The organism is Anaerorudis cellulosivorans, from assembly GCF_025943985.1.
Lineage (GTDB): Bacteria > Bacteroidota > Bacteroidia > Bacteroidales > Dysgonomonadaceae > Anaerorudis > Anaerorudis cellulosivorans.
In genome coordinates this window covers 1-53104 of the sequence record NZ_JAPCWE010000020.1, presented here as the reverse complement: position 1 = coordinate 53104, position 53104 = coordinate 1, and the positions used below count along the sequence as shown (strand labels likewise).

Below are 53104 nucleotides of genomic sequence, written 5' to 3'. Positions count from 1 at the left end.
AAATATAGATTAATATGCAAGCAATTAGGATACTGATTTTAGTGCATTTTTGAAAAATTTAAACCGTCTCTTCCGGGTGTCACTGAATTGAAAATAAAAAGTCAGAGACTTTTCGGAGTGGACTCATCTTTTTAAATCTTCAGAAACATATACTTCAATGCCATCACTTGCATGTGTGCCATAAGCATAATATCTCCCTTCATAAAGTAAGATGAACGGATCTGCCAACGGAACATTATCTTTTGCAGAAACGGACGAAACTGCATTTCCTCTCTTCATATCATTGCTTTCAGAAAACAAAGTTATAGAAAGGAATAAAATAAAGAAAAATATAGCTTTAAATTCAGACATACTTTATTTATTATAAACCGGGAAAGCCGAAATTCTCAAACGAGCTGCCCCCATAGGTATCAACGTAATATCCTCTGTTGTTGTTTCGAACTTGCGATTCTCTTTGATCGGCAGCTCGCTGCACAACCCATATTGGTCTATTTTCCAAGTGACCAGTTTCTTCCCTTTTGCTTTTATTTCGATTGGAACCTGTTGAGACGTAAAAGGAAAATTATCGGCCGGCCATTCTTTTTTAACAACAACAAAATTATCTTCCAATGGCAGGTTATCGTCAATCACCAAGGCGTAATTCCACAGACTTGCCGGATAAATCTCGAAGGTAGGCCATTTAGCAGGATCAGCATTTTTCTGCCATTTGGAATCGCCGATTGCAGTTTCTGTACTGCTTACCATCTTATAATCCTCCACAATTTTTAAAGAGAAAGTCAATGGACCATAATCGATACTCCGGCTTTGCTGATTAACCTGCCAAACAGATTGCGACAATTTCATTGGAACATTCAACACAATTTCGTCATCTTTCTCCCATTCTCTCTCGATGCGGATATATTTTCCGTTTACTAAAGTGGCACTCAACAATTTTCCGTTCAGAAGGATTGTTGGTTTATTTGCCCACGAAGGAATTCTCAAATACAGGGGGAACCTCACTTTTTGAGACGCTCGAATGGTAAATTTTATTTGTTCCTCGAAAGGATAATTCGTTGTTTCCACAATTTCTATCGTTTTACCGTCGGCAACTTTCACCTTCGCCCGACATGCTCCATAAATAGCCGCAACAATGCCGTTATCGGGCGATGCCATAATCAGATGCTCAATAAAATAAGGCCAGCCTTGCCCGTGGTTGTGCTGGCAACACCGGCTGCTGAACGGATTCATAGCCAAAAAGGGACCGCTGTTCTGAATTCCGGGACTGTGATTCTTTGAGTCGCTGATCACATGGTTGGGAGCAGTAAGATAACGCAACGCTTTCAGGTCGGGCATCATTGCTGCAGGAAAAGAATTGAATGCCACCTTTTCGCAATGTTCAGCCCACAAAGGATCACCTGTCATTCGCAGCAACAATTCGTCGGAAGCCATTTGTTCCACAAAACCGCACGTTTCGGTAGCTTGACGCGGATCGATATATCCCATCCGAGCATTTTCGTCGGCTCCGAACATTCCTCCGGGAACCTGGCCAAAAGTGTTACGAATCAAACGAAAAACATTATAAGTGGCAATCAGGTCTGCCGAATCTTTCGACAGCATGTAATAACTCGCCGGTTCGCGAAAACATTGTGCAATATTCACATTGTGCCAGTTGGGTAAGGTTGAACGCTGACGCCAGTTTGCCGTATTGCGGTGAATCTTTTCGGCAAGTTCCAATAAAAACTTATCGCCTGTGATGTTATACAACCAATAAACACTTAATAAATTATCCCCTCCTCGACTGTTTTCCCAATAATCTTTCAAAAAAATGTCATCGGACAAAGCTAACTCCCACTTAAAATAATCGGTCATCAAATCAATTACGCGCTGATCGTTCGAATATTCGTAATACGATTGCAAACACCAAAGCATGATCATGTTTCCCCACAGATCCGGTTTTCCGTTTTTCTCAATATACGGACCGAAATAGCCATCTTCGCGTTGACTTTTGAAAACGGCTTCGATCCACGTTTTTGTTTCCTCAATCATTTTTTCGTCACCCAAAATATACGCCATATTACCATAACCTTTCAGCCAATAAGGCACTTCCTCCCAACCGTAATCAATTCCTGTCCCCAACCATGCATTATTTTCTTTATCAAGCCAAGCGCTTATTTCACCCAAATGACCATTCAGTCCATTTTTTTGGCGATAAAGCATTTCCAAAAGCCAACCCTGCGGTTTCACGTCGCCTACCGGTAATTTTATGCAATTCAGTGGAAGCAACGGCGCCTTGTTCTGCACATAATTTGTATTGACAGCTTGAACATCTGGTCTGTCCACTACACCTATTTTCATATCCTTTTGAGCATGCACATCGATGCAGAAAAATGTTCCGCACATCATGACAAATCGTAGGAAAATCCTGGTTATTTTTTTCATGTTATCTATTTTTTAAAAAGAAATCGTTAAAATTCTCAGTCCGATCACTTACAAGAGTATTATTTTTGTAATTTGCGTATATGTCACAAACAAATGATAGGTATCATTCACTTGAAGAATTTCAGGTGCCCAAAAAGTATTCTTTCCCCTTTCAAAATTCAAATTCAATTCTCCACGATATACCCACGTTTTACCATTATCATCAGATGAAGCAATGCCAATATTTGTCCCGTAACAATACGCCACTCCGGGTGTGATCTGATTCGCGCGTCGGGCTGTGTACACTAACCACCAATTATTTTCTACACTATTCCATCGCACAATAGGATCAGCTGGACCTTCATAAACAGGATCTCTAAATAAAGGTGCGTTAGGCTTTTGTGAGTACAAAGAACACAGAAAAGTAGTCCAAAACAAATATATGAAGAAAAATTTCAAATCTCTCATAAATTTCGTATAATCATTTTATGCAAATTCTGATTGCATTTCGAATATCATTGCTTCGGATTCGATTTAAATTTCTCTTCCAGCATCTTCATAAAGTAACCCCCCACGACAGAGCGAGCCTTGAATCCTACCCGTGTACCATCGATAGTATCGTGCCAATCGCTGAGAGGAACACGTGACGGTGTTTCATTGGCATACTTGTATACCGGATCAACCAAAGCATTAAAATCGCCCACATTCTCGGTAAGGGTTGCCGTCCACATAATCCAGTCGGATTTTGTATAGGTGGCACGATTATCCAACGGCAAACCATACGGATTCTGTTTGGTAAGATAATACGCAATCTCCTTACGTGCTATGTCGGGATCAAAGATATTGAACCCCAACAGCCTGTCCCAAACCAGATTATATTTCTGACTCCATGTTCCCGGACGATCAAACGTAAGCCGATAATGATCGCCATCATCTGCCATTTCTTCCCATTTAACGGCCATATCTCCGGCAATTTTCGAATATTTCTCCGCTACATCATCTTTTCCGAGCATCCGTGCCAATTTTCCGTATCCTGCAATCCCCATGATCGCTTTTATGGAAAGATTTGCATTGTGCGCCAAATGACCTGCAAAATCATCGGTACAAAGCTGATTGGCCGGATCCAAGCCTTCTTCTACCAGATAATCAACCCAAGTAGTCAACACTTCCCAATGTTGTGAAGCATACGCAGCATTTCCTTCCAATGTGGCAATGGCAGCAGCAAGAATAAGCATGTTACCCGATTCTTCGACCGGCATGTCACCTCCGTAGGTTTGCCCGTTGGCAAGAGGATACGTTCCCACATCATGAGCTGCGAAGGGTTTTGTCCATTTTCCACTCTCACTGTAATAAAAAATCGGATTCATCATTCCCTTGAGTAATTCGGGATTGTAAATCAAAAAAAGCGGCGAAGAAGGATAAGTAATATCTACGGTGCCGATAGAACCGTTGCTGTTGTTTTCCTTCGAAAAGAACAAAAGGGTGCCATCATCGTCTTTCACCAATTTATGAGCGGCAATAGCCTGCCGATAAGCCAAGGCGCAAAGTTCGGCATATTTCTTACCTCCGGCCTTGTTTGCGTCCTCCATCATTTCTTTGTTAAAACGACCACAACGTCTCATTATGGAACGATAATCCTCATCGGCTTCCTTGAAGACACGATAAATATCAACCTCTCCGTCCTTTTTCCAATATGCCAACAAATTATCGTGGAAATACTGAACGGAATAAAGATCATCGTAACCAAGCATGATATAGTCTTCCACAAAACGGGAAGAAACGTTTCCCAAATCGTTGCTGTATGCCAAAACAGTCATTTGCTTGGTCATATCGGAAGATAAAAAATCCGGTGCTGTTGCGGAAATCCTTCCTTGAGTCAAAAAATCTTTTTTCGTCTCCCAATAATCGCCAAAATTCATAACCGATGAAGATCCCGATCTTCCCGTCATATAAAAATATCCCCAGTCGATACGCAAATCGTCTCCTTTTTTCTGCAAAACGGGTTGTTCGATGGTGCCGGATTTCAAATGAATCAGTCCGTTTTTCTCGATTTTCTCGAAATCTACTTCCTGATCGTCTGTATTTACGGCCCACTGAGGCGTCGTTTCGAAATAGATCTGCACGTCGTGAGCATCGTTATCCAGCGAGCGTACACGATAAGTCACATAATTGATGGGGCGCGATATCAAATCCAAGTCGTCCAATAACAAAGGGGCGGTGAAAATCAATTCCAATTCCACAGGACCGCATTCAAAAGTATAAAACGTTTGGGTCGGCAATACACTTGCCGACTTTTGAACAGCTGCTGTAACGAACGACTCTTTTTGTGTCTCTTTTTCAAATAAACCAAAATCCACATAACCACCCCCTGTTCGATTATGACAATGGGCAGCAATTACATTTTTACCTTTTTTGAGTGTAGTTTTCACTTCATCGGGAAGTTCCAAAAGCACATTGTATTTCCATGAATATCCTGTATCGACAACTTTTTTACCATTAATATACAATGTGATATTATTCTCATCCTCGCATACATTTCCTGTATCGACAACTTTTTTACCATTAATATACAATTCAAAGATATCGTCATGCGAATAGTTGAGATAAACCGATTTGTCCTTCAAATCTTCCTCAAGATTAAAAATCCTCCTCACCCAGATATCCGAAGTTTCCCAAAGGGTCGACAAATTTGGCTCGTTTTTTGTCCCGAAGGCGGCTTGCCCCTTCTTCCAGGTTGTATCGTCAAATTCAAGTGCTGTCCAATTTTCCGATACGGGTTCATTAAAAGTATAAACAGCTTCCCATTTTTCTTGAGCAGAAGTAGGAATAAGAGGTATCAGCGGCAGATTTTCGGTACCCAAAAACCGATATGTTTTTCCGTCCACCCTGATGGCTCCTATAAATCCAAATTCTTTTCCTGTCCAATGTCTTACCGGATCATCATACAAATTATCGGTAAAAGACCATGCACTAAAATACGGATCTACTGTAACCAACGGATAAGCCGGTGCTCGAAGATCCGAAGTTAACCGGCTTTTTTCCTTACAAGACAAGAAAAATGGTAAACAAAGTAATACCACTAAAAATAAAATATTGTTTTTAAAATTCATACTGATAAAAATTAATTATACAGACAAAAAATATATTCAAATACAAAAACACATCCCAATACAATCTCTTTTTTATCTACACACCCATTATAAAAATTACCCAACATTCCCATTTCCTTAATTTTTGAGAATAACAAATTTAGTTATTTAAAACGCTTCAAACATCTATTGCTATCATACAAAGAAAATCGTAGCTTATATCATGTAAAGGAATATTTGCAGAGAAATTTTACACGTTTTGCAATTTTTATTTGTACGAACTTCGCCAACGATTTAAGGTGAATATGAAATGTTGGGTATTCTTTTCTCGGATTTTCCGATAAAATAGGAACAAATTTTTATCCTTTTTCGGAAAACGCGCGTTAACAATAACTAACCAATTTCCTCCGTCAGAAAACCCGATAGAGGTGAAAAACATTTTTATCCCATTTCTGAAAATCCGACGGACACATATATTGGTTTTTTAACCCAAAATCGCTTCGTTTTGGCGGAAAATCATCTTCGTTTGTTAAAGAATACTATTGGGACGAAGATAAATCGAAATATTTCTTTACGTCGGAATTTCCGACGGAGGATAAAAAATTTTTTCACTGTTCCCGGGAAACGATTTTTTGGATACGCAACGCTTTTTTTATCGAATAGTGTTCTGAAAATCAGGGAATAGTTATATCCTTTGTGCCGATCGAAACGACAGTAGCCAATATCCCTTTTTCGAGATTATTAACATAAGTTACATTACGTTGTAATATGATGCCGAGAAGGTGAATCTAAAACAAGATTATCCTTTTAATTTTTAATTGAAAAACGGAATTATATTTATTGAGTATGATGGGGTACCGTTATTTATTACAGGCCACCCTTCTTCATCCCATTCTACTCTATCCAATATTAAATTACGTTGGTCAATCCCGTTATCGATATAAGAGTGATAAAATATCCAATCTATCCCATTATCATCAGTGATGATTCTTGAATTATGACCCGGGCCAACAAAAAACTCATCTCCTTTTATTACAATAGGATGATAATTTAAGGGGTCCCAAGCATCATAATTATTCATATCCACTCCGCTTTTATTCAGATATGGACCATCTATATTTTCAGATCTTCCAACCACAACTTTATAGGTACTATTCATACCTTCACAACAAAAACCTATTGATGCAAAAAGATAATAATAATTGCCTCTTTTATAAATATAGGGAGCTTCAAACGAATTGCCTGCGATCTTTGTTTTTTTCGTCAAATTTTTCACTGCCATACCATCGTCGGTCAATTCTGTCATATGAATACCACCCCAACTTCCCCAAAACAGATAACGTTTACCATTTTCCTCAAAGAAACATGGATCAATTGAATTATGCACACCTATTTCGGAGCTAACGAACAATTTTCCATTGGGATTGCCTGCCGGAGGCAGAAAAGGCCCCTTGGGTTTCTCAGATACTCCGATACCGATGCCGCATGTGGCACCTCCACCCCATTTGGATATAGAATAATACATCACATACTTCCCATCAAAATAATTGATATCGGGTGCCCACATTCCGGTCTCGTTCACATTATCATTCGTAAAATCCGGTCTATTATCAAAGACCTCACTCGAACTTCCTCCAATTGGTTCCCAATTAATCAGGTCAGTCGATTTATAACCTCTTACAAGACCTCCTGTTATATACAAATAAAATTCATTTCCAACACGAATAACTGTTGGATCCGGATAATCGCCTTCTATGATCGGATTTACAAAGTAAACTTTATTACTCTTTTTCAACTTTACCGTAAATTCCTTCGAAGTACCATCCTGTCCTTCTATGGTATACACAACAGGTTTAGAAAAATCATTTACAGACTGCCCGCTATGTTGTATCTTATCGTCAACTTTGAGAATTGCATCTGGAGTATTCGTCCTAAATTCGGCAATCAGTCGAGAAAGATTGACATAAATAGGTATCTCTTTTTTATTGCCACTATTTTCAACTCTTTGATGAATAATCGGTTAATTTGTCCTTAACACTCCATATAGTCAGATAATTGAAATATTTGATTCTGATAAATTAAACCTCAATAATCAAATGATTATGAGTAGTTCTATAATAAAAATGCCTAGCTATTGTTTGAAATAAGACTACAAAATATCACCCTTGGGGGCTTATCTAAAAGGGTGATATTTTGTAGTTACTCTTTAGAGTATTACTTAACATGCCAATGATTACCAAAATATGGCTTGATCTTCGTCTGGAATCAATGTGCTTATGTTTCGTTGCATAAGCATGGTCCCTACGCATCTGTATGGAAATACCATATTTTCGCTGGAAGCGCTGTCTTTATACTGATACTCCATTGTCAGCGTAATAAAGCGCTTAATTATATGTGGACGATCAATATCGAATTCTTCCTTGATTTCGTAAGTAGGTTCTCCTATAACTTCGAATTCCAAAGCCGGATTCTCAGCACTTAATACCAATTTGCCCCTTTTGACATAAAGACCTGTTAGTTTACCTGTTTTTGAATCTTCTATTTCCGTAATTTCATCTGGCTCCAGAAATTCACATTTAATTTTAAAATCGCCTCTGTTTTCTGCCAATTCTTCCGTAATACCGGCATAAAAGAAAATCGTATTTTCATCGACAACTCGGGCTTCACGGGTGCTGGCTGTCATATATTTGGTAGTATTGTCTCCAAAATACACATACATACTCCCTGCGTTATAAAAACCTGAATAGTCGTTAAATGGCATTATCCAGAGTAACGCTTTCTGTCTACCTTTATAAGTGTTAAGAGTATAGGAAGGATCAGGTAAGATAGTCAATGGTAAAACCCATTTTTCCACAAGATCCAATCCTGAAAGTTTAAAGTTAATATCAAAGTAACCTACATCACTGCCTGCCGGAATATGACAGGTTTGTGATGGCAATTCATAAAAATTCTCAGGCAATTGCCTGTAATATAAATCACTTCGATGTGCATATTTATCGAAGTTCAAAAAATTTAAAGTGTCATTATCGACATCAATGCGCGCAATATAATCCCGATCATTCGTTTGTGATCCGCTTACAATAACCGGAAGTTTATAAGTGACTACTTCATCACCCGGTTTATATTTTAAATAAATAACGGATACATCATCCCTATTAATCGGCGCTTTCAATGATAACATTCTGGTATATAACTCGTCATTCCACTCGTCATTGCAGCCAGGAAGAGTAAAAAGTGCAGCAAGCAGTATAGTCAAATATAAATATTTCATTACAATTATTTTAATTATTTATTATTGGAAATTTACTTCATATATTGAGATTAATCATAGGAAGGCCATCCGGGGGCCTGTGTCAAGCGTGGATTCCTTTTTAATTCATCGTAAGAAACCGGCCAAAAATATTTTCTCATAGACCATGATGTTTGCACACTTGGAACTACTACTTGTTCATAGAAAAATTCACGATATTCTTTCGGTACAGTTGTGTTGCATCCGTAGATCATCTGACTTTCTTCATCCGGTGCATCTTTCCAACGACGAAGGTCGAAATAACGTTGGTTTTCACCTAAAAATTCAATTTGACGTTCACGTTTGATTGCTTTCCTTAATTCATCAGGATCAGTATAGGGATCACCCATACCGATTTCATCGTAATTCGGCAATCCTGCGCGAAGGCGTACCGGCAATACAGCAGCTTTCATGGCCGGTATATCTCGTGAAACAGTATAGGTTTCGCTCCCATCCCATGATGCTATTTGATATGTGGTTGTCAATTCATTCAATGCTTCGGCATACATCAACAGGATATCGGCATAACGGATTGCCGGATCAACTTTAGGATATACTGTTCCGTCTTTGTAGCTTTCCTTAGGATTCACAAATTTCATCATCCCAATTCCCGTGGGTATCCACCGGTCATCTGTACTGACAATTTTCCGTCCGTCATCTTCTCCATAGTAGTAAAATGTTTGAAAATCACGGTTATTCGGATCTTTAGCACTCGTACAAGCCCAATTCGCACCACTAAAAGCAACCGATGCATAAAAACGCGGTTCCCTGTTTGCATATTCCAACCATACATCCTTTCTCAAATATGGATACTCTCCATCCTCCTGCGTAAATCCTTTCATACTTGTGGCTCGGTCAAACGGTTTCCCGTCATTCATTCCATAAGCATCGCATTGTTTGCCTGTGATACCATGGCAATTCCATCCGCCTCCTTTACTTACCGGCATTTGGTGACGGGTCATAGATTGTATCCCATATTCATCATGCAATTGATTATCGCCACGTGAAAAGATCAATTCCGGATTCTCGGTAACGTAAAGATCCCCGTTAAACAAGGCGCGGTATGAATCCAGCGGATCGATATCACTCCATCCACCTTCCGCCCAGGTTTTCTCCGAATATACCGGATGATAGGGAGGCTCTATTGTTTTTGGATAAGCTCCCCAAAGCCCTCCGTGGCTACGTTTGGGAGCAACGTAAATTTCATATTTCCCTAATTTTATCACATCTAAAGCAGCAGCGGCAGCTTTGGCCCATTTCTCCTCGTCGTATTCCTGGGAAATAAGTTGCCTCCCCTTATCATCTACAAAGGAAGACATTTCAGGGTTTCCATTCATCAATGGACTTGCTGCATAAAGGTATGCTTTGGCGCGAACTGCCAATGCTGCACCTTTTGTGGGACGTGAGGCGTTACGGGAGCTACGGTTACTTTCTAAATGTTCGGCTGCCAATAACATCTGATTTGAGATATACTCCACACATTCGTCATATGTATTTCTTGGATAAGCCAGATCTGAATAAGGAGCCTCATAATCAAGTCCCTCATCAGGAAGGATTGGTACTGGGCCATATTTCCTCAACAATAACCAATAAAGGTAACCACGAATGAAATAAGCTTGTCCCTTAAGGTCTCTATACATCTCTTCGGTAATTTCATCACCCGGATGAACATGTTGAAGAAAAATGGAAGCCTGACGAATGCCTTCGTAGGACTGATCCCAGGGACGTGCAATAAGATCATAAACATTACCACCATACTGAGGTCCATATTTACCGAACTTATAGTCCGAGAAAGATACACCTGCGCCCCCTTCTGTAAAAATCATATCATCAGAATAGTTTGTAAGTGTAAAGCGCACATGTCCTATTTCAAGATTAAAAGAAAGGAGTTGGTAATAGGCATTGGCTAGCCATTGTTCGGTATAATCCCTACTGTTGAAAATCCGATCCAAATCCTGCCTGTCTGAAAAATAGCGCTCTACACTCAGGTAATCGGAACAGGATTGGAGAAGTGCCCCAAAACTAATTATAGCACTCAATAGAATATATTTTCTTTTCATCTGATTAAAATTATTTGTTTTCAAAGTTTGTAATATGAAACTGTTTCATTAAGCTAAGCAGCCATAGTCAAAACATGGTTGATTTCGGCCATAATGAAAACATTCAAGTATAATTTAACATTTACATATTAATGGTTAATCCAAATGTTACAGTCTTTCCTAATGGATATTTCATCCCATTGGAACTACCCATTTCGGGATCCCATAATTTAAAATTTGAGAATGTCAATAAATTCTGACCGATAAAATGTATGCGCACATTATTCATGTGCAATCTGGCAGTCATTACCTTTGGCAATGTATACCCCATTTCCAGAGTCTTCAATCGCAAATAAGAACCATCGCGCAACCAATAAGTAGATGGACGGTAATTGTTCGAGTTCCATCCATAACTTAATCGCGGATATTCGGCATTCGGATCTTCATTGACACCTAAGATCCAACGGTTGGAATTTGCCATATCTTCCAGTATATTGCCCCATTCTCCCTGACTGAACGGATATACAGTAAATCCATCGATGAAGAAATGAGATTTTCCTGCACCTTGAAAATGCATGTTAAAATCGAAACCTTTCCACGTAGCAGATAAACCCAAACCGTAAATTAGATTCGGTCGCGTTGTAGAACCAATCGGAACAATGTCATCATTATTAATGATTCCGTCCCCGTTTATATCTTTGTATTTGATATCACCAGGCATCACGTCTCTGGGATCGGCAAAGTCCTGACGAGGGCTATTTCGAATATCTTCGTAATCTTCAAAAAGACCCAGAGCAATCAAACCTTTTGCCTGATCGATACGAAAACCGGTGCGACGAAGATAGGGATAACGGCTTACCATTTCATCGGCTTCGGTAATTTTGTTTTTGCTGTACGTAAAGTTGCCTCGTATCTGCAAACCGACATCTCCCGCCCTTTGATCAAGCTTGAAGTTGCCATCGAACCCTTTCGTTTTAACACTTCCGACATTTGCCGCAGGATTCTCTCCCTGAATACCTACCATATCCGGTAAATAAGATCTGGTCATGTAGATTCCTTCACGCTTTTCATCGAAATAATCTACTGTCAGACCAAATTTATCTCCCCAAAGATACAAATCAAATCCCAAGTCGTGTTTTCTGGCGATCTCCCAGGTTACATTATTGGAAGAAACACGCGTATAGGTCAAACCCGGATAACCGAATCCGCTGTTGAGATCACCCCAGTTGTAATATACTTCTTGTTCTCCTGCGCCTGTCCACCGAGTATAATTTCCAAAGGTGGCAAGATAGGGAAAACGGGTTGGAGTATTATCAGTACCAACCTTTCCGTCAGAATAGCGGATTTTAAACATACTCAACCAATCGATATTGTCTTTCACGAAACTTTCCTCCGCCACGTTCCATGCAATGGAATAGGCAGGAAAGAATCCAAATTGATGCCCTTTGGCGAAGTTCTCCGAACCGTTGTAACCGAAATTGAAATTGAACAAGTAACGATTCATATACCCGTAAGATACGCTTCCAGCCAATCCTTGGTGCCGACGGGCTATCCCTTGCATAATATCACCGCCAATATTGGAGGTGTTCACATAATTGTCTTGTGTATATTTAAGGACACTGGCTACATTGTGATCTCCGAAATTTCTCCCATATATCAATTCAGCTTCTAAAAATTCCTTCCTATCTCCCGACGCAGAAGAACCTTGGGACAGTAAACGCTCCGGAACGATTCGGTTAAAAACGAGCTCACCGTCCGAATTCCGTTGACGTTCAGCTCTCCACATCTCGGGATTTTTCCGGCGTTGTATATGATTGTAATTATATGTATCGTATCCAAAACGTCCTATAAATTTTAACCCTTCGGTAATAAAATCCAGTTTTTGATCCAATGTGACATTAGAATTGATGGTATTCTGCCAAACCTCAGTATATCCTGTTTGTGTAGCGGCTACCCAAGGATTATATTTTCTTTCCCACGATTCTGCATCTTCTCCCTGCATAATAGGTACATATCCGTTCGAATACATCACTGGCATCGTAATCGGATTATATCCGAATATCGAATACCAGATATCATCGGTGTTAACTGCGCCGGAACGATTCGTTTTTTCAAGAGCACCGCCAATACCTACCTGAATCAGAGTGGATGCGGTGACGTTCATATCCAGGTTCAGACGATAGTTATAACGCTGATAATTGGCATTCGTGTCGTATTCTTTCATTGCCTTATCCACATGATACATCCCTCCTTCATCGAGGAAGCTGCCCGATAAATAATACCGGGCCTTTGATCCTCCGCCTCTCATATTCACCGAAGCGCGATAGGTAGGAGCGCCATCTTTCAATAAAAGATCCATCCAATTGACATTCGGGTAAATGTCCGGATCCAACTGTTCATCGATCATCATTAACTCCTGGTCGGTATAAACAGCTTTTTGATTGCGGGTTGTACGCGCTTCGTTCGCCATGGAAGCATACGTTAAGCCATCAACGAATTTAGGGGTCCGAGTACGGGTGGTCCAAGTATATTCTCCTTTAGCATTTATTTCTAATTTTCCTTCACTTCCTCGTTTCGTATTGACCAATATAACACCATTCGCACCGCGTGAACCGTAAATCGCCGTAGTAGAAGCATCTTTCAGTACTGTAAAAGATTCGATATCCTCGATATTGAGTTCATCCATACTCCTTTCAAATCCATCAACCAATACCAAAGCGCTGGAGCTACCCCCGAACGTGGAGATACCTCGGATCCAAAACTCTGAGACGTTGTCTCCCGGCTGTCCTGAACGTTGCATTGCCATCACTCCGGCCACATTCCCGGCCAAAGCGTTGGTAATGCTGGAAACCGGTGTCTTCAAAGTCCCCACTTCAACTGTGGTGATTGATCCAGTCGTCGTTATCTTCTTCTGCGGACCCATACCGGTAATCGTAACTTCATCAAGTATAGTAGTTTTTGCTTCATGCATAGTGATATCTAGAACCATATCTTCGTCTTTTATCAAATGTTCCTGTGTTTCGTAACCTACGTAAGAGAATACTAAATATTGAAAGGGTTCGACTTCTATTTTGTATTTCCCATCCATATCTGATACTACTCCCAATCCCGGCTTTTCCTTTATGACAACAGTCGCACCAATCAGAGGAACCCCTTCTGAATCAACAATGGTTCCGGAAACTTCAACTGTCTTCTTTTGAGCAGATATGCTTATTACATACACGACTATGCATAAAACAGATAGAATATATTTTTTCATTTTTTCGTGTTTTTATTCTTATGATTTATTCAATTACATTAGACTTATTCTACAGAAATGGTGCGTATACGCTTGTTCTCGCGGTCTGCCACATAAAAGATTCCTTCTTCCTCGTCATAACAAATACCGGTAGGTTCCCTAAAACGGGCTGTTTCCCTCGCTTCTCCATCAATCCAACCCCAGACTTTGCCATCGGTTCCTACGCTCCCACGTCCGGCAAATGTGCTAACTTCACCGTCAGGTGTAACCTTTCGAATAGCGTTGTTATTATGATCACACAGATAGAAGTCATATACATCAGTTTTCCCTTGTGCTACATACTCAGGATTTTTCACAAAAACCCCTTGACGTGGACGGTTAAACCGAGCAGAACTTCCAGGAGCATCGACATATCCCGATCTTCCATTTAAATCCCCTACATGAAGTGCAGACGAGACCAGTTCTTTCGTTGTTTTATCGTAAGCACATTTATACACTCCGTTGAATCCGGTCACATACACATAAAGATCATCCGGATGCCTGAACATAAAGATATGATCGCTAGCATTGGCTCTTACACTAAACAACGCTTTCCCATCCCACATTTGGCTGGCTTCGTCAAAAATTACACGGGCTTTATATACTTGTGAAGATTGCCATGTATTGTAGAAAAGTGTACCGTCGCTCATGGATACAGCAGAATAAGAGCATTGTCCGTACAAATAAGGATACACTTTTCGGAATCCTTCTTTACGAAGGGCATAATGCATATTTGGCATTTGATGCCTGTCGTTCCAGTTTCCACGCCCATTATCATCGACAAAGAAAAGGGTGTCTCTCGTTGGCGTGTCGAACAACATCGATTTTACCTGATGAACACCGGCTTGCCCCTTCATAAATACGGTAGAAACCTCTTTTGTAGTCAGATTAATCTTCCGTAGTGCCGCCAAGTTTTCTTCATCAATACAATAGATAATCTTGTTCCCTTCTTCGTCTATGTCGAATTCCAACCACCAAGGGTGTTGAAATTCAGCTTCTTCAAAAGGACCGTCGATGATACTGGAAGTATTGGTTTGCGGATCCACTTTGCCTATTAATGTATTAACCACCAAAGACTCCTGAAGCGTGAATAAATTTTCAAACTGGTGCTCTTTTGCAACTTTACCATTCTCATCCATAATCGTAACAACTACATCTCCCCTACTACAGCGTCGGGGTGCCATTACACAGATTTTCGTACCCGAGGAACCAATAACAGGAGCCGGTATTCCTCCAATGGATACTTTAATTTTCGAAACATCTGTACCAAAATTACTCCCTTCAATGAATACTAAAGTACGTACAGCTCCTTCTTTTGGAAAGAAATCAGTGAAGGTAACCGGCTTTGAAGGATCGGTGGGTACAACAGGCATTGGTCCCTCATACCCTCCCTCTTGGCTACAACTTGTAACTACACAAGCTATTACAATTAAAATTGCAATAAAGCTTGCCGAAAACTTTTTTTGAAATTTTTTAAGCATTTCTGATTTTTTATTAGTTTATTGAAATTGGTCATAAAAGTGAAATAAAAATATTCAATTTATATTCCTATTTCCTACATACATATATCCTTTATCTTTTAATATAATTAGTGTCAAAATTAGAGGTTTTAAAAAAAAATGTATGCAACTTTTGTATCAAAAAATGAAAAGATATTGTCATTAACATATCCGAGATCATTAGTAATACACTATTAAACAAGATATTAGCTTTTTTTTGAATCTAAACCACTTCTTATTATGCTTAAAAAATCACTTACTTCATTTAAGATTAATTAGATTAAGGTGATAAGTTGATGATATCAATAAAAAGTGTCATTCAAGAACACAAATTCTAAAATCTTCCTCCTCAAAAACATTCACAGCCTATAAAACGTTGTATTATGTAAAAACCAAAGGAGAAATTTCATTTCTCTATCAATAAATAAAAACGTTAAAAAAATTATGATACAATTAGAATAACAAGCCAAACGAATTGCAAGAATCAGCTCTCGAGAAACATAAAACTTAAAAACGAAATAAAATAAACTCCAAAGAGTAAACATAAATGATGCGAAAAATTGTATTTGCCACCAACAACCGGCATAAACTAGATGAAATTCGAAAAATTACAGAAGGGAAAATAGAAATCCTTAGCCTGGACGATATTGGCTGCCATGACGAGATTGAGGAAACGGGCAACACATTAGAAGAAAATGCACTCATCAAAGCCCGATTCATAAAAAATAAATATGGTTACGATTGTTTTGCAGAAGATACCGGTTTAGAAGTGGATGCCTTAGGAAATGCTCCCGGCGTTTACTCAGCTCGTTATGCCGGCAAGGCTTGCAGCGACGAAGACAACATCAACAAACTGCTCGATAATTTAACAGATATCGAAAACCGAAAAGCACGTTTCCGTACAGTGATTGCTTTATTGATGAACGGCAAAGAATACTTTTTCGAAGGCGAAATAAAAGGACATATTATCAATGAAAAAAGAGGATCTGCCGGTTTCGGATACGATCCGATATTTGTTCCGGAGGGTTACGACCAAACTTTTGCCGAATTGGGCGAGGAAATTAAAAATCGCATCAGTCACCGTTCTATTGCAACACAAAAACTTGTGAATTTCCTTTTAACCTGAGATAAAAACAAGTCAAATCAAGGTCAATCCGGAAAAATCATTTTAAATAAGGAGTAAAATTTCGGTTCGCCATAAAAACCGAAATTTAAGAACAATAAAAGGGTATAAGGCGTTAGCTAAATAATATACGAGTAAACAAGGTACCGTTTAAACAATAACAATTCAAACGCATAAGACGTTATATAAAATATACGAGTTCAAAAACAATAATTTCAATAAACACAAAATTCTATGTCAACAATTATCCACACCGGTATTATTGGTTTCGGACTATCCGGAAGAGTATTTCACGCACCGTTCATAGACGTGCTGGAAGGTTTCGAACTTTCCAAAATCAGTACGACAAATCCCAAAAGTATCCGTATCATCGAAGAACGTTACCCTGTTACAGCTGTTGTTCCCGACGGAAAAGGCATCATCGACGATCCGGAAATCGATTTGGTAATCGTTACTTCTCCCAACGAGGTACACTTTCATTGGGCACGTGAAGCATTGCTCGCAGGAAAACATGTCGTGGTTGAAAAACCGTTTACGGTCACTGTGGCCGAAGCCGACGAACTCATCGAAATTGCCAAACGACAAAACAAAATTCTGACGGTTTATCACAACCGTCGTTTCACAAGCGACACCAAAACAGTGAAAAAATTACTTGCAAGCGGTTTGCTCGGTGAGGTGAAGGACTATGAGACGCATTTCGACCGTTACCGCCCCGATCCTCGCCCCAATGGCTACTGGCGTGAGGATCCCCGTCCCGGATCGGGCATTTTCTATGATCTCGGTTCGCACCTCATCGATCAGGCGCTCTACTTTTTCGGCATGCCACAGGCAGTAACGGCCGAAATTTGTTCGCAACGCCCCTGGGCAAAAGCCGACGACCGATTCGATGTGCGCCTCCATTACCCCACATTTACGGCAACGCTCAAAGCCGGTATGTTGTGTCGCATCCCGGGGCCCACCTACCTGATTCACGGCACCAAAGGTTCGTATGTCAAATATGGCCTAGACGTGCAAGAAGAAAACCTCGACAAGGGAGCGATTCCCAATACCAACGACTGGGGACGGGAACCCGAAAGCATATGGGGTACCATCCATACGGAATTTGAAGGAGTGAAAATTCAGGGAAAAGTCGAAAGCGAAAACGGCGATTATCGCGAATATTTCATCAATCTGCGCGATGCCATCCTGGGGAAAGCCGAACTTGCAGTGAAACCCGAAGAAGCGCGCAACGTTATCCGCATCATCGAATTGGCTTTTCAAAGCAGTAAAGAAAAAAGAACGCTGGAAGTGAGCTAACGAATTGCTTCCATCAGTTTTCTTACTGCCTCGCCAATGGAATTTTCTGTTCCCAACAGCGACACAAACTTGCTGCCGATGATGGCACCCGAAGCCTCCTCGCATGCAGCATCAAAGGTAACTTTGTTGGATATGCCGAAACCGATCAAACGGGGATGGTGCAACTGCATGGCATTTATTCGTCGAAAATACGCCAGATTGGCATCGCTGAAAGCATTTTTCGCACCGGTTACCGATGCCGACGACACCATATAGATAAACCCACCCGTATTTTCATCGATCAGTCGTATGCGTTCTTCCGATGTTTCGGGAGTGATGAGCATAACCACATGCAATCCGTACCGCTCGGCTATTTCTTTATACGATTCCATGTATTCGTCAAAAGGCAAATCGGGAATAATCAGGCCGTCGATGCCACATTCGGCTGCGGTCTTAAAGTACCTTTCCGCTCCAAATTGTATGATGGGATTCAGATAGCCCATTAAAATGAGGGGAACGCTTACTCTCTGACGAATATCGGCAAGTTGACCAAAAAGCAATTTCACGCTCATGCCGTTCTTCAACGACTGTGTGCTTGCCGACTGAATCACCGGGCCGTCGGCCAAGGGGTCGCTAAAAGGAACGCCAATCTCGATGAGATCCACACCGTTTTCGGCCAACGATTCAATAATGGAAACAGTATCATCCTTCCGGGGATATCCGGCCGTAAAGAATATTGAAAGAATGTTATTTTTCTTTTTGTCAAACAATTGATCTATTCGGTTCATTTTCTGATTTCTTCTATAAACGATTGCAATAATGCCGTATCTTTGTATCCGGGAGATATTTCAAAGCAACTGTTCAGATCGATACCCATAAACATGGGATGCGAAAAAGCTTTGATGGCTTCCACATCGTCGGGCGATATGCCTCCGCTCAGCAAAAAAGGCACATCTCCTCGATAATCCGAAAGCATATCCCAATCGAATTTCCTTCCCGATCCGCCATAACCTGAAGTGCGGGTATCGAAAAGAAAATAATCGCAGCACTTCTCGTAAAGCCGTACTTTTTTTACAGGAAACCGTCTCTCAGAATCGATACTGAACGCCTTCATCACCTCAAATCCATCCAACTGCAAAACCCTACAATAGGAAGGTAGTTCGCTTCCATGCAACTGAATCACTTGAATGAGGTTTTTCAAAGAAGTTTTCCTGACAATATCCTTTTGTTCGTTGACAAAAACACCCACCCGTTTCACGTCGAAAGGAAAATTCTTGAATCCCAACGGTTGAGCCATATAGCGTGGCGATTCGGGATAAAACACAAATCCCATCCAGTCTACATCCAGCTGCTCCACCGCACGAATATTTTCCTCATCACGCATTCCGCATACTTTGATAACCAAGTTTTTATTGAAAGCCATAAAAATTAAAAATCCTCTTTTAATTCGCTGAGAAATACGCCCAAACTTGCGCCGGGATCGGCAGTCTTCATGAAATTTTCTCCGATAAGAAAACCCCGGTAACCTGCTTCTCGCAATGTACTCACCATCGTTGGCGACGAAATTCCGCTCTCCGAAATCCATAAAGCCTCCTTGGGAAGAACACGCGCCATTTGAAACGATTTCTCCACATGAGTTGCAAAGGTACCTAAATTTCTATTATTGATTCCGATGAGAGAGTGCGAAGTGATGTACTCCGTTTCTTTTTCGTCGTGAAGTTCCAGCAGCACTTCGAGCTGAAGCTCTTCCGCAATTTTTGTAAATCGTCTGCATTCTTCTTTGCTGATGGCTGCAGCAATAAGCAAAATGGCATTTGCCCCGAGCAACTTGGTTTCGTAAACCTGATATTCGTCTACAATAAATTCCTTTCGCAATACAGGAATATGTGTCGCCGACAACGCCGTTTCCACATCATGAGCCGTTCCGCCGAAAAAATGCTCATCGCTAAGCACCGACAAAGCCGCAGCGCCATTCACTTCGTAGCTTTGAGCTATCGGTTTTACATCGGCGCATGCATTGATCCAACCTTTACTTGGCGAACGGCGTTTAAACTCGGCAATGATACCGCTGTCGGAATTTTCCAATGCCGATTTCAACGAACGCGCTTCAACCGTTTTCTTCTCCAATAACCGGCAGATCTCGTTTATGGGGCGACGTTTTTTCTGCTCCTCAACTTCTATTCGTTTATGAGCAACGATTTCCTCGAGTACATCTTTCATGCTGTCATCCTTTATTCAGTTCCACAAACTTTTCCAGGGTTTTAAGAGCCTTCTTGCCATAGAGCGATTCTCGGGCAATTTCGATACATTCCTCAATCGATTTGTCCTGTTCAACGGTTTGAATGGCAAAAGCAGCATTGATCACAACTACATCGCGTTGTGCCCCGGTACCTTCTCCATGAAGCACATCTCTGAAAATCCCGGCTGCAACCTCCACCGTATTCCCTCCATCCAATTCATGTTGTTGCACCCGCTTAAAACCGAGATCCTCAGGCATGAAAAGCTGCTCGCCTTTGGTGGATACCACTTTGAATTGGTCGGTAAGCGAAATTTCGTCGTATCCGTCCAGCGTATGCACAATGCAAAAGTGCTTTTTCCCTTCCTGATAAATATAACTGTAAAGTCTCATCATGGACAAATCGTACACACCCAGCATCTGGTAGTCGGGTTGCACCGGATTTACCAACGGACCCAATACGTTGAAAAAGTTACGGACGCCCAAGCTTTTTCTTACGCCGGCCACCGCTTTCAGTGCAGGGCTGAATAACGGTGCATGCAAATAGGCAATATGGCATTGTTCCATGCTCCTGCGCAACGTATCGATGTTGGTAGTAAATTTTACTCCTTGCTGCTCAATAACATTGCTTGCCCCACTGATGGAGGTGGCACCATAATTGCCGTGTTTTACCACGTTGTAACCTGCACCGGCAACCACAAAACACGCTGCAGTAGAAATATTGAACGTATTTTTGCCATCGCCGCCCGTCCCCACGATGTCCAACGGTTGATAATCCGACAAATCGGCCGGCACACGCATCTCCAGCAAGGCATCGCGAAATCCGAGAATTTCGTCTACCGAAATGCTGCGCATCAGAAATGAAGTAATGAGGGCGGCAACTTGCGATTCGGGCACATTCCCGCCAACAATGTCAAAAAGAACCTTTTTGGCTTCCTGACGCGAAAGGTATTGATAATCGAATATTTTATATAGCGTTTCTTTCATTGTCGTTTATGTTTAAAAAATTTTGAATAATAGTGATTCCCTGTGGCGTAAGAACGGATTCGGGATGAAACTGAACACCGTGAACGTCGAGTTTTTTATGTTTGATGGCCATAATGTTGTTTTCATCATCAACAGCCGTAATTTCAAGTTCACCGGGAAAATCGTCACGGGAAATGATCCACGAATGGTATCTCCCTACCTGGAATTCCGAGGGTAATCCTTCGAATAGAGGATCTTCCTTCACAATATGGGCAATTGTCTGCACGCCGTGAAAGACAAAAGGAATATTTTCCAGTTTTGCACCAAAGACCACACCTATGGCCTGATGCCCCAAGCACACGCCAAGCATGCTTTTAGTAGGTGCATAACGTTTAATCAGCGGAAGCATATCCCCTGCTTCTTCGGGTATTCCGGGACCGGGCGAAAGAATGATTTTATCGTACTGCTCTACCAAATCCAAATCAACCTTGTCGTTGCGAACCACATCTACACCGGTGTATCCAAGCGATCTCACCGCATGAACCAAATTATAGGTAAAGGAGTCGTAATTGTCGAGAATAAGAATTTTCTTCATTTTCTTTTACTATTAAACATTAACCAAAGAGGATGCCCTATCAATGGCTTTTTTCAAAGCACCCAATTTGCTGTTGACTTCCTGCAATTCATACTCGTCGCTGCTTTGTGCCACAATACCTGCTCCGGCCTGATACCAGAGTTCGTTGTTGCGGCTTACAAAAGTGCGGATGGTAATAGCTTGGTTGAGATCGCCATTTAATCCGATAAACCCGATGCAACCTCCGTAGGCACCCCGATTGTGCTTCTCGATCTCGGAAATAAGTTGCATGGCGCGCACTTTGGGTGCTCCCGAAAGCGTGCCGGCAGGAAAAGTATCGAAAAAGGCCTTGATGGGATCGGTGCCCTCGTCGAGTGTGCCGCTCACACGCGAAACCAGATGAATAACATGTGAGTAAAACTGCGGTTCTTTATAGAAATCGACCTTTACATCGTGTGCATTTCTACTCAGATCGTTTCTGGCAAGGTCGACCAGCATGACATGCTCTGCATTCTCTTTGGGGTCGTTCATCAGAAACTCCATCGCCTTCATATCTTCCTTATAATTTCCGGTACGGCGGGTTGTACCGGCAATGGGATCGATGCTGATTCGGGAACCTTTAATTTTGCAGTGCGTTTCGGGAGAAGAACCGAAAATGCGGTATCCGCCAAAATCGAAATAAAACAGATAGGGCGAAGGATTGATGGAACGCAATGTCCGGTACACCTTGAAATCGTCGCCCGAGAATCGTTGAACGAAACGGCGCGAAAGCACAATCTGAAAGACATCTCCCCGAAGACAATGTTGCACGCCACGACGCACATCGGCCTTGAATTCCTCATCGGTAATGGTGCTGTATTCCTCTCCTTCGGGAAAAAAGTTGTACAACGCAACATTACGGACATTCATCAGCAACTCCACACGCGAGAGCCGACTTTCTTCTCCATCGCGAAGAAGCTCAACAATAGTGATTTCGTCCTTAAAGTGATCGAAAATCAGCATGTAGCGATAAAGAATGTACAGCATATCGGGGGCATCGCTGCGTTCTTCCTTGCTTTCGCGAACGGGAATATTTTCGGTATATTTCACGCAATTAAAAGTGGTATATCCAAACAATCCACAAGCATCACTATGTTCGCCTTCCACTTTTATCTGTTGAAGGAAACCGCTCAATGCGTCGGAAATCGTAAAAGACGCAGACAGCGGGCGCATTTCTTTTTCCCCATCGGGAAATTTCATCGTACACATACCCCGATTTACATCGACGGAAGCTATGGGTTCTAGTCCGATGTAAGAGGTGCTATTTTCGTTGGCATGGAAATCGGAACTTTCCAGCAATGCCGATTGCGGAAAAGCATCGCGCACTTTCAGATAAATGCTCACCGGCGTATGAAGGTCGCCAAGAATTTTTTTAGTATGGGTATGAAAATTGTAAGACATATCGTAATGATTTAGTTGCTAAATTAATCCATATATTTAAGATAGGTGTCCATATCCTTATCGCCTCGCCCCGATAGTGTAAGCACTACAATATCGGAAGACGAAAATTCCACTTTATCCAATGCTGCCAAAGCGTGAGCCGACTCCAATGCAGGAATAATCCCCTCATTTCGTGTCAAATTGAAAGCAGCTTTCAATGCCTCATCATCGGTAATGGCCAATACCCTGGCACGCTGTTGTTTTGCCAAATGGGCATGAATAGGACCGATACCCGGATAATCCAGCCCGGCAGAAACGGAATACGGTTCAACAATCTGTCCATCCTCGGTTTGCATGATGAGGGTTTTGCAACCGTGCAATACACCAATTTTTCCTAACTGAATGGTGGCAGCAGAGTAGCCGCTGTCAATGCCTTTTCCTCCCGCTTCAGCAAGCACAATCTTGACATTCTCGTTATCCAAATACTCATAAATTGTTCCGGCAGCATTGCTTCCCCCACCAACACACGCGAAAAGATAATCGGGAAAATCGCGTTCTTCTTTTTCTGTGAGTTGTTTTTTAATCTCTTTGCTGATAACCGACTGAAGTCGGGCTACCATATCGGGATAAGGATGAGGACCAATAGTCGATCCGATCACATAATGCGTGTCTTCGGGATGACTGCACCAGTCGCGAATAGCTTCGTTTGTAGCATCTTTCAATGTCATGTTTCCTGAAGTAACGGGAACCACTGTCGCTCCTAACATTTCCATTTTTTTTACGTTTGGAAACTGCCGTTCCACATCGGTTTTCCCCATATAAACCGTACAAGGCATCTGCATGAGTGCGCACACCGTTGCCGTAGCTACTCCATGTTGACCGGCTCCGGTTTCTGCAATAATGCGGGTTTTGCCCATCCTTCGGGCAATAAGCACCTGCCCTATGGCATTATTGATTTTGTGAGCACCGGTATGATTGAGGTCTTCCCGTTTAAGATAAATCTTACAACCATGCCGTTCAGAGAGTTGTTTGGATAAATACAACGGTGAAGGACGCCCGACATAATCGCGTAACAACGCTTGAAATTCCTGTTGAAAGCTATCGCTTTCCATAATATCAAGGTAAGCTTGCTGTAAATCTTCCACGCATTTGTGAAGAATTTCGGGTACATAAGCTCCGCCAAATTCGCCATAATACCCTTTTTCGTTTACTGTAAATTGATTCATAATGAAAAAACGTTTATTTGTAAATATCCCTAAAAACGAAAAAACCTGTCGCAAGGTGCGACAGGCTTTCTGATCTTTATTCTATTGCTTACTTCAAAAAACACGGATGCTTCCCTTACGACTTTGTGAGTTGTAAGTGACGCCACCAATATCTGTTTGAAAGTAGATAATTCATTTCCCTTTAATTTTCTTGCAAAAGTATATGAGAGAAAAATAAAATGCAATATATTTACATACTTTAACCTAGAATTTATAGCGCTTCGGCTTCAAATCCGGTTCGTTTGATGGTCTTAATAATGTCATCCACCGAAAGTTCATCGGTTTCCACGGTCAAAATTTTGTCGGGATGTTCGATATCTACTTTCCATGAAAGTATGCCTTTCTTCTTATCCAGAAACGGTTTTACTTTTGATACACAATTGGAGCAATGGATATTGGTTTTGAATCGTAATGTTTTCATATCTTTTTTGATTTTAATCGTAAACTATTGGTTACCACACTTACCGAACTCAACGCCATTGCAGCACCGGCAATCATGGGGTTGAGCATAAACCCGCTGAACGGATACAACACTCCCGCAGCAATGGGGATGCCGATAGCGTTGTAAATGAATGCCCAGAAGAGATTTTGTTTGATCACCTTGGCAGTTTGTTTCGATAGGTGGATCGCTTTGGGTACTTTGGTGAGATCAGATGAGATGATGGTCATTTTTGCCACATCCATCGCAATATCGCTGCCTTTGCCCATGGCGATGCTGACGTCGGCCTGCGCCAATGCTGCACTGTCGTTGATACCGTCGCCCACCATCGCCACTATCTTTCCCTGCTGTTGCCATTTTTTGATAAGCAAGGCTTTTTCATCGGGATGCACGTTGCCTTTATAGGAAGTTATACTCAGCTGCCGCGCCACCTCGGCAACCGCTTTTTCGTTATCGCCGGTGTATATAGCCACTTCTATGCCCATCTGTTGCAATTGCTCGACAGCCTCCTTAGAAGTAGGCTTCAACTGATCGGTAAGGGCAATGAGGCACAATACCCTCTCTTCATCGGCAAAAAGCGAAACGGTACGGGCTGCCTCCATCTCACGGACAATCAGGGTTTGCAAATGGAAAGGAACAGGTACATTTTTCGATGAAATAAAGGCTTCATTGCCTACATAATACTTCTTCCCATAATAAACGCCTTCGACTCCTTGTCCGCTAACATGCGCAATTTCCACGTTCTCAAGAAGTGAGCAGCCATCCTGCAATTCGGCTACGATAGCTTCTCCCAATGGATGCCCCGATTTGTATTCGATGCTGTACAGTATATTGCGCCATAATGGCTCAACATCGGCTGTCCATTTCATGGAGGTAACCACCGGTCTGCCCTCGGTAAGGGTTCCTGTTTTATCGAGCACCACCACATCGATATCTTTCGCCAATTCCAAACTCTCTGCATCTTTAATAAGAATACCTTCTTCGGCTCCTTTACCAATGGCCACCATGACCGCAGTAGGCGTGGCCAATCCGAGAGCACACGGACACGCAATCACCAGCACGGTAACCATCGCCAAAAGTCCGTGAACAACGCCGTTTTCGCCACCAAAAATAAGCCAGCCAACAAAACTCACCAGAGCAATACCAATTACCACAGGAACAAAAATTGCGGCAATCTTGTCCACCAGTGCCTGTACCGGGGCTTTACTTCCACGCGCTTCGTCCACCAATTTTATGATATGTGCTAACAACGTATCTTTACCTACCTTTTGCGCACGGAAGTAAAAACTACCTTGTCGGTTCAATGTGCCGGCAAATACCTTATCGCCGGGTTTCTTTTCCACGGGAATGGGTTCGCCACTGATCATGCTTTCGTCAACAAACGAGACTCCTTCCGTTACTTCACCATCCACGGCTATGCGTTCACCGGGCTTCACCAACACAATATCGCCCACGGCAACATCCGAAATAGGGATTTCGATCGGCATGCCATCTTTTACAACTACTACCGTTGAGGGCTGCAGTCCCATCAGTTTTTTGATGGCTTCGGAAGTATTTTCTTTTGCTCTTTCTTCCAACAGTTTTCCGAGTAAGATGAAAGCAATGATTACGGCCGATGCCTCAAAATAGACATGAGCTTCCAGTCCTTTGTTTTCCCAAAACTGAGGGAAAAGCGTGTTGAAAACGCTAAAGAGATACGAAATGCCGGTACTCAATGCCACCAGCGTATCCATGTTTGCCGAACGATGTTTTGCCTGTTTCCATGCCCCAACGAAAAAACGACGCCCAAAAACAAACAGCACCGGAGTAGCCAATGCCCACATGATATAGTTCGCATATGGCCAATGCATAAAAAACATGCCGATGAAGACAATCGGTACCGATAATAGAAGCGCACCAATGGTTTCGTTTTTGAGTTTGCGATAATTTTCCCTGTGTAAACGTTCCACATTCTCGACCGACAATTCGTCGTCCTCAATCAACATATCGTAGCCGATTTCCTGCAGAGCCTGACGCATTTTTTGAGGGGAAGTAATATCGGGAAGATATTCAACAGTCCCTTTCTCATTGCCGTAATTGACCGAGGCATTTAAAACGCCGGGCACAAATGCGAGGATGTTTTGAGTTGCAGCTGCACAAGCAGCACACGTCATATTCAGCACCGGATAGGAGCGTTTGTCGGTATATACCTCTCCACCGCTTTCACGAACAGCCGCCACGATAGCACGAATAATATCGGCTTCGTCATCGGAAAATTCGGGGTCGATGTCGAAAACCAACTTTCCTAATTTTTTGTCTATTTCTACCGAAATGATTCCTTTAACAGAACGTATAGCCGATTTAAATCGTTCTTCATCGGCTGGATATTTCGATAACCTAATGTTCATGAAACTTCCCCTTTCTTCTATTGTAAGAAAACAATTTGTAAGGGATTAAGTTCAAGCTGCTACAATCTGCAAAAAAAAATTTATTGCTATATAATGGTTACTCCTTTTCAATATTAAATTTTTTCACGAAAATACTTATCATTATTCAGCAAATAAACGTACATTTGTGTGAAATTAAAACTTATAAGAACATGATAACATTTATCATCTGTCTCGCGATTTTAATTTTGGGTTATGTTTTTTATTCAAAATTTATCGAACGAACATTTGGTGCAGATCCCGATAAACCAACCCCCGCTTATAAACTCAACGACAACGTAGACTATATTCCCATGCCATGGTGGCGTGTATTTCTCATTCAATTTCTGAATATTGCGGGATTAGGTCCTATTTTCGGAGCAATAGCCGGTGCAATGTGGGGACCTGTTGCTTTTGTTTGGATTGTTTTTGGAACCATCTTTGGCGGGGCCGTGCACGATTACCTCTCCGGAATGTTATCGATCAGGCATAACGGATTGAGCATAACCGAGATCATCGGTATCTATTTGGGACTTACAGCTAAACAAGTCATGCGGTTGTTTACAATTGTATTGATGGTATTGGTAGGGGCGGTTTTTATTACAGGGCCTGCAAACATTCTGGCCGAGTTGACTCCCGCTTATGCAACCATGAATTTTTGGGTTGCTATCATTTTTATTTATTATATCCTGGCTACCCTTCTTCCGATCGATAAAATTATAGGGAAGATCTACCCCTTATTTGGTTTTGCATTGTTATTTATGGCAGTAAGTTTAATTTCGGCCCTTTTTATAAAAGGATATCAAATACCCGAACTTACAGCCGAAAACTGGCATAATTTCCACTATAACAGTGAGCAATTTCCCGTTTTCCCGATGCTGTTTATTTCGATCGCTTGTGGGGCTATTTCCGGTTTTCATGCCACGCAATCGCCTTTAATGGCACGATGTATAAAAAACGAAAAAGAAGGTCGCAGAGTTTTCTATGGTGCGATGGTTGTAGAAGGAGTTGTTGCCCTAATATGGGCTGCTATCGGGATGAGTTTTTTCGGTGGAGTCGAAAAATTGAATGAGGTAATGGTTGCCCATCAAGGGAATGCAGCATGGGCGGTCAACGAAATATCCAATTCGTTGCTTGGCAAATTCGGAGGAATACTGGCTATTTTGGGTGTAGTTGCGGCTCCCATAACCTCGGGAGATACCGCATTTCGTAGTGCGCGCCTGATTGTTGCCGATGTTCTTAAAATGAAGCAAGGCCCCATGATAAACCGATTGTTGATAACTGTACCGCTGTTTATTGTTGGCTTTCTTTTAACCCAAATCAATTTCGATATTATTTGGAGGTATTTCGCTTGGGCTAATCAAACTCTTGCCACAGTAGTGCTTTGGACAATCACAATATACCTGATTCTTAATAACAAAAAATACGGAATCACTCTCCTGCCCGCTTTGTTTATGACGTATGTTGTTTCTTCCTATATTTTACTTGCGCCGGAAGGATTTTCGTTGCCTAAACCTATTGCCTATATTGGAGGAGCGGTTATTATGACATGCTGCTTCATAGCTTTTCGGGTTTATCAACAAAAACTTTCAAAAAAACAAAGGGTATTGCAACAGCCTGTTTATATTGTTGAAGAACGAGAAAAAATGAAGTGACAATATGTACGTGTTTTTGTTACATTTCTGTTAAGTTTTTAATTCTTAGCATCAAAAAAATTGAGGTAAAAAACTATTTTATTACTTTTGCGCCGTCAACTTTTTAAGTCCAAGTAGAGTATTTTTATTTAAAATACTGTATACAAGCACCAAAAACAAGATGGATCTTATTTATCTGGTTATTCTTCTCATTTTGTTGGTTTTAGCAGTCCTCGATTTGACTGTAGGGGTAGCTAACGATGCTGTAAATTTTCTCAATTCAAGCGTAGGTTCAAAAGTCGCGCCCCTATGGGTAATTCTCACTGTTGCATCTATCGGAGTAATGTTGGGTACCTTGTTTTCAAGCGGAATGATGGAGATAGCACGAAGCGGCGTTTTTCATCCCAATATGTTCACTTTCCCAAAAATCATGATGCTTTTTCTTGCAGTCATGATAACCGATGTTATTCTGCTGGATATTTTCAACACATTGGGACTACCCACTTCTACTACTGTTTCCTTGGTATTTGAGTTGTTGGGAGCTGCTGTTGCCGTGTCGTTGTACATCATGTGGGAAAACAATGGCGGGAATCTGGCGGATTACATTAATACAAGCAAGGCTTTAGCCATTATTTCGGGTATATTGATATCGGTGGTCATTGCCTTTATTTCAGGTAGTGTTATCATGTATTTTTCCCGTTTGATTTTTTCCTTCAACTACAAAAAATCATTTAAATACTTCGGCGCTTTATGGGGTGGATTTGCCCTCACTGCTATCACCTATTTCATTGTTTTTAAAGGATTAAAAGGTAGTGCCATTGTTTCGGAAGATTTACTGCAATATCTCTCTAACAACATGGGCAAAGCCTTGTTTTATGCTTTTATTGTATGGACACTTTTAATGGCGCTCCTCCAGCATCTCTTTAAGGTTAATATTCTCAAGGTGATCGTCTTAATGGGCACAATGGCATTGGCGCTTGCTTTTGCCAGCAACGATTTGGTAAATTTTATTGGTGTTTTTATGGCCGGATTGAGTTCATACCAAATTGCTTCAGAGGTAACAATCGCCGGCGGAAATATTGAAACACTGTTTATGGATAAATTAAAAGAGCCGGTTGTGGCGGACTGGAGATATTTATTGGGCGCAGGCATCATCATGGTTCTAGCCTTATGGTTTTCCAAAAAAGCAAGAACAGTAACCGAGACCGAAGTAAATTTAGCCAGGCAAACCGATGGAGGCATGGAAAAGTTTTCCTCTTCTCCTTTATCTCGCTCGATCGTTCGTGCTGCGGTAGATATCAACCGCGTATTGCGAGACTACACCCCCCCTAAAGTAAGGAAAGCCATTAATCGTCGTTTTACACCCGCCAAAGTTGAAGGAAATTCTGCCTCGTTTGATTTGATCAGGGCATCGGTAAATTTAACCATCGCCGCATTGCTGATTTCGTTAGGAACTTCTTTAAAATTACCCCTATCAACTACGTATGTTTCTTTTATGGTTGCAATGGGATCATCGCTGGCCGACAGGGCATGGGGAAGAGAAAGTGCCGTATATCGCATCAATGGCGTTTTAACTGTGATTGCAGGATGGTTTTTTACGGCACTTATCGCATTCTCAATTGCGTTCTTCATAGGTCTATTGTTGATGTGGGGAGGGAAAATAGCCATGGTTGCATTGCTGGCACTCATTGTGTTTATTTTCATCAAGTCTTCTGAAGCTCACCACAAAAGAAAAGAAAAGGAAAAAATCAATTCTTCTCTGCTGGAAGATGAAAAAGGGATTATAAAAGCATGTACTTCGGAAGTAAAAAATGCAGTGGAAAAAATGTTGAATATATATCAACAAAATATACAAGGACTCACAACCGAAGATCGCCATTTGCTGCGCAGAATTTCACGTGAAGCCGATGATTTGTATATGAGTTACAAAAATAAACGAACGTACGAAGTGGTTCCCACCATACAAGCCATTGCTGTGAATGAATTGGATATCGAACAAGAATATGTTCAGGTGGTGGATTATACGTATGAAATTGCAAAAGCACTGAAAACAATCACTTCGGAGAGTTACCGCCACATCGACAATAATCATAAAGGATTTAGCGACGAACAAGAAAATGAATTGCGCGAAATATGCAAAAATGTAATCGAAATGTATGAGAAATTCATCGATATGATGAACCGACATGATTATTCTTCATTCGATACGCTCTTAACCTACCGGGAAAACATTCTCGAACAATGTGCCAAACTCACTAAAAAACAAATTAAACGCGTAAAAGCAAACGAATCCGGGACCCGGAGCAGCATCCTCTTTCTGAACATCTTGAACGAAACCAAAACCATTGTTTTGCAATCCATTAACCTGATGAAATCGCAAAAAAATATGATCTTAAGCAGCAAAAAAACAGCGAATGCATTGCAAAAAGTGTGATGTGTTGTTACATCGGCGCATTCTTAACGAGTTTACAAAGAGAGATTACAAAAATGCAAAAGGATAAACCGAATTAAAACCCGCGCTGCCGCATTGCTTCAAAGGTGAGAATGGCAGTAGAAACAGATACATTGAGCGAATCGATTTTCCCCTTCATCGGAATTTTAATTCGCTTTTTGACATTTTGCAACCAAAAATCGGTAAGTCCTTCTGCCTCTGTTCCCATAACAATAGCCGAAGGACGGGTAAAATCTACATTCTGATAAAATTCGGCAGCCTGCAATTCGGCAGCATACGAGGTAATCTTATTCTGCAACAACCATTCCATCGCCTCCGACGAAGTACAAACGGCAGTTTGCACCGTAAATAACGTGCCTACACCTGAACGTATAACGTTAGGATTATACAAATCGGTCTGTGGATCGCATACAATAACAGCATCCACTGCAGCAGCATCGGCAGTACGAAGAATTGCACCCAAATTACCCGGTTTTTCAACGGATTCCAAAATAATAACAAACGGATTCTCAGATAACTTTATATCAGCTAATCTATGTGGTTTTGGCTTAGCCACCGCAACAATTCCATCGGAATTCTCACGGTAAGCAATTTTTTCGAATACGGAAGGAGAGATAGGAACTATTTTATTGGGGTCGATTGACTCGACAACATCAGGATATTTGCTCTTCGCAAATAAAGGGGTACACACATAAACCGAATCAAGAATGTATCCGCCTGCCAATGCTAACGATAACTCTCGGGCACCTTCAATAACGAAAAGCTGTTGTTCTTTCCGTTCTTTACTTTTTGCCAGTTTTACAATATTCTTTATTGCAGCATTCTGAAGACTGGTAATTTCCATGGACAAGAAGCCTCTATAGGGTTAATCTATTTGGTAAGCTCTTTCTCAAGCAAAAACTCTTCAATAGCTTTTTTGAATGTTTCTTTAGGTAAGGCACCCTGTGCAATTTGAGGATTCCCTTGACGAGGAATAAAAAGAAAAGTCGGAATACTTTGAATGCCAAAGACTCTTGCTAATTCCGGTTCTTTATCTACATCCACTTTGTATACATAAATGTCGTCGCCATATTCGTCAGCCAAATCGTCAAGTATGGGGGCCGTTCTTCGACATGGGCCACACCAAGTGGCATAAAAATCAACAATGGCCGGCTTGTCTCCTTCGTATTTCCATTCATTGACATTTTCTTTATAATTAAATACTTTCTGCAAAAAAACGGCACCGGTAAGTTCAACAGGTTTTATTTTAATTTCTTGCGTAGGAGGATTTGCCGCAAAGGTGATCAATGCGACAGCAAAAATTGCAATCGAAATACTTATTCTTTTCATTTATTCAATTCTAATTAGAGTAGCTTTTAAGTAACGTATTTAAAAAAATTTATTCATTATGCACGGTTCACGTGGAATTCTCAAAGAAAGTCAATGTAGAATCAAAAAAAATCCTGATCTTTATATGAAATACTTCCCGGACGCATCACACCAAATTCCTTTGCGCACATGGTTTCAATTTCTACTTTCCATATTTTCACATTATTCACAGCAGGAACAGAAAAAGTAAATGTTTTATCGGAATAATGATGCATAAAGATATGCAATATCTTTTCTTTTTCGACAAAATCCTCTTCAAATACTACTTCACCTTCACATAAAACACTTTTCCCTTTCATCCTATAACTGCATGCCACATCGGGATGCTGCCAAATGAGCTCGGGTTGGGTACAAAATGCGATGCATACCTTTGGATTCTTACCAAGTATGCGAATAGCTTTCCCCTCTTGCGCAGAATGAAAATAAATAACACCATCATCATATCCGAATGTCATTGGCAATACATAAGGGAATCCATTCTCGTCGGCCATACCTACATAACAAAATTTAGAAGACCGGATAATTTTTTCTATATTTTCTTTTTCTTCTATTGAAAAGGTTTTCATCACTATTAATTTTCAACTGAGAAGCAAATTTATATGATAATTTTTAATTTACACAAAACCCAATAAAAAAACCGTTCTTTAAAATTCAATCTGTTTTCGGTCAGGCAACATCGAATTATAGAAATAACAAACAGAAATGGTTAGATTTTACAACAAAAAAGGAAAAATCCGTCGGGGACTCTTCCTTCATTTTATTCGTAGATATAAACAACAATAATTTATTTATTTCACTTTATCAACAATTGCTTTAAATGCTTCGGGGTTATTCATTGCTAAATCGGCAAGAACTTTCCGGTTGATTTCAATGTTGTTTTTGTGCAAAGCCCCCATCAAACGAGAATACGACATTCCATTGGCACGGGCAGCAGCGTTAATACGTTGTATCCATAAAGCGCGAAAATTTCCTTTCTTATCTTTACGATCACGGTAAGCATAGGTGAGACCTTTTTCCCACGTATTCTTTGCTACAGTCCATACATTTTTACGGGCGCCATAATAACCCCTGGTTAATTTTAATATTTTCTTTCTGCGATTGCGCGAAGCAACATGATTTACTGATCTTGGCATAATATTAATAATGTGTTTTGAATGTTAGCGTTTCCTTCTGTTCCGGAAATCTTTTGAGCGTACATTCGGTTAATAAAAACTAAATAACGAACACTATCGGATTTATTTCAATCTCAATAATAATTTTACGTTTTCTCTGTCTGCTTTATCAACAAGCGTAGTATGCGTTAATCTCCTTTTTTGCTTTTTGCTCTTTTTTGTCAAAATGTGACTTTTATACGCATGCTTTCTCTTAATTTTCCCTGATCCGGTAAGGGTAAACCTCTTTTTGGCACCGGAGTTAGTCTTAATTTTCGGCATTTCCTATTTAATTATTGATGATTAATAAAATTTTCAGCTTGCAAAGGTAATGATTTTTTGGAAATCATTCCACTTTTTGCTCTCTTTTTATTCTTAATTCGCAGGCGATTCTTTTTTGGGAGCAGAAGCGTTTTTTTTGGGAGCAAGAACAATCGACATACGTTTTCCTTCCAATACCGGCATCTGCTCAACTTTTGCATAATCTTCGAGATCGTTGGCAAATCTTAGTAATAACACTTCGCCCTGTTCCTTAAACAGAATAGAACGACCTTTGAAAAATACAAAAGCTTTTACTTTGGCTCCTTCTTCGAGGAAACTTTTAGCGTGCTTAAGTTTAAAATTGTAGTCATGATCATCAGTCTGAGGTCCAAAACGAATTTCCTTTACGATAATCTTTGTCGCTTTGGCTTTTAGTTCTTTTTGTTTCTTTTTCTGCTGATATAGAAATTTCTGATAATCAATGATGCGGCATACCGGAGGATTGGCCGATGGAGAAATCTCCACTAAGTCCAAACCCATATCCTCGGCCATTCGCAAAGCCACTTGTGTAGGATATATTCCTTGTTCAACATTATCGCCCACTAAACGAACTTCCGGTACACGAATTTGCTCGTTTGTCCTATATTGGTTTTTTGAATCTTTGGGACTATTCTTCATTCAACTGATGTTAAGTATTTCTTCTCTGATTTTATAATTAATTGTTTTTATTTTCGTTAAATATTCAAGGCCGTTCTATCTCTATCATTTTTTCTACTTCACGTACAACCTCTTCGGCAAAGGTAGTTAAATTTTTTATACCTTTATCGCCTTCACCACGTTTTCTCACCGAAACTGCGTCATTTTGTGCTTCTTTCTCCCCTACAATCAACAGATATGGAATATGCTTGAGTTCGTTATCCCGAATCTTTCTTCCGATTTTTTCGTTGCGATCGTCCACTTCGGTTCGAATATCGTATTTTTTTAATGTTTTTGCAACATTATATGCATAATCGTTAATTTTTTCACTAATAGGCAATACGACAACTTGTGTAGGAGACAACCACAAAGGAAATTTTCCGGCAGTGTGTTCGATGAGGACAGCTACAAAGCGTTCCATTGACCCAAACGGTGCTCTATGAATCATAACCGGCCGGTGTTTATGGTTGTCGGCTCCAACATATTCCAAATCGAAACGTTCCGGAAGGTTATAGTCCACCTGAATGGTGCCCAATTGCCAACGTCGACCAAGCGCGTCTTTCACCATAAAATCGAGTTTTGGTCCATAAAAAGCTGCTTCACCAAGTTCAATTTTTGCTTTCAATCCTTTTTCTTCGCAAGCTTCTATAATGGCGCGTTCGGCTTTTTCCCAGTTTTCGTCACTCCCAATATATTTTTCTTTGTTTAGCGGATCCCGAAGAGAAATCTGAGCTTCAAAATCATTAAAATCCAATGCTTTGAAGATAATAAAGATGATATCCATTACCTTCAAAAATTCATTTTTCACCTGATCGGGCGTGCAAAAAATATGAGCATCATCTTGCGTAAAACCACGTACACGGGTCAAGCCATGCAATTCACCGCTTTGTTCGTACCGATAAACCGTACCAAATTCAGCAAGCCGCAATGGCAGATCTTTGTAAGAACGAAGTGATGTTTTGTATATCTCGCAATGATGAGGACAGTTCATGGGTTTCAACATAAATTCCTCACCTTCCTGTGGAGTTTTCATGGGTTGAAACGAATCTTTCCCGTATTTTTCATAATGACCCGAAAGCATATACAATTGTTTTAAAGCGATATGCGGTGTCATAACTTGTTCATAATCAAACTGACGTTGAATCTTCTTAAGGAAATCTTCCAAACGCAAACGCAATTGGGTACCTTTAGGTAACCATAATGGAAGTCCCGCACCAACATTCTGTGAAAAAGCAAAAAGCTCCAATTCTTTCCCTATTTTCCGGTGATCGCGTTTCTTTGCCTCCTCAACCATCGCCAGATATTCATCCAGCATTTTCTTCTTCGGAAAAGAGATACCATACAACCGGGTCAACTGACGGCGATGTTCATCACCACGCCAATAAGCACCTGCAACATTTAAAATTTTTACGGATTTAATATACGAAGTATTCGGCAAATGGGGACCCCGACATAAATCGGTAAAATCACCTTGAGTATAAATTGTTATGGTTCCATCCTGAAGTTCATTTATGAGCTCAACTTTATATTCTTCGTTTCTTTTTGAAAACATCTCGATAGCCTCTGCTTTTGAAATGCTTTGGCGTTTAATATCTTCTTTTTTAGCGATTAGTTCCATCATTTTCTTTTCGATGGCAGGAAAATCCGATTCCTTAATCACTACACCTTCTCCGGGATCCACATCATAATAGAAGCCGTTTTCAATAGCCGGTCCAATGCCGAATTTGATCCCCGGATACAATTCCTGTAATGCTTCGGCCATAAGATGAGCAGAAGAATGCCAATAAGCGTGCTTGCCTTCATCATCTTCCCATTTCAACAATTTCAAAGTTGCATCTTCTGTGATGGGACGCGTCAAATCCCACGTTTCGCCATTCACACTGGCTGCAAGCACTTCCTCTGCCAATCGCGGACTAATGTTTTTTGCTATCTCTAAAGCCGTTATTCCCTTTTCGTACTCCTGAACCGAACCGTCAGGAAAAGTAATCTTTATCATATTTTTTCTCTTACCTTAGTAATTAAAACAGGATTATTCTCAATCGAGAACATTTCCTGAATCAATTTACTTGTTTCGTTGTCAATCATTTTTTTGAAGTGCAAATGTAATGATTTTGTGAATTATAGAATAGTGTTTTCAAAATAAAATTAAAAAAGACATATAAAATCAGAGATATAGCCAAAGAAAAGAAAGTACGGCATTTTTTGGGTAATAAGTTCAAAAATTTGATAACGTGTTCGTTTGAAAAAATCCTCATTCATTAAATATATGCTTTAAAGTCGGAGTATTGATTACACGTAACCCTTCCTGAAATATCTCGTTCTCATCATTAATAATTTTGAAGTAAGCAGAAGAGTCATAGATGTCACGTGCAATCAGCGCTTTCAGTTGTGTAAAAAGCAGCTTTTGCGAACGCTTGAATTCTTCTTCATCCCATTTGACTTTTTCCTCATCGGCCATTTTCTTCATTTTTGTCACCATATCCACGGAAATAGAATAATTCTTTTTAAACGCATCAACATTGGGATAGGCTTTCAGTAGCAATTTGCGATGGTTATCCACCTCTGAAATGGCTATGCGGTTAACGATTCCTTTCGCAATCAGATCTCTATGCAAGTCAGTAAGCGATGTGGTATCGATTGGCACAAAATAATCCGGCATAATACCTCCGCCACCATACACGGTGCGTTTGTATACCAACGTCTTATATTTCAAGGAATCGGGAAAATGAATGCTATCGGCATGCAACAGTTCACCCTTGCGATAACGATCGAAGAAATCCATGTTGTATGACTCGATATCTCCCCCTTTATAAGGCTTCTGAATGCATCGACCGCTGGGTGTATAGTAACGAGCTACAGTAAGTCGGATCATTGTTCCATCAGGAAGTGGCAACTGTCGTTGTACAAGTCCTTTGCCAAAGGTACGGCGGCCAACGATAACCCCTCTGTCCCAATCCTGTACAGCACCTGCTAAAATCTCACTTGCTGAGGCAGAACCTTCATTAACCAATACTACAAGATCTCCTTTTTCAAATTGCCCTCTTGATGTCGCATTTATATTGGAACGGGGTTGATGTTTTCCTTCGGTATATACGATAAGCTTACCATTATCTAAAAATTCGTCAGCAATATCGGTAGCCGTCTGAAGAATGCCTCCTCCATTCCCGGTAAGGTCCAAAATCAGTTTTTTCATCCCTTTTGCTTTCAATTTCTCCTCAGCCTTTCGAAACTCATCCGCAGAAGTTACGGCAAATCGGCTCAGTCGTATATAGCCGGTTTCCTCATCCACCATATACGAAGCATCGATGCTGTAAATGGGAATTTTGTCGCGTACAATGCGAAATTCCAGTAACCCCGGAACTCCCTGTCTCAATACCTTTACTTTTACGGTAGTACCTTTCGGCCCTCGGAGCTTTTTCATTACTTCTTCACTGCTCATCTTAACACCGGCTATCAGCGTGTCATTGACATAAATAATCTTATCGCCGGGCATAATGCCCACTTTTTGAGAAGGACCTCCAGAAATAACCTCAATAACATACAACGTATCCGTAAGCATATTAAAGGAAATGCCTATCCCCTCAAAATCGCCTTGCAGCGGCTCGTTCATAGCCCGTACTTCCTCTTTATTTAAATAAGACGAATGCGGATCTAATTCACGCAACATGGCACGAATTGCTGTTTCGGTCAATTTTTCCGAGTCTACATCGTCCACATATAAATTATTAATTAACTGAAGTGTACGCACCAATTTAAGTCCCAAGGGATCGGGCATAAACTGAGCAAAAGCACACGAAAAATAGAAAAAAATGCTGATTACAAGAAAAATCGATCTCTTATACATAAATATTAATACTATTTGATTGCGAAAGAATTTACCACTTCATTCCCTCAGGAATAAATTCGGCAATATCGTGCCCGTAGCGTAACAGTTCGCGTACAAGCGTAGAACTGATGTGGGTAAGTTGTGGTTCGGTAAACAATACAAAAGTTTCTATCCCCGAGATAGAACGATTTAAATCGGCAGTAGCCTTTTCGTATTCGAAATCGTTCACCGACCGAATTCCTCTCAGAATATACTTTGCCCCCACTTCCCGTGCAAAGTCAACGGTCAATCCTTCGTAACTCTCCACCCGTATACGGGGATCACCTTTATAAAAATTACGGATGGTTGACAATCTTTTTTCTAACGAGAAACATGTTTTTTTCGCTTCGTTTACACCAATCGCAATGACTAATTCATCCACTAGCATGAGTCCCCTTCGAACTAGCGATTCATGACCAATAGTAAACGGATCAAACGTGCCGGGGAAGAGTGCAATGCGCCTTTGGGGAACCGACAAATTAGGAATAGAAGAGTGTGATTTCATTATTTGTTATGAATCAAGCTTCAACATCAACTGTCAGATTATCGATAATAAAATTCTGACGTTCAGGAGTATTTTTTCCCATATAAAATTCGAGAAGCTCTTTCAAAAGATCTTCCTTACGCATCGTTACCCGCTCAAGTCGCATGTCTTTTCCGATAAAATGGCGAAATTCATCAGGGGATATTTCCCCTAAACCTTTGAATCGCGTAATTTCGGGATTCGGACCCAACTCTTTTATGGCAGCCAAACGTTCTTCTTCCGTATAACAATATACTGTTTTCTTTTTATTCCGTACCCTGAAAAGCGGTGTTTGCAAGATATACACATGATTTTTCTTGATCAGATCGGGAAAAAACTGAAGAAAAAAAGTCAACAACAACAAGCGGATATGCATGCCATCGGTATCGGCATCAGTAGCAATGATTACCTTATTATACCGAAGCCCCTCCATACCCTCTTCAATATTTAGTGCAGCTTGAAGTAGGTTGAATTCTTCATTCTCGTACACGATCTTTTTAGTCAATCCGAAACAATTCAACGGTTTTCCACGTAGACTGAACACTGCTTGCAGATTAGGATCACGGCTTTTTGTTATTGAACCGCTGGCTGAATCGCCTTCCGTAATAAAAATACAAGTCTCGTCGCGATCATCACCTTTGGTATCGTTATAATGAATACGACAATCACGCAATTTCTTATTATGCAGGTTCGCTTTTTTTGCCCGCTCACGTGCCAATTTGGTAACACCGGCAATAGCCTTACGCTCTTTTTCAGATTCAAGGATTTTTTTCTGAAGAATATCGGAAGTTCCCGGATTTTTGTGGAGATAATTATCGAGTTCTTTCTTCAAAAAATCTCCGATGTATTTACTGATAGAAACGCCGTCGGGCGACATATCTTTCGATCCAAGTTTCGTTTTTGTTTGCGACTCAAAAACCGGTTCTTCCACCTTGATGCTGATGGCAGCCACCATGCCATTTCGAATATCGGCATAATCAAAATTACGATTAAAATATTCTTTTATCGTACGTGCTGAAGCTTCCCGAAAAGCCGAAAGATGCGTCCCACCTTGTGTGGTGTGTTGACCGTTTACAAATGAATAATATTCTTCGCCATATTGATTGGTATGGGTAATGGCCACCTCAATATCTTCGCCTTGCAGATGGATAATGGGATAAAGCGCTTCTGAAGTAAGATTTTCGTTGAGTAAATCCTCGAGGCCGTTTTTCGAATAAAACTTTCGTCCATTAAAAACGATAGTAAGCCCTGTATTTAGAAAGACATAATTTTTGAGTAGAGGATCAATGTACTCGTCACGATAATGATAATCTCCAAAAATTTCACTGTCGGGGGTAAATTCAACCCATGTACCATTAGCCTGAGAAGAAGGTATGATGTCACTTTCCTCCACAACGACTCCTTGTCGGTAAAGCACATTTTTTGCTTGTCTGTCACGATAACTTTCAATAAAAAAGCGTGAAGAAAGCGCATTCACAGCTTTAATTCCCACCCCATTTAATCCAACGGATTTTTTAAAAGCTTTAGAATCGTATTTCGCCCCCGTATTCATACGCGATGAAACGTCTTTTACTTTTCCAAGCGGTATGCCTCGCCCAAAATCGCGAACACTCACGGTCGTGCCTTCAACTTTTACCTCGATAGTCTTTCCAAACCCCATCATATATTCGTCGATGGAGTTATCGAGCACTTCTTTCAACAAAACATAAATACCGTCGTCAGGCGACGAACCGTCACCCAATTTTCCTATATACATTCCCGGCCGACGACGAATATGCTCTTGCCATTCCAGGGTAACAATATGTTCTTCCTGATAATTTTCTGTCGTTGGTTGCAAAATGTTATCTGATTCTGTCATATTTTCAACTCACAACTATCAGCGAGCTGCTAATAGTTTTTACTAATCTTGAATTTAAATTCAGCTGCTTCTGCCATTACGCATCCCGCAGCAAAAGGCTTACAATTGTTTGCTGTAAGCTCTTCGGGTTTTATGATGTTTGGCATTTAAATCACTCCACAACGAGCGAACTCTATTATTTTCTTCCAGTTCCGGATTGCTTTCAGCCACCTCCATTCCCAATTGTCGGGCTGCAGGAATGAATTCGCTAAACAGCAACGCATTCAATCCTTTGCCTTGATATTCGGGATCAACGGCAACAAGAAGCAAATCGAGCACTTTATTATCTTTTCCTTTTAAAGCCTTATATAAATGATACCATCCGGTAGGGAGAAATCTTCCTTTTGCTTTCCGAAGTGCCTGTGCCAGACTCGGCAATCCAATACCTACGCCCACCAGCTTGTGATCTTCCTGCCGAATCACGAGGGTAAGAAACTCCAAACGCAGCATGGGAATATACATATCCACATAATAATCAATTTGCCGGTCAGTAAGAGGCACAAAACCGTAAAGATCTTTATAAGCCTTGTTAATCAACAAAAAAATATCGCGAGCATAAGGTAGCACATCCTTTTTGCTCCCAAGATGCTTCACCATCAAACCGAAACGTTTTTTTACCACATCCGCCATACGGGCATACCTTTCAGGGATTTCCTCAGGAATGGGAATCAGATATTCAAACCAATCCTGATCTTTCACGTAACCCATCCGCTCCATATGATCTTTATAGTAAGGGTAATTATAGATGGTTTCCATCGTACCCATCTGATCAAATCCCTCGATCAACATTCCTTCGTGATCAAGATCCGTAAATCCCAGCGGACCATGAATTTTTTCCATTCCTCTCGAACGCGCCCATTCTTCGGCAACACCAAAAAGCGTATCCACTACTTCTTCGTCATCGATGAAATCCACAAAACCAAAACGGGCATTTCGTTCATTCCATATCTCATTTGATTTATAGTTGATCATCACAGCAATGCGACCAACAATCACCCCATCACGATACGCCAAAAAATAAGCTGCATCACAATGATCGAAAGCCGGATTTTTTTCGCGGTTCAAGGTGGCCATTTCATCATAAATCAAGGGGGGAACAAAATATTCATTCCCTTCGTATAAATCGATGCCGAACTGAACAAATTTTCTAAGGGTTTCTTTATCGGTTACTTTTTTTATTTCTACTGACATTTCCGTAAGGATATTGAGCGTTATTTTCTCGGATTATTTTTGTTCTCCTTTCCCATCCGCATCTCTATAATAGAAGATGGATGCACAAAGATAATGATTTTTTTATTTTCTTACATATTCAAATAATATTATAACTTTGCACATCCGAGTTTTAAAAATCTCATCAATGAAAGGAATTGTATTGGCAGGAGGGTCGGGAACCCGACTTTATCCCATTACGCGGGGAGTATCCAAGCAACTGATCCCCATTTACGACAAGCCCATGATATATTATCCGCTGTCGGCATTGATGCTGGCCGGAATCAGGGATATTCTCATTATTTCCACACCGGTAGATTTACCGGCGTTTAAGCGCCTTTTAGGCAACGGATCCGATTATGGCGTACACTTTACTTACGCCGAGCAACCTCGACCTGAGGGACTGGCTCAGGCTTTTATTATTGGCGAAAAGTTCATCGGAGACGATGAGGTCTGCCTGATACTTGGTGACAATATCTTTTATGGGCACGGTTTTCCGGAGATGATGAAACAAGCCGTAGCTAATGCAGAGAAAAACCAAGTGGCTACCGTTTTCGGCTATTACGTAAACGATCCTGAGCGATACGGTGTAGTGGAATTTGATGAAAACGGAAAAGTATTGAGCATAGAAGAAAAACCGGAAGATCCTAAATCGCATTATGCAGTTGTAGGATTATATTTTTATCCTAATAGTGTGGTTGAAGTCGCAAAACAGATCAAACCCTCAGCACGAGGAGAACTTGAAATTACTTCGGTAAATCAGGAATTCTTAAAAACTAACCAACTCTGCGTTCAACTTTTCGGACGTGGATTTGCATGGCTTGATACGGGTACACACGATTCACTTTCTGAGGCTTCCACGTTCATCGAAGTCATAGAAAAACGACAAGGGCTGAAAATTGCCTGCCTTGAAGAGATTGCGTGGCGAAATGAATGGATTGATAACGACAAACTCAAAAAACAAGGTGAAAACATGAAAAATAATCCGTATGGTCAATATCTGCTTGAGTTACTACAATAAATTCGGAGCAACAAAGATAATGTGAAATGATTATTTAAAAAGATGAAAAGATGAAGATTATCGATACGGAAATCAACGAGGTAAAAATCATTGAACCCTGCGTTTTTTATGATGAAAGGGGTTATTTTTTCGAATCTTTCGTTGAACAGTGGTTTACAAAAAACGTATGCAACACCCGTTTTGTTCAAGACAACGAATCCAAATCGACCTACGGCGTCTTACGTGGATTACATTTTCAGAAACCACCCTATGCGCAAGCAAAACTGGTAAGAGTGGTAATAGGTGCCGTGCTTGACATTGCGGTAGATATTAGAAAAGGATCAACCACCTTCGGAAAATATGTTGCTGTAGAACTCAACGAAAAGGATAAACGTCAGCTTTTCATCCCGCGTGGATTTGCCCACGGTTACCTTACTTTAAGTGAAAAAGCCATCTTTCAATACAAATGCGACAACTATTATTCACCACAATCCGAGGGAGGAATTTTATGGAATGACCCGGCATTAGGTATCGATTGGCGTCTCCCCGAAAAAGACATTGTTCTTTCGGAAAAAGATAAAAAACATCCTTTCTTGCACGAAATTTAAAACTTAAACAAAATAGAAAGAACAAACAAACTCACGGCATACTTCGTGTCCCTGAAAAGGTAATCTAACTCAAAGATATATTAGGCTCTATATCGGCTTTTGTGTGGCCAATATGTGACTATAAAAAAAGAAACACTTGCCTAAGTTGTAGCAAGTGTTTCTTTTTGGGTGTGATCCGGGCGGGATTCGAACCCACGACCCACAGCTTAGAAGGCTAAACCTAATATTTTTCGATATTTATTGTTGTATTTTATATGTCTGATTATTTGCATATTACAAAATACTCATAAAACATAACGCTTGATATATTTGGTTATTTATCGTTGTATAGGTACATTTGTTTTCCCATTGTTTTCCCATACTTACTAAATAATTAATTACGACTATGGCAAATCTAGACAAAGTACCTAAAAAAACAAATGCTTTCAAGTACAAGAACAGAAATATCTCGGTGTGTTTAACGAGAAAATACAGAAATAAAGATGACGTTGAAGCACCAATTTTTTGGCGAGTAACATACGAAAGAAGACATAAATACTATTATTCAGGTTTTGATTTTGAGATAAAAGAATGGGATGAATTCATTAATAGAGACTTGAAAAAACATAAACTTACAAAACAAACTCTAAACAATTATTTAGCTCTATCATTAAAACCCGCAATTAACGTATTAGCTGAAATAAATGAGTTTTCATTTGAGGCATTAGATAATATCTTAAAAAAGCCTTTATCAGAAACAGTAAATGAAGCTTTTCAAAACAAGATAACAGCGTTAGAAAACGAATATAAAGTTGGAAATGCATCTATATACAGAACAACCTTAAAAGCTTTGATGAGATTCAAGCACTATTCTCTAAAAAAGAAAAAGGCTGATAAAATTCAATTCATTCAAACCTGTATTGAACAAAAGCATATAACTATCGGAAGTAATGTACTAACTGTTGAAGAAGAAATATCCTTTGATGAGATAACACCTAAATTTTTAAATGAATGCGAGAAATTCTGGGAGAAAACAGAAGTTTCTTATGCAACCATGGGAATATATATGAGAACGTTAAGGGCAATAATCAACAATAAAGATGGGGATAAACCATATATTGAGGGTAGCAAATATCCATTTGGAGTAAATAACGGGAAGTACGAAATACCAGCAGGAGGCAGAAAAGAGATTGCAATGCCAATAGAAGATATTTGGAAAATTGAGAATTTTAAGACAGATAATCCAGCCCTGGCAACAGCACGTGATATATTTGTATTTATGTTTTACTGCAATGGTCTTAATTTTGGAGACCTTTGCCGACTAACTTATAAGAATATTGATGCACCAAGAAATGAGATAATTTTTGAACGAAAAAAGACATTAAGAAAAGGAGAGGAACCAACTTATATTTATGTTCCTATTTTACCTCCAATGATTGAGATCATAAATAGACAAGGCAATGATTCACAAGAGGGGTATATTTTCCCATTTTTAAATGGTATTGAGCCTACAGAAAATAATGAAAATTTAATAAAAAGAGAGACCAGACTGAAATTAGAACCTATAAACTCCTCTCTTAAGAATATAGCAAATGAATTATCATTAGACCCAGAAATTTCAACTTCATATACAAGGAATAGCTATATAACTCATCTAACAAGTGAATTATTAATCAATCCGATAGTTGTTAAAAAGATGGTAGGTCATAGCACAAAGAAAGACGTTACAGCAGGATATGTGAAACTTACTGCTAAAAAAAGAAGAGAGATTAACATGAAGTTGTTGAATCCAGAAAAGACTTATAACACGTTTAATGCAGTAGGAATAACTGGATAATAAGAGTAAATTATTTCCTTATAATCATAATTGAAATTACACAAATCATGATTCCTGAAATTATACCGGTTAAAAACAATTTGGATGTAAGCTGGGTACCAGGATTAGATTTAGATTTTAACGTTTTATTCTCCTCCTTCATCGCCTCTACTATAAGTTGAAGATTGATGTTTTTTGTGGTCAAGTGAGTGTTTTCAATTGAAGCTTCCCGGAGCAGAACCTCATATTGATTGAGAGTTTTTTCTAGCTGGGAGTTGCTTCTAGTAATTATCTCGGATGATATTGGAGGTTTTTGAGTTACAGGATTGATTGGCTGGGTCGTGTCATAATTAATTTCATATGTTGAGATCTCACTTTTCAGGTTGAAGTTTTCTTCTTCAAAGCGATTTAATTCGCTTTGTAAAGAAGCTATTTGAGTTTCTTTTTGTGAGATTTCATCCTCCAATAGAACGACAGCAGAACTGTCAGACTTGGTAGAGATCTTCTCTGTTATAACCTGTTTTGGTTTACAAGAAATGAAAAGCAGAGGAGCAATAAACAGTATTTTATATTTTAACGGTACCATACCCTACCCTTTTGAAATTCTTATTGCATTTAAAAACTTATTATAGTAATCTGCAATCTTCTTAGCCTGGTCTAATCCATTTATAATTCTCCTGGCATTAATAGGATCCTCCTTGTGATTATTGAAATAGTTTTCAAGAGAAACACCGGTGAAGTCGCCACGATTAGAAATACCGCGAGTCATACCTTCAATCATAATTCTCGCAGAAATTTCAGGTTCCAGTGCTAATTCAGGATATTTCAATAATGGGTAATTCAAAAGTTTACCCATCAACTCGTAGTTCTCGTACCATGTGAGTTGAACATCACCACGACCATAATAAAGCCTATCCGGGAAAGTGTATACCGTGCGATCATGTTTAAGTTTTTTTCCATAAGGTCTGCCGGCACCTTTTCCGACTTCCTCAACCGGTTGCATTTCACCTCCTGTTTCGTGTAATACAGTGGCAAGCATATAAGCTCTCCATCGATCATCAACAATATCATAAATATCAAAAGCTGTTAGTTTAGTTTCTACACCTCTTTTTTGATGAGGCGCAAGCCTGCCAAAAAAGAGAGTTTTTGAGATTATCTTAAAAAAAACACCTTTATCCATAAAGATTATTTTTTCACATCACGTTTAAAAGTTCCAAATGGAGGTTTCCTGACCTCGCAATCAACTACTGAGCAATAGTGATAATCGCTGTCTTTACGCCATTCCAGCTCTCTCTTAACAATCTTCTCAAGTCCTGTAATACGCCTGTGATCCTCTGTTCTCTGCAACTGCAAAAACTCAAGATCCTTTTTTAGCTTGTTGTTGATGCTGTCCTTCTCCCTTACCATCTTCAGCAGGCTTTCAGAGTTTGTCTCATTATAAGAGTTCATCTTCTCCATGTGGGCAACAGTACGCTCAAGTAGTCCCATCATCTCCGATGCAGCCGATGCATCCTCTCTTTTTGCCATTGCTTCAGATTGTATGGCCTCGCTCTTCTTTATCCGTCTTATCTCTTTCCTGTTTACAATCCTGGAGATAAATCCTCCCAGAGCTCCACCACCTAAAATGGTACTGATTGTTCCTATCAGCTCGTAATTGATATTTAGTAACTGGTTCATCACATTTTCATAGTTAAAACGAACCGCCCCCGGGTTAAAAGGAGCGGTTCAGAGTTAATTAAAAAAATAAGAATACAGGGTTATGCATCAGGTAACTTAAAGCAACCCATATACATGCTGTCAGATATCAGCTTGCCATCATCTGAAACGAAGCCAATATAGACTTCAAGCTCATCGCCCAGCCAGTGATCATGGAAATCAACTCCGGTATAACCTCTTGATCTGGTTTCCCCATTAACATCCACAATTACTTCATCTTTGGTTTTGTTGTAAAGCAGTACTATTGCGTAGTCATCTGAAGAACCGTTGGCCAGAGGCTTCGGATCCCAGCCAATTGCAATCTCGCCATTATCAATCATCGCCTCACACAATAGTGGTTTGTAAAGAGGACCTCTTGAGATCATCACCTTTTCATAATCTATCTCATATTCTCCATCCTGGCCGATAACTGCATTATGAATATGATATGACATAGCAGCATTGATTGCGGTCTGATTATTTGCAAAGTTCCTGAAACCAATATTTAAGATTGGTGTGAACTTGGTCAGGAATTTAATAACTGTTGCAAACTTACTCCTCTGGTTCACCTGAGCCGGTGTCCTTGGATTTCTAACGCTTGCCGGAAGACTTCTGATGTAGTCGATACTCTTCCAGCTTGCTCCAACTACGGAGCCCACTTTTCCGGAGAAACCTCCGAGAATACCTTTTTTAATAGTACCCATAATTTGTAATCTTTAAAATGTTAAACTAATTAGACTTGGTACGAACATGGTACGGCCATGGTCCGGACTTATATGGATAAGTACCAACTCCTTCAAGCAATTAAAATGATTAAATATGAGAGCTAAAAATATCGGTTAATTTTGCTTTGATTTGCTCAATTTTACTTCGATTTGCGTCAATTTGCCTTAACAGGTGTAAGGTCAATGAAAGGGAAAGGATAAACTGCAATCATAGCGTATAGCACCATGGCGTCGTTATATTAGGCAAGGTTTTTCAGGAAAATACTATTTATGCGCCAGCATAATTGGAGATTTTCTTGAAAACACGAAGTGCCTGACCTTGACGTAATATAAAAGACAACCTACCTTTGCTATGATTTCATTTATCCGGAAGGTAGTAACTTGAATGTATTTTTTAAAACATATACAGGACTAGCAATTGTTAATTCTTTCTTCTGAAAAAGAACCATTTACAACGTTATAATAAGTGATGTCTGAATCTGTAAGAATAGTGAACATTTCATCATATGGATCCGGACTGGGGTTTTCCTTAATATATTTATCATACCTCTCTTTAACATCATACGTAATCTGGTAAGTTAAATACAGATCCTCTTCATAAAAATCAGGTTTTCGGTTCCAAAGATAACTATCAATACATTCAAAGAAGGATTCATTATAATCTGAATCCTCTATATTTATCACTCTATCCAATGGGAATTTGAAACCTGCTTCAAGTACCAGATTCATTAAAGAATAAATAGAAACAGTCAAATCTCTAGTGCTGAGCAAATGTTTTAAATAATCACCTGCTTCAAAAGAAGTACCGATATGAATCCACAAAGGATTCTTTAGAGAGTAGAGATTAAAAGAAAACCTCAACAATCCTTTATCAAATCGTTGAATCATTATATCACGTGATAAAGTGACTTTATTGAAATGGCATGATTTATTTAACATAATAGTTGTAATTACTTCCTCAAAGTTACAATTTCCTCAACAATAATAGAAGGAATAAGGGTATGAATACAGACTTAAAAATCAAGCACCTGTTAAGGTGCATTAGATTTGCGAAGCAAAACTAATAATTGAAATAGACAAGTTAAATCAAAAGAAAAGAAAAAACAACAAAGAAATTTAACAATACAAAGACACACATAAGCCTCGCAAGCGAAGCGCAGAGACGTAAAATACTGATACGGCCAAACGAACAAAACAGGTGCTGAATATTAAACAAAAAGGATTTAAAACTGCATTAAAAAAACTATAACTATCGGACACAAAAAAATTTATTCCAAGAATGTTTAACTGCAATGGAAAAAAACAGGTTATCCGAACGAAGCGAAAGAATTTATTCTTTTGCGTAGTGAGAGGCGCGAGCCGACGCGAGTGGAGCGAGGGTGTGGGCAGGAAGAAGCGCGAGGATACGAGCGCGCCTGACTACTACTGTGATCAGCAGGCTTGGCGGACTTTTTGTTTAATCCTGCAGGGAGGAAAAGGACATTCAGAGAGAAAGGAGGAACGACTGACTCACTGAATGAAACCTTTGACGTTAAATTACCAGGCTGTGACTATGAAATGAACGAAGGAGTAATTTGAAGCGAAGCATGAGCTAAATTATGACGGAGAGAATGGAATAATCACAGAAAGTGACTAAGGTACAAAAGGCAAGAATCAAGATTGGCAGAGAGATACAAAATATATTATAATAACAAACTACCAGAAAGGCAATAAATAAGGGATGGAGTATCTACAAAAAGTGTGACAAGCCGGGCAGCCCGAGCGACCCGCAGGCGAGCACAAACACTGAGTGGCGTCTGCACCCCTTTATAAAAAATGTATGAGCGAAGCGAATACCTTAAAGGGGATTCAAGGGGGGCAGAGAGAGCCACGAGTGACGACCGAGTGAGCGTCATGCAATAAAACAAACAGACACGACACGATGAGCACCTACTGGAGCGCAAGAGTGACTGTGGATGTGGTATGTGCAAGGGTGTTAGAGAAAATACTACCCGAAGGGTGGAGATTTTCTCTAACACCCGCCAGGGCTTGCCCTTGCACATATGTTTTATTGCATTAAGTGAACGACGGAGGAACACCTTATAACCTGTTTTTGTTTAATTGCTACACCTTTACAATATCCAGGAAAAGTAACTTGAAAGCCTGAATGTTTTGCTACAAATTATTGAATTACATTGATTAACATCCGGGTAAATATAGAAACCGCACGAAAGAATGCTAAACTAAACTTGATAATTGTGTAAGACAATAAATTAATAGATAGACAACTAATAGTATAAATTATAGCTTCTATACATAGAAAAGGTTGTGATAAACTATATTTCAACATTATGAATGTTGAAAGCAATCATACCTGTAAATAGATTAAACACCTAGACTATTAACTATCCTACACTGGTAGTTGTGGCGGATTTTTTGTTTACCACGATACGTCTAAACACCCCAAGGCTGTGTGATAGCGTAAGGGCTGTTTTGGAAGCGAAGCGGACAAAAATGCACTGAAGCGTTTAATTCACACAGCAAATGCTACGGTAGCGAATGTAATAATCCCGGGAGTAGTGACGCGAAGCGTCGCTCTAAGGGATTATGGAATGAGCGGAATGGAGCGATTGCGGTGTGGGTGGAGGGAGCTTGCGACCAGAACTCACAGGGCAAGAGCGGTGGTAGGAACAGGTCGGTAGCGGTGCGGTGTGGATGACGGAAGCGTTAGCGTAAGCGACAGCGACCAAATGCACACTGCAATGGAGCGGAGGTGACTATTGGGAATAGCGATGCGGTGTGAGTGGAGTGATTGACGCCGGACACCGCAAGGTGTCCAGCGAATGAGCGGAAAGAACACTGCAAAGCGAGGTTGGAAAAGATGGACTACACTTAATATCCGGGATGGTATATCTACAAAAAGTGTGACACAACGGTTAAAGGATAAATTATAAATTAGCCTGTTTAAATTGACAATTAAGGATAAATGTTTAAATTTGTAATAATATGTAAGCACCCGATAAAGTCCCCGTTTTAATTATCATCTTTAGTTTTGATCTTTGCCTGCAAACATAACAATATATGATACCAATAAGCAAAGAAGAATTTAGGGTGATATTGGAACGCCAGCAAAGCAGTGGTTTAAGCATTAAAGATTTTTGTACCAATGAATCATACACCGTATCGAGTTTTCATTACTGGAAAAGTAAATTTGGATTAACCCGTCCGTATAACAATCATTCTCGTGTGACAGCAGTAGAGAAACTGGCACCCATCAGCTTTAATCTTCCGGAAAAAAAGTCTGCACCTGAAACTGCTTTGTCAGGAAGTAGTAAAGGAGAAATCAGAATAAAACTCCCCGGAGGCATCCAGGTCAGTTTTATAGGCACCTCTCAAACGGAAGCTGCTATAAATTTACTCGCTCAAATCTGCTCTTCACATGTTCTGCCTAAATGATACAATGCGCTATTTTCTTTGTCCGGGTAAGACAGATATGCGTAAAGGAATGAACTCACTCTGTGGAGTTGTACAGAACCAGATGGGGTATGATGTTCGCATGGGTGACTGTTTCATTTTCATAAACAGAACCCGTACCACTATGAAAATCCTTCATGCTGAAGACGGAGGCTTAGTTTTGTATATGAAAAGGCTCGAAGAGGGAACCTTTCGTTTGCCCGGATATGATAAAGAAAGCCGGTCATACCCCATGAGCTGGGCAGATTTAGTTATGATGGTTGAAGGGATACAGGATGATCCGAACACCAGACTGAAGCGACTAAAAGCGTTTAGAAATCACCAGTAAAAAACTTAAATAAAAGTGTAAAATAATGCTTGCGAAAGCTTGTCTGATTCACGGTTTTTTAGTATTTTTATGATTAAATAAAAGCCCTTAAAATGAATCAATCGGAAGCATTAGAGCTCTTAATAAAATCGCAGGCGGAACAAATCCGTCAGCTCTCTGAGGCTAATGCTAAGCAGGCAGAACAGATGACGGACCTGCAGCAAAAGATTGATAAACTCCTCTCACAAATAGCCTGGTTTACCCGTCAGTTTTACGGTCGCAAGAGTGAAAAGTTATCCAAACTTGATCCCAATCAGCTGAACTTGTTTGAAACTACCGGGGAAGAACAAAAACGTCTTGAAGAGATAGAGGCAGAGCGCATTGCAGCAGAAAAACAGATTGAAGAGAGTACCGCTAACAGAAAAAAGGCTCGTTCCAACAGGAAGATGCTGGAAGGACTTCCTGTTGTTGAAGTAGTGATTGAACCGGAAGATGTTGACAAGGACAAATACAAACGCATAGGAGAAGAACGTACCCGCACACTGGAGCTTGAACCGGGTAAACTGTATGTTAAAGAGATTGTGCGCCCTAAATACGGATTAAAAGACAATCTTACACCTGCAACAGAGGAAACTCCTGCTGTAATAATAGCACCGCTTCCACTTTTGCCTATATACAAAGGACTTCCCGGAGCGAGTCTTCTTTCTGAGATCATGCTTGGAAAATATGAATATCACCTGCCTTTTTACCGTCAGGTAAAACAGTTACATCATCTGGGAGTAAAAATACCCGCAAATACCCTTAGCGGATGGTTTAAACCCACATGTGAGTTGCTGAGTCCATTATACAAGGTCTTGAAGAAAGAAGTTTTAGAAACAGACTACATACAGGTTGATGAAACCACCTTACCTGTTATAAACAAAGAGAGCCATTATGCAAAAAAGGAGTACCTCTGGATGGTAAGATCCGTAATGAAGAAACTGGTCTTTTTCCATTATGATGAAGGGTCAAGATCCGGTGGGACCGCCTATTCTTTATTAAAATCATTTCACTACTGTCCCGTTAAGATTTGAGGTCTCGAAATAATTCGAGTTGACCGTCGTCAGACGAGACATTTAAATTTGGTTTGTTGAACAATTCACGAACCGGTATCTTCTCAAACAACATAGTTCC

43 protein-coding genes and 1 pseudogene are annotated in these 53104 nt (G+C 40.2%); 10 read left to right on the top strand and 34 right to left on the bottom strand.

The window, feature by feature from the left end:
• Window positions 1-123: 123 nt before the first annotated feature.
• The 9 genes from OLM34_RS10440 to OLM34_RS10400 form a co-directional block, all read right to left on the bottom strand.
• A complete protein-coding gene (locus tag OLM34_RS10440; RefSeq protein WP_413777223.1) occupies window positions 124-279 on the bottom strand; it encodes a hypothetical protein in 156 nt (51 codons plus the stop codon).
• Window positions 280-354: 75 nt separating this feature from the next.
• Window positions 355-2379: a beta-L-arabinofuranosidase domain-containing protein gene (locus tag OLM34_RS10435; protein ID WP_413777224.1), complete on the bottom strand. Its 2025-nt coding sequence runs from the start codon at window positions 2377-2379 to the stop codon at window positions 355-357.
• A gap of 87 nt (window positions 2380-2466) precedes the next feature.
• Window positions 2467-2865 (bottom strand): glycoside hydrolase family protein, encoded by a 399-nt coding sequence (locus OLM34_RS10430; RefSeq protein WP_264407148.1) that lies wholly within the window; start codon window positions 2863-2865, stop codon window positions 2467-2469.
• Between the two features lie 47 nt (window positions 2866-2912).
• Window positions 2913-5507: a glutaminase family protein gene (locus OLM34_RS10425; RefSeq protein WP_264407147.1), complete on the bottom strand. Its 2595-nt coding sequence runs from the start codon at window positions 5505-5507 to the stop codon at window positions 2913-2915.
• Window positions 5508-6300: 793 nt separating this feature from the next.
• The gene (locus tag OLM34_RS10420; RefSeq protein WP_264407146.1) at window positions 6301-7332 is read right to left on the bottom strand and encodes a family 43 glycosylhydrolase; all 1032 of its coding nucleotides are present in this window, start codon (window positions 7330-7332) and stop codon (window positions 6301-6303) included.
• Between the two features lie 387 nt (window positions 7333-7719).
• A complete protein-coding gene (locus OLM34_RS10415) occupies window positions 7720-8757 on the bottom strand; it encodes a DUF4973 domain-containing protein (RefSeq protein ID WP_264407145.1) in 1038 nt (345 codons plus the stop codon).
• A 50-nt stretch (window positions 8758-8807) separates the two neighbouring features.
• Window positions 8808-10835: a RagB/SusD family nutrient uptake outer membrane protein gene (locus tag OLM34_RS10410; protein ID WP_264407143.1), complete on the bottom strand. Its 2028-nt coding sequence runs from the start codon at window positions 10833-10835 to the stop codon at window positions 8808-8810.
• Window positions 10836-10956: 121 nt separating this feature from the next.
• Window positions 10957-14073, bottom strand: a complete 3117-nt coding sequence (locus tag OLM34_RS10405; RefSeq protein ID WP_264407141.1) for a SusC/RagA family TonB-linked outer membrane protein — start codon at window positions 14071-14073, stop codon at window positions 10957-10959.
• 44 nt (window positions 14074-14117) lie between these two features.
• Entirely contained in the window at window positions 14118-15572 is a 1455-nt protein-coding gene (locus tag OLM34_RS10400) for an IPT/TIG domain-containing protein (RefSeq protein ID WP_264407139.1), read from the bottom strand.
• A 565-nt stretch (window positions 15573-16137) separates the two neighbouring features.
• Between OLM34_RS10400 and OLM34_RS10395 the strand changes: the two genes are divergently transcribed.
• The gene (locus OLM34_RS10395; protein ID WP_264407138.1) at window positions 16138-16716 is read left to right on the top strand and encodes a non-canonical purine NTP diphosphatase; all 579 of its coding nucleotides are present in this window, start codon (window positions 16138-16140) and stop codon (window positions 16714-16716) included.
• A 231-nt stretch (window positions 16717-16947) separates the two neighbouring features.
• Window positions 16948-18009, top strand: coding sequence for an oxidoreductase (locus tag OLM34_RS10390; protein ID WP_264407136.1), 1062 nt, complete (start codon window positions 16948-16950; stop codon window positions 18007-18009).
• Here the strand turns inward: OLM34_RS10390 and trpA are convergent.
• The 9 genes from trpA to OLM34_RS10345 form a co-directional block, all read right to left on the bottom strand.
• Window positions 18006-18776, bottom strand: coding sequence for a tryptophan synthase subunit alpha (gene trpA, locus OLM34_RS10385; RefSeq protein ID WP_264407134.1), 771 nt, complete (start codon window positions 18774-18776; stop codon window positions 18006-18008). The genes OLM34_RS10390 and trpA overlap by 4 nt on opposite strands.
• Window positions 18773-19411: a phosphoribosylanthranilate isomerase gene (locus OLM34_RS10380; protein ID WP_264407132.1), complete on the bottom strand. Its 639-nt coding sequence runs from the start codon at window positions 19409-19411 to the stop codon at window positions 18773-18775. The genes trpA and OLM34_RS10380 overlap by 4 nt, the downstream gene beginning before the upstream one ends.
• Before the next feature lie 5 nt (window positions 19412-19416).
• Window positions 19417-20208 (bottom strand): indole-3-glycerol phosphate synthase TrpC, encoded by a 792-nt coding sequence (gene trpC / locus OLM34_RS10375; protein WP_264407130.1) that lies wholly within the window; start codon window positions 20206-20208, stop codon window positions 19417-19419.
• Window positions 20209-20212: 4 nt separating this feature from the next.
• The gene (gene trpD / locus OLM34_RS10370; RefSeq protein ID WP_264407129.1) at window positions 20213-21211 is read right to left on the bottom strand and encodes an anthranilate phosphoribosyltransferase; all 999 of its coding nucleotides are present in this window, start codon (window positions 21209-21211) and stop codon (window positions 20213-20215) included.
• Window positions 21192-21785, bottom strand: a complete 594-nt coding sequence (locus OLM34_RS10365; protein ID WP_264407126.1) for an anthranilate synthase component II — start codon at window positions 21783-21785, stop codon at window positions 21192-21194. The genes trpD and OLM34_RS10365 overlap by 20 nt, the downstream gene beginning before the upstream one ends.
• Window positions 21786-21797: 12 nt before the next feature.
• Window positions 21798-23204 (bottom strand): anthranilate synthase component I family protein, encoded by a 1407-nt coding sequence (locus tag OLM34_RS10360; protein ID WP_264407124.1) that lies wholly within the window; start codon window positions 23202-23204, stop codon window positions 21798-21800.
• A 23-nt stretch (window positions 23205-23227) separates the two neighbouring features.
• A complete protein-coding gene (trpB, locus tag OLM34_RS10355) occupies window positions 23228-24409 on the bottom strand; it encodes a tryptophan synthase subunit beta (protein ID WP_264407122.1) in 1182 nt (393 codons plus the stop codon).
• A gap of 250 nt (window positions 24410-24659) precedes the next feature.
• Window positions 24660-24869 (bottom strand): heavy-metal-associated domain-containing protein, encoded by a 210-nt coding sequence (locus OLM34_RS10350; RefSeq protein ID WP_264407121.1) that lies wholly within the window; start codon window positions 24867-24869, stop codon window positions 24660-24662.
• Window positions 24866-27040: a heavy metal translocating P-type ATPase gene (locus tag OLM34_RS10345; protein WP_264407150.1), complete on the bottom strand. Its 2175-nt coding sequence runs from the start codon at window positions 27038-27040 to the stop codon at window positions 24866-24868. Before OLM34_RS10345 ends, OLM34_RS10350 begins: the two co-directional genes overlap by 4 nt.
• Window positions 27041-27465: 425 nt before the next feature.
• Between OLM34_RS10345 and OLM34_RS10340 the strand changes: the two genes are divergently transcribed.
• Both OLM34_RS10340 and OLM34_RS10335 read left to right on the top strand, forming a co-directional pair.
• Window positions 27466-28947 (top strand): carbon starvation CstA family protein, encoded by a 1482-nt coding sequence (locus tag OLM34_RS10340; protein ID WP_264407119.1) that lies wholly within the window; start codon window positions 27466-27468, stop codon window positions 28945-28947.
• Between the two features lie 160 nt (window positions 28948-29107).
• On the top strand, window positions 29108-31360 hold the full coding sequence (locus tag OLM34_RS10335) for an inorganic phosphate transporter (RefSeq protein WP_264407117.1): 2253 nt from the start codon (window positions 29108-29110) through the stop codon (window positions 31358-31360).
• A 73-nt stretch (window positions 31361-31433) separates the two neighbouring features.
• Here the strand turns inward: OLM34_RS10335 and OLM34_RS10330 are convergent, their stop codons facing one another.
• From OLM34_RS10330 to OLM34_RS10280, 11 genes are all read right to left on the bottom strand, one after another.
• Complete coding sequence (locus tag OLM34_RS10330) at window positions 31434-32222, bottom strand: TrmH family RNA methyltransferase (RefSeq protein WP_264407116.1); 789 nt, start codon at window positions 32220-32222, stop codon at window positions 31434-31436.
• 26 nt (window positions 32223-32248) lie between these two features.
• On the bottom strand, window positions 32249-32707 hold the full coding sequence (trxA, locus tag OLM34_RS10325; protein ID WP_264407115.1) for a thioredoxin: 459 nt from the start codon (window positions 32705-32707) through the stop codon (window positions 32249-32251).
• 101 nt (window positions 32708-32808) lie between these two features.
• On the bottom strand, window positions 32809-33312 hold the full coding sequence (locus OLM34_RS10320; protein ID WP_264407114.1) for a pyridoxamine 5'-phosphate oxidase family protein: 504 nt from the start codon (window positions 33310-33312) through the stop codon (window positions 32809-32811).
• A gap of 222 nt (window positions 33313-33534) precedes the next feature.
• Window positions 33535-33879: a 50S ribosomal protein L20 gene (gene rplT / locus OLM34_RS10315; protein WP_264407113.1), complete on the bottom strand. Its 345-nt coding sequence runs from the start codon at window positions 33877-33879 to the stop codon at window positions 33535-33537.
• A gap of 102 nt (window positions 33880-33981) precedes the next feature.
• Window positions 33982-34179, bottom strand: coding sequence for a 50S ribosomal protein L35 (gene rpmI, locus OLM34_RS10310; protein ID WP_264407112.1), 198 nt, complete (start codon window positions 34177-34179; stop codon window positions 33982-33984).
• Between the two features lie 93 nt (window positions 34180-34272).
• On the bottom strand, window positions 34273-34836 hold the full coding sequence (infC, locus tag OLM34_RS10305) for a translation initiation factor IF-3 (RefSeq protein WP_264407111.1): 564 nt from the start codon (window positions 34834-34836) through the stop codon (window positions 34273-34275).
• A 64-nt stretch (window positions 34837-34900) separates the two neighbouring features.
• Window positions 34901-36850: a threonine--tRNA ligase gene (thrS, locus tag OLM34_RS10300; RefSeq protein ID WP_264407110.1), complete on the bottom strand. Its 1950-nt coding sequence runs from the start codon at window positions 36848-36850 to the stop codon at window positions 34901-34903.
• A 255-nt stretch (window positions 36851-37105) separates the two neighbouring features.
• Window positions 37106-38698, bottom strand: a complete 1593-nt coding sequence (locus OLM34_RS10295; protein WP_413777222.1) for a S41 family peptidase — start codon at window positions 38696-38698, stop codon at window positions 37106-37108.
• A gap of 31 nt (window positions 38699-38729) precedes the next feature.
• Window positions 38730-39224 carry a pantetheine-phosphate adenylyltransferase gene (gene coaD / locus OLM34_RS10290; RefSeq protein ID WP_264407109.1) on the bottom strand — a complete coding sequence of 165 codons (495 nt, stop codon included), beginning with the start codon at window positions 39222-39224 and terminating at the stop codon, window positions 38730-38732.
• A gap of 13 nt (window positions 39225-39237) precedes the next feature.
• A complete protein-coding gene (locus tag OLM34_RS10285; protein WP_264407107.1) occupies window positions 39238-41100 on the bottom strand; it encodes a DNA topoisomerase IV subunit B in 1863 nt (620 codons plus the stop codon).
• A gap of 99 nt (window positions 41101-41199) precedes the next feature.
• Complete coding sequence (locus OLM34_RS10280; protein ID WP_264407106.1) at window positions 41200-42330, bottom strand: GNAT family N-acetyltransferase; 1131 nt, start codon at window positions 42328-42330, stop codon at window positions 41200-41202.
• A gap of 166 nt (window positions 42331-42496) precedes the next feature.
• Here OLM34_RS10280 and rfbA point away from each other — a divergent pair, with 166 nt between their 5' ends.
• The 3 genes from rfbA (at window position 42497) to OLM34_RS10265 (ending at window position 45772) form a co-directional block, all read left to right on the top strand.
• Window positions 42497-43369 carry a glucose-1-phosphate thymidylyltransferase RfbA gene (rfbA, locus tag OLM34_RS10275; RefSeq protein ID WP_264407104.1) on the top strand — a complete coding sequence of 291 codons (873 nt, stop codon included), beginning with the start codon at window positions 42497-42499 and terminating at the stop codon, window positions 43367-43369.
• Window positions 43370-43419: 50 nt separating this feature from the next.
• Window positions 43420-43956: a dTDP-4-dehydrorhamnose 3,5-epimerase gene (rfbC, locus tag OLM34_RS10270; protein WP_264407103.1), complete on the top strand. Its 537-nt coding sequence runs from the start codon at window positions 43420-43422 to the stop codon at window positions 43954-43956.
• A 385-nt stretch (window positions 43957-44341) separates the two neighbouring features.
• Window positions 44342-45772, top strand: a complete 1431-nt coding sequence (locus OLM34_RS10265; protein WP_264407102.1) for a site-specific integrase — start codon at window positions 44342-44344, stop codon at window positions 45770-45772.
• Between the two features lie 10 nt (window positions 45773-45782).
• Here OLM34_RS10265 and OLM34_RS10260 read toward each other — a convergent pair whose 3' ends face one another.
• The 5 genes from OLM34_RS10260 to OLM34_RS10240 form a co-directional block, all read right to left on the bottom strand.
• Window positions 45783-46337, bottom strand: coding sequence for a hypothetical protein (locus OLM34_RS10260; RefSeq protein ID WP_264407100.1), 555 nt, complete (start codon window positions 46335-46337; stop codon window positions 45783-45785).
• Window positions 46338-46340: 3 nt separating this feature from the next.
• Window positions 46341-46931, bottom strand: a complete 591-nt coding sequence (locus tag OLM34_RS10255) for a lysozyme family protein (protein WP_264407099.1) — start codon at window positions 46929-46931, stop codon at window positions 46341-46343.
• Window positions 46932-46936: 5 nt separating this feature from the next.
• Window positions 46937-47428: a hypothetical protein gene (locus OLM34_RS10250; RefSeq protein WP_045090584.1), complete on the bottom strand. Its 492-nt coding sequence runs from the start codon at window positions 47426-47428 to the stop codon at window positions 46937-46939.
• Window positions 47429-47508: 80 nt separating this feature from the next.
• The gene (locus OLM34_RS10245) at window positions 47509-48150 is read right to left on the bottom strand and encodes a DUF6266 family protein (RefSeq protein WP_053827029.1); all 642 of its coding nucleotides are present in this window, start codon (window positions 48148-48150) and stop codon (window positions 47509-47511) included.
• Window positions 48151-48582: 432 nt separating this feature from the next.
• Window positions 48583-49110 carry a hypothetical protein gene (locus tag OLM34_RS10240; RefSeq protein WP_264407098.1) on the bottom strand — a complete coding sequence of 176 codons (528 nt, stop codon included), beginning with the start codon at window positions 49108-49110 and terminating at the stop codon, window positions 48583-48585.
• Between the two features lie 2121 nt (window positions 49111-51231).
• Between OLM34_RS10240 and tnpA the strand changes: the two genes are divergently transcribed.
• The 3 genes and pseudogenes from tnpA to OLM34_RS10225 all read left to right on the top strand — a co-directional run.
• Window positions 51232-51606 carry an IS66 family insertion sequence element accessory protein TnpA gene (gene tnpA / locus OLM34_RS10235; RefSeq protein ID WP_264407096.1) on the top strand — a complete coding sequence of 125 codons (375 nt, stop codon included), beginning with the start codon at window positions 51232-51234 and terminating at the stop codon, window positions 51604-51606.
• The gene (tnpB, locus tag OLM34_RS10230; RefSeq protein ID WP_320051512.1) at window positions 51590-51952 is read left to right on the top strand and encodes an IS66 family insertion sequence element accessory protein TnpB; all 363 of its coding nucleotides are present in this window, start codon (window positions 51590-51592) and stop codon (window positions 51950-51952) included. The genes tnpA and tnpB overlap by 17 nt, the downstream gene beginning before the upstream one ends.
• 92 nt (window positions 51953-52044) lie before the next feature.
• Window positions 52045-52980 (top strand): annotated as a pseudogene (locus OLM34_RS10225) (IS66 family transposase); the annotation flags it as partial.
• Window positions 52981-53104 lie beyond the last annotated feature (124 nt).

What these genes read in the sequence shown, in the direction of transcription:
- OLM34_RS10440 (WP_413777223.1), bottom strand. Translation starts at nt 279, where the DNA reads ATGAAGAGAGGAAATGCAGTTTCGTCCGTTTCTGCAAAAGATAATGTT.
- OLM34_RS10435 (WP_413777224.1), bottom strand. Translation starts at nt 2,379, where the DNA reads ATGTGCGGAACATTTTTCTGCATCGATGTGCATGCTCAAAAGGATATG.
- OLM34_RS10430 (WP_264407148.1), bottom strand. Translation starts at nt 2,865, where the DNA reads ATGAGAGATTTGAAATTTTTCTTCATATATTTGTTTTGGACTACTTTT.
- OLM34_RS10425 (WP_264407147.1), bottom strand. Translation starts at nt 5,507, where the DNA reads ATGAATTTTAAAAACAATATTTTATTTTTAGTGGTATTACTTTGTTTA.
- OLM34_RS10415 (WP_264407145.1), bottom strand. Translation starts at nt 8,757, where the DNA reads ATGAAATATTTATATTTGACTATACTGCTTGCTGCACTTTTTACTCTT.
- OLM34_RS10410 (WP_264407143.1), bottom strand. Translation starts at nt 10,835, where the DNA reads ATGAAAAGAAAATATATTCTATTGAGTGCTATAATTAGTTTTGGGGCA.
- OLM34_RS10405 (WP_264407141.1), bottom strand. Translation starts at nt 14,073, where the DNA reads ATGAAAAAATATATTCTATCTGTTTTATGCATAGTCGTGTATGTAATA.
- OLM34_RS10400 (WP_264407139.1), bottom strand. Translation starts at nt 15,572, where the DNA reads ATGCTTAAAAAATTTCAAAAAAAGTTTTCGGCAAGCTTTATTGCAATT.
- OLM34_RS10395 (WP_264407138.1), top strand. Translation starts at nt 16,138, where the DNA reads ATGATGCGAAAAATTGTATTTGCCACCAACAACCGGCATAAACTAGAT.
- OLM34_RS10390 (WP_264407136.1), top strand. Translation starts at nt 16,948, where the DNA reads ATGTCAACAATTATCCACACCGGTATTATTGGTTTCGGACTATCCGGA.
- trpA (WP_264407134.1), bottom strand. Translation starts at nt 18,776, where the DNA reads ATGAACCGAATAGATCAATTGTTTGACAAAAAGAAAAATAACATTCTT.
- OLM34_RS10380 (WP_264407132.1), bottom strand. Translation starts at nt 19,411, where the DNA reads ATGGCTTTCAATAAAAACTTGGTTATCAAAGTATGCGGAATGCGTGAT.
- trpC (WP_264407130.1), bottom strand. Translation starts at nt 20,208, where the DNA reads ATGAAAGATGTACTCGAGGAAATCGTTGCTCATAAACGAATAGAAGTT.
- trpD (WP_264407129.1), bottom strand. Translation starts at nt 21,211, where the DNA reads ATGAAAGAAACGCTATATAAAATATTCGATTATCAATACCTTTCGCGT.
- OLM34_RS10365 (WP_264407126.1), bottom strand. Translation starts at nt 21,785, where the DNA reads ATGAAGAAAATTCTTATTCTCGACAATTACGACTCCTTTACCTATAAT.
- OLM34_RS10360 (WP_264407124.1), bottom strand. Translation starts at nt 23,204, where the DNA reads ATGTCTTACAATTTTCATACCCATACTAAAAAAATTCTTGGCGACCTT.
- trpB (WP_264407122.1), bottom strand. Translation starts at nt 24,409, where the DNA reads ATGAATCAATTTACAGTAAACGAAAAAGGGTATTATGGCGAATTTGGC.
- OLM34_RS10350 (WP_264407121.1), bottom strand. Translation starts at nt 24,869, where the DNA reads ATGAAAACATTACGATTCAAAACCAATATCCATTGCTCCAATTGTGTA.
- OLM34_RS10345 (WP_264407150.1), bottom strand. Translation starts at nt 27,040, where the DNA reads ATGACGTGTGCTGCTTGTGCAGCTGCAACTCAAAACATCCTCGCATTT.
- OLM34_RS10340 (WP_264407119.1), top strand. Translation starts at nt 27,466, where the DNA reads ATGATAACATTTATCATCTGTCTCGCGATTTTAATTTTGGGTTATGTT.
- OLM34_RS10335 (WP_264407117.1), top strand. Translation starts at nt 29,108, where the DNA reads ATGGATCTTATTTATCTGGTTATTCTTCTCATTTTGTTGGTTTTAGCA.
- OLM34_RS10330 (WP_264407116.1), bottom strand. Translation starts at nt 32,222, where the DNA reads ATGGAAATTACCAGTCTTCAGAATGCTGCAATAAAGAATATTGTAAAA.
- trxA (WP_264407115.1), bottom strand. Translation starts at nt 32,707, where the DNA reads ATGAAAAGAATAAGTATTTCGATTGCAATTTTTGCTGTCGCATTGATC.
- OLM34_RS10320 (WP_264407114.1), bottom strand. Translation starts at nt 33,312, where the DNA reads ATGAAAACCTTTTCAATAGAAGAAAAAGAAAATATAGAAAAAATTATC.
- rplT (WP_264407113.1), bottom strand. Translation starts at nt 33,879, where the DNA reads ATGCCAAGATCAGTAAATCATGTTGCTTCGCGCAATCGCAGAAAGAAA.
- rpmI (WP_264407112.1), bottom strand. Translation starts at nt 34,179, where the DNA reads ATGCCGAAAATTAAGACTAACTCCGGTGCCAAAAAGAGGTTTACCCTT.
- infC (WP_264407111.1), bottom strand. Translation starts at nt 34,836, where the DNA reads ATGAAGAATAGTCCCAAAGATTCAAAAAACCAATATAGGACAAACGAG.
- thrS (WP_264407110.1), bottom strand. Translation starts at nt 36,850, where the DNA reads ATGATAAAGATTACTTTTCCTGACGGTTCGGTTCAGGAGTACGAAAAG.
- OLM34_RS10295 (WP_413777222.1), bottom strand. Translation starts at nt 38,698, where the DNA reads ATGTATAAGAGATCGATTTTTCTTGTAATCAGCATTTTTTTCTATTTT.
- coaD (WP_264407109.1), bottom strand. Translation starts at nt 39,224, where the DNA reads ATGAAATCACACTCTTCTATTCCTAATTTGTCGGTTCCCCAAAGGCGC.
- OLM34_RS10285 (WP_264407107.1), bottom strand. Translation starts at nt 41,100, where the DNA reads ATGACAGAATCAGATAACATTTTGCAACCAACGACAGAAAATTATCAG.
- OLM34_RS10280 (WP_264407106.1), bottom strand. Translation starts at nt 42,330, where the DNA reads ATGTCAGTAGAAATAAAAAAAGTAACCGATAAAGAAACCCTTAGAAAA.
- rfbA (WP_264407104.1), top strand. Translation starts at nt 42,497, where the DNA reads ATGAAAGGAATTGTATTGGCAGGAGGGTCGGGAACCCGACTTTATCCC.
- rfbC (WP_264407103.1), top strand. Translation starts at nt 43,420, where the DNA reads ATGAAGATTATCGATACGGAAATCAACGAGGTAAAAATCATTGAACCC.
- OLM34_RS10265 (WP_264407102.1), top strand. Translation starts at nt 44,342, where the DNA reads ATGGCAAATCTAGACAAAGTACCTAAAAAAACAAATGCTTTCAAGTAC.
- OLM34_RS10260 (WP_264407100.1), bottom strand. Translation starts at nt 46,337, where the DNA reads ATGGTACCGTTAAAATATAAAATACTGTTTATTGCTCCTCTGCTTTTC.
- OLM34_RS10255 (WP_264407099.1), bottom strand. Translation starts at nt 46,931, where the DNA reads ATGGATAAAGGTGTTTTTTTTAAGATAATCTCAAAAACTCTCTTTTTT.
- OLM34_RS10250 (WP_045090584.1), bottom strand. Translation starts at nt 47,428, where the DNA reads ATGAACCAGTTACTAAATATCAATTACGAGCTGATAGGAACAATCAGT.
- OLM34_RS10245 (WP_053827029.1), bottom strand. Translation starts at nt 48,150, where the DNA reads ATGGGTACTATTAAAAAAGGTATTCTCGGAGGTTTCTCCGGAAAAGTG.
- OLM34_RS10240 (WP_264407098.1), bottom strand. Translation starts at nt 49,110, where the DNA reads ATGTTAAATAAATCATGCCATTTCAATAAAGTCACTTTATCACGTGAT.
- tnpA (WP_264407096.1), top strand. Translation starts at nt 51,232, where the DNA reads ATGATACCAATAAGCAAAGAAGAATTTAGGGTGATATTGGAACGCCAG.
- tnpB (WP_320051512.1), top strand. Translation starts at nt 51,590, where the DNA reads ATGTTCTGCCTAAATGATACAATGCGCTATTTTCTTTGTCCGGGTAAG.